Origin of the sequence: Agrobacterium sp. ST15.13.015, assembly GCF_027871645.1 — a bacterium.
GTDB classification, from domain to species: Bacteria; Pseudomonadota; Alphaproteobacteria; order Rhizobiales; family Rhizobiaceae; genus Agrobacterium; species Agrobacterium leguminum.
The window spans coordinates 56,867-113,186 of sequence record NZ_JAQAHF010000001.1; the positions used below are offsets into that span (position 1 = coordinate 56,867).

General features: G+C 59.7%; 54 protein-coding genes and 1 tRNA gene (2 of these 55 cut by a window edge). 29 read left to right on the forward strand and 26 right to left on the reverse strand.

The genetic code is table 11. The features are described 5' to 3' along the window. The 6 genes from PIB16_RS00255 to PIB16_RS00280 all read left to right on the forward strand — a co-directional run. On the forward strand, positions 1–84 hold the 3' portion of the coding sequence (locus PIB16_RS00255; protein ID WP_065654777.1) for a sigma-54-dependent transcriptional regulator. 1,263 nt of this gene lie to the left of the window's left edge; the window shows 84 of its 1,347 coding nt (coding positions 1,264–1,347); the start codon falls outside the window, past its left edge; it ends in the stop codon at positions 82–84. Between the two features lie 199 nt (positions 85–283). Further along, positions 284–1,267, forward strand: coding sequence for a tripartite tricarboxylate transporter substrate-binding protein (locus PIB16_RS00260; RefSeq protein ID WP_065654776.1), 984 nt, complete (start codon positions 284–286; stop codon positions 1,265–1,267). A gap of 100 nt (positions 1,268–1,367) precedes the next feature. Beyond that, positions 1,368–1,829, forward strand: a complete 462-nt coding sequence (locus PIB16_RS00265) for a tripartite tricarboxylate transporter TctB family protein (protein ID WP_065654775.1) — start codon at positions 1,368–1,370, stop codon at positions 1,827–1,829. Positions 1,830–1,838: 9 nt separating this feature from the next. Then, positions 1,839–3,344 carry a tripartite tricarboxylate transporter permease gene (locus PIB16_RS00270; RefSeq protein WP_271044771.1) on the forward strand — a complete coding sequence of 502 codons (1,506 nt, stop codon included), beginning with the start codon at positions 1,839–1,841 and terminating at the stop codon, positions 3,342–3,344. Between the two features lie 148 nt (positions 3,345–3,492). Next, complete coding sequence (locus tag PIB16_RS00275) at positions 3,493–3,705, forward strand: SlyX family protein (RefSeq protein WP_059759493.1); 213 nt, start codon at positions 3,493–3,495, stop codon at positions 3,703–3,705. 13 nt (positions 3,706–3,718) lie between these two features. Further along, a complete protein-coding gene (locus tag PIB16_RS00280) occupies positions 3,719–4,270 on the forward strand; it encodes a DUF924 family protein (RefSeq protein WP_271044772.1) in 552 nt (183 codons plus the stop codon). Between the two features lie 66 nt (positions 4,271–4,336). Here PIB16_RS00280 and dnaJ read toward each other — a convergent pair whose 3' ends face one another. The 3 genes from dnaJ to PIB16_RS00295 form a co-directional block, all read right to left on the reverse strand. Further along, positions 4,337–5,473, reverse strand: coding sequence for a molecular chaperone DnaJ (gene dnaJ / locus PIB16_RS00285; protein ID WP_065114520.1), 1,137 nt, complete (start codon positions 5,471–5,473; stop codon positions 4,337–4,339). 90 nt (positions 5,474–5,563) lie between these two features. Beyond that, positions 5,564–7,465 carry a molecular chaperone DnaK gene (dnaK, locus tag PIB16_RS00290; protein WP_065654771.1) on the reverse strand — a complete coding sequence of 634 codons (1,902 nt, stop codon included), beginning with the start codon at positions 7,463–7,465 and terminating at the stop codon, positions 5,564–5,566. A 310-nt stretch (positions 7,466–7,775) separates the two neighbouring features. Beyond that, positions 7,776–7,865 (reverse strand) — tRNA-Ser (locus PIB16_RS00295). Between the two features lie 220 nt (positions 7,866–8,085). Here PIB16_RS00295 and PIB16_RS00300 point away from each other — a divergent pair. The 10 genes from PIB16_RS00300 to deoA all read left to right on the forward strand — a co-directional run bounded on the left by PIB16_RS00300 (position 8,086) and on the right by deoA (position 17,310). Beyond that, entirely contained in the window at positions 8,086–8,403 is a 318-nt protein-coding gene (locus PIB16_RS00300; protein ID WP_003524345.1) for a hypothetical protein, read from the forward strand. 74 nt (positions 8,404–8,477) lie between these two features. Then, positions 8,478–9,128 carry a peptide-methionine (S)-S-oxide reductase MsrA gene (msrA, locus tag PIB16_RS00305; protein WP_271044964.1) on the forward strand — a complete coding sequence of 217 codons (651 nt, stop codon included), beginning with the start codon at positions 8,478–8,480 and terminating at the stop codon, positions 9,126–9,128. A gap of 214 nt (positions 9,129–9,342) precedes the next feature. Further along, a complete protein-coding gene (locus PIB16_RS00310; RefSeq protein WP_065654768.1) occupies positions 9,343–10,335 on the forward strand; it encodes a BMP family lipoprotein in 993 nt (330 codons plus the stop codon). An 82-nt stretch (positions 10,336–10,417) separates the two neighbouring features. Further along, a complete protein-coding gene (locus PIB16_RS00315) occupies positions 10,418–11,923 on the forward strand; it encodes an ABC transporter ATP-binding protein (protein ID WP_271044965.1) in 1,506 nt (501 codons plus the stop codon). Between the two features lie 7 nt (positions 11,924–11,930). Beyond that, positions 11,931–13,034 (forward strand): ABC transporter permease, encoded by a 1,104-nt coding sequence (locus PIB16_RS00320; RefSeq protein WP_003524352.1) that lies wholly within the window; start codon positions 11,931–11,933, stop codon positions 13,032–13,034. Positions 13,035–13,040: 6 nt separating this feature from the next. Then, complete coding sequence (locus tag PIB16_RS00325; protein WP_078051448.1) at positions 13,041–14,012, forward strand: ABC transporter permease; 972 nt, start codon at positions 13,041–13,043, stop codon at positions 14,010–14,012. 19 nt (positions 14,013–14,031) lie between these two features. Continuing rightward, positions 14,032–14,421 carry a cytidine deaminase gene (locus PIB16_RS00330; RefSeq protein WP_003524353.1) on the forward strand — a complete coding sequence of 130 codons (390 nt, stop codon included), beginning with the start codon at positions 14,032–14,034 and terminating at the stop codon, positions 14,419–14,421. Continuing rightward, positions 14,421–15,221 carry a purine-nucleoside phosphorylase gene (locus PIB16_RS00335; RefSeq protein ID WP_127756659.1) on the forward strand — a complete coding sequence of 267 codons (801 nt, stop codon included), beginning with the start codon at positions 14,421–14,423 and terminating at the stop codon, positions 15,219–15,221. Before PIB16_RS00330 ends, PIB16_RS00335 begins: the two co-directional genes overlap by 1 nt. A 2-nt stretch (positions 15,222–15,223) precedes the next feature. Beyond that, positions 15,224–15,997, forward strand: a complete 774-nt coding sequence (deoC, locus tag PIB16_RS00340; RefSeq protein ID WP_271044773.1) for a deoxyribose-phosphate aldolase — start codon at positions 15,224–15,226, stop codon at positions 15,995–15,997. Continuing rightward, positions 15,994–17,310: a thymidine phosphorylase gene (deoA, locus tag PIB16_RS00345; RefSeq protein WP_271044774.1), complete on the forward strand. Its 1,317-nt coding sequence runs from the start codon at positions 15,994–15,996 to the stop codon at positions 17,308–17,310. Before deoC ends, deoA begins: the two co-directional genes overlap by 4 nt. Here the strand turns inward: deoA and PIB16_RS00350 are convergent. The 9 genes from PIB16_RS00350 to cyoA all read right to left on the reverse strand — a co-directional run bounded on the left by PIB16_RS00350 (position 17,303) and on the right by cyoA (position 26,268). Further along, positions 17,303–17,824, reverse strand: coding sequence for a TIGR02281 family clan AA aspartic protease (locus PIB16_RS00350; RefSeq protein WP_271044775.1), 522 nt, complete (start codon positions 17,822–17,824; stop codon positions 17,303–17,305). The two genes, deoA and PIB16_RS00350, sit on opposite strands and share 8 nt — an antisense overlap. A gap of 133 nt (positions 17,825–17,957) precedes the next feature. Next, a complete protein-coding gene (upp, locus tag PIB16_RS00355) occupies positions 17,958–18,587 on the reverse strand; it encodes a uracil phosphoribosyltransferase (protein ID WP_003524359.1) in 630 nt (209 codons plus the stop codon). A gap of 94 nt (positions 18,588–18,681) precedes the next feature. Next, positions 18,682–19,659: an adenosine deaminase gene (locus PIB16_RS00360; protein ID WP_271044776.1), complete on the reverse strand. Its 978-nt coding sequence runs from the start codon at positions 19,657–19,659 to the stop codon at positions 18,682–18,684. After that, complete coding sequence (locus tag PIB16_RS00365; RefSeq protein ID WP_142844226.1) at positions 19,656–20,876, reverse strand: phosphopentomutase; 1,221 nt, start codon at positions 20,874–20,876, stop codon at positions 19,656–19,658. Before PIB16_RS00365 ends, PIB16_RS00360 begins: the two co-directional genes overlap by 4 nt. 113 nt (positions 20,877–20,989) lie before the next feature. Next, positions 20,990–21,751, reverse strand: a complete 762-nt coding sequence (locus PIB16_RS00370) for an SURF1 family protein (protein WP_174038693.1) — start codon at positions 21,749–21,751, stop codon at positions 20,990–20,992. Positions 21,752–22,029: 278 nt separating this feature from the next. Then, positions 22,030–22,425: a cytochrome o ubiquinol oxidase subunit IV gene (gene cyoD, locus PIB16_RS00375; RefSeq protein ID WP_003514416.1), complete on the reverse strand. Its 396-nt coding sequence runs from the start codon at positions 22,423–22,425 to the stop codon at positions 22,030–22,032. Further along, positions 22,425–23,051 carry a cytochrome o ubiquinol oxidase subunit III gene (gene cyoC, locus PIB16_RS00380; protein ID WP_003524364.1) on the reverse strand — a complete coding sequence of 209 codons (627 nt, stop codon included), beginning with the start codon at positions 23,049–23,051 and terminating at the stop codon, positions 22,425–22,427. The genes cyoD and cyoC overlap by 1 nt, the downstream gene beginning before the upstream one ends. 6 nt (positions 23,052–23,057) lie before the next feature. Then, complete coding sequence (cyoB, locus tag PIB16_RS00385; RefSeq protein WP_078051442.1) at positions 23,058–25,061, reverse strand: cytochrome o ubiquinol oxidase subunit I; 2,004 nt, start codon at positions 25,059–25,061, stop codon at positions 23,058–23,060. A gap of 76 nt (positions 25,062–25,137) precedes the next feature. After that, on the reverse strand, positions 25,138–26,268 hold the full coding sequence (gene cyoA, locus PIB16_RS00390; RefSeq protein ID WP_065654756.1) for a ubiquinol oxidase subunit II: 1,131 nt from the start codon (positions 26,266–26,268) through the stop codon (positions 25,138–25,140). Positions 26,269–26,517: 249 nt separating this feature from the next. On the opposite strand from cyoA, the gene PIB16_RS00395 reads away from it, so the two are divergent. From PIB16_RS00395 to PIB16_RS00405, 3 genes are all read left to right on the forward strand, one after another. Then, positions 26,518–27,846, forward strand: coding sequence for an MFS transporter (locus PIB16_RS00395; protein WP_065654755.1), 1,329 nt, complete (start codon positions 26,518–26,520; stop codon positions 27,844–27,846). A gap of 406 nt (positions 27,847–28,252) precedes the next feature. Next, complete coding sequence (locus PIB16_RS00400) at positions 28,253–33,754, forward strand: glutamate synthase-related protein (protein WP_271044777.1); 5,502 nt, start codon at positions 28,253–28,255, stop codon at positions 33,752–33,754. After that, complete coding sequence (locus tag PIB16_RS00405; protein WP_333779986.1) at positions 33,751–35,520, forward strand: sulfite reductase subunit alpha; 1,770 nt, start codon at positions 33,751–33,753, stop codon at positions 35,518–35,520. The genes PIB16_RS00400 and PIB16_RS00405 overlap by 4 nt, the downstream gene beginning before the upstream one ends. Positions 35,521–35,558: 38 nt before the next feature. On the opposite strand, the gene PIB16_RS00410 is transcribed toward PIB16_RS00405, so the two are convergent. From PIB16_RS00410 to fabA, 5 genes are all read right to left on the reverse strand, one after another. Then, entirely contained in the window at positions 35,559–36,152 is a 594-nt protein-coding gene (locus tag PIB16_RS00410; RefSeq protein WP_020812531.1) for a TadE/TadG family type IV pilus assembly protein, read from the reverse strand. Further along, positions 36,149–36,745: a TadE/TadG family type IV pilus assembly protein gene (locus PIB16_RS00415; protein ID WP_003524373.1), complete on the reverse strand. Its 597-nt coding sequence runs from the start codon at positions 36,743–36,745 to the stop codon at positions 36,149–36,151. Before PIB16_RS00415 ends, PIB16_RS00410 begins: the two co-directional genes overlap by 4 nt. A 187-nt stretch (positions 36,746–36,932) precedes the next feature. After that, complete coding sequence (fabI, locus tag PIB16_RS00420) at positions 36,933–37,739, reverse strand: enoyl-ACP reductase FabI (RefSeq protein WP_065654751.1); 807 nt, start codon at positions 37,737–37,739, stop codon at positions 36,933–36,935. Between the two features lie 6 nt (positions 37,740–37,745). Continuing rightward, positions 37,746–38,969 (reverse strand): beta-ketoacyl-ACP synthase I, encoded by a 1,224-nt coding sequence (fabB, locus tag PIB16_RS00425; protein ID WP_065654750.1) that lies wholly within the window; start codon positions 38,967–38,969, stop codon positions 37,746–37,748. 75 nt (positions 38,970–39,044) lie between these two features. Beyond that, positions 39,045–39,560 (reverse strand): 3-hydroxyacyl-[acyl-carrier-protein] dehydratase FabA, encoded by a 516-nt coding sequence (gene fabA, locus PIB16_RS00430; protein WP_003507274.1) that lies wholly within the window; start codon positions 39,558–39,560, stop codon positions 39,045–39,047. Positions 39,561–39,877: 317 nt separating this feature from the next. On the opposite strand from fabA, the gene irrA reads away from it, so the two are divergent. Continuing rightward, on the forward strand, positions 39,878–40,297 hold the full coding sequence (irrA, locus tag PIB16_RS00435) for an iron response transcriptional regulator IrrA (protein ID WP_003507276.1): 420 nt from the start codon (positions 39,878–39,880) through the stop codon (positions 40,295–40,297). A 75-nt stretch (positions 40,298–40,372) separates the two neighbouring features. On the opposite strand, the gene PIB16_RS00440 is transcribed toward irrA, so the two are convergent. Continuing rightward, the gene (locus tag PIB16_RS00440; protein ID WP_003524379.1) at positions 40,373–41,011 is read right to left on the reverse strand and encodes a trimeric intracellular cation channel family protein; all 639 of its coding nucleotides are present in this window, start codon (positions 41,009–41,011) and stop codon (positions 40,373–40,375) included. 78 nt (positions 41,012–41,089) lie between these two features. Here PIB16_RS00440 and PIB16_RS00445 point away from each other — a divergent pair, with 78 nt between their 5' ends. Continuing rightward, entirely contained in the window at positions 41,090–41,608 is a 519-nt protein-coding gene (locus PIB16_RS00445) for a hypothetical protein (RefSeq protein WP_003524381.1), read from the forward strand. Between the two features lie 12 nt (positions 41,609–41,620). On the opposite strand, the gene PIB16_RS00450 is transcribed toward PIB16_RS00445, so the two are convergent. Next, positions 41,621–42,331 (reverse strand): YoaK family protein, encoded by a 711-nt coding sequence (locus tag PIB16_RS00450; protein ID WP_078051438.1) that lies wholly within the window; start codon positions 42,329–42,331, stop codon positions 41,621–41,623. A gap of 206 nt (positions 42,332–42,537) precedes the next feature. Here PIB16_RS00450 and PIB16_RS00455 point away from each other — a divergent pair, with 206 nt between their 5' ends. The 8 genes from PIB16_RS00455 (at position 42,538) to PIB16_RS00490 (ending at position 49,890) form a co-directional block, all read left to right on the forward strand. Then, positions 42,538–43,479: an ABC transporter substrate-binding protein gene (locus PIB16_RS00455; RefSeq protein ID WP_065654746.1), complete on the forward strand. Its 942-nt coding sequence runs from the start codon at positions 42,538–42,540 to the stop codon at positions 43,477–43,479. A gap of 138 nt (positions 43,480–43,617) precedes the next feature. Further along, the gene (locus tag PIB16_RS00460; RefSeq protein WP_271044779.1) at positions 43,618–44,391 is read left to right on the forward strand and encodes an ABC transporter permease; all 774 of its coding nucleotides are present in this window, start codon (positions 43,618–43,620) and stop codon (positions 44,389–44,391) included. After that, complete coding sequence (locus PIB16_RS00465; RefSeq protein ID WP_020809178.1) at positions 44,391–45,176, forward strand: ABC transporter ATP-binding protein; 786 nt, start codon at positions 44,391–44,393, stop codon at positions 45,174–45,176. Before PIB16_RS00460 ends, PIB16_RS00465 begins: the two co-directional genes overlap by 1 nt. A gap of 34 nt (positions 45,177–45,210) precedes the next feature. Continuing rightward, a complete protein-coding gene (gene hutC, locus PIB16_RS00470; RefSeq protein WP_125145108.1) occupies positions 45,211–45,948 on the forward strand; it encodes a histidine utilization repressor in 738 nt (245 codons plus the stop codon). A gap of 193 nt (positions 45,949–46,141) precedes the next feature. Further along, positions 46,142–47,344 carry a tonB-system energizer ExbB gene (exbB, locus tag PIB16_RS00475; protein WP_174038699.1) on the forward strand — a complete coding sequence of 401 codons (1,203 nt, stop codon included), beginning with the start codon at positions 46,142–46,144 and terminating at the stop codon, positions 47,342–47,344. A gap of 6 nt (positions 47,345–47,350) precedes the next feature. Then, the gene (gene exbD / locus PIB16_RS00480) at positions 47,351–47,827 is read left to right on the forward strand and encodes a TonB system transport protein ExbD (RefSeq protein WP_065654742.1); all 477 of its coding nucleotides are present in this window, start codon (positions 47,351–47,353) and stop codon (positions 47,825–47,827) included. Continuing rightward, a complete protein-coding gene (locus tag PIB16_RS00485; protein ID WP_078051435.1) occupies positions 47,824–48,750 on the forward strand; it encodes an energy transducer TonB family protein in 927 nt (308 codons plus the stop codon). Before exbD ends, PIB16_RS00485 begins: the two co-directional genes overlap by 4 nt. Positions 48,751–48,900: 150 nt before the next feature. Then, on the forward strand, positions 48,901–49,890 hold the full coding sequence (locus PIB16_RS00490) for an Ldh family oxidoreductase (protein ID WP_271044780.1): 990 nt from the start codon (positions 48,901–48,903) through the stop codon (positions 49,888–49,890). Between the two features lie 220 nt (positions 49,891–50,110). Here the strand turns inward: PIB16_RS00490 and PIB16_RS00495 are convergent, their stop codons facing one another. From PIB16_RS00495 to phnE (PIB16_RS00525), 7 genes are all read right to left on the reverse strand, one after another. Next, entirely contained in the window at positions 50,111–50,356 is a 246-nt protein-coding gene (locus tag PIB16_RS00495) for a LuxR C-terminal-related transcriptional regulator (protein WP_078051433.1), read from the reverse strand. Positions 50,357–50,820: 464 nt separating this feature from the next. Then, positions 50,821–51,861, reverse strand: coding sequence for an AraC family transcriptional regulator (locus PIB16_RS00500; protein WP_065654738.1), 1,041 nt, complete (start codon positions 51,859–51,861; stop codon positions 50,821–50,823). A gap of 87 nt (positions 51,862–51,948) precedes the next feature. Next, positions 51,949–52,548 carry a phosphonate metabolism protein/1,5-bisphosphokinase (PRPP-forming) PhnN gene (gene phnN, locus PIB16_RS00505; protein ID WP_161987727.1) on the reverse strand — a complete coding sequence of 200 codons (600 nt, stop codon included), beginning with the start codon at positions 52,546–52,548 and terminating at the stop codon, positions 51,949–51,951. Then, entirely contained in the window at positions 52,545–53,681 is a 1,137-nt protein-coding gene (locus tag PIB16_RS00510) for an alpha-D-ribose 1-methylphosphonate 5-triphosphate diphosphatase (RefSeq protein WP_078051431.1), read from the reverse strand. The genes phnN and PIB16_RS00510 overlap by 4 nt, the downstream gene beginning before the upstream one ends. After that, positions 53,678–54,376, reverse strand: coding sequence for a DUF1045 domain-containing protein (locus tag PIB16_RS00515; protein WP_271044781.1), 699 nt, complete (start codon positions 54,374–54,376; stop codon positions 53,678–53,680). The genes PIB16_RS00510 and PIB16_RS00515 overlap by 4 nt, the downstream gene beginning before the upstream one ends. Positions 54,377–54,647: 271 nt before the next feature. Further along, the gene (gene phnE, locus PIB16_RS00520; protein ID WP_271044782.1) at positions 54,648–55,997 is read right to left on the reverse strand and encodes a phosphonate ABC transporter, permease protein PhnE; all 1,350 of its coding nucleotides are present in this window, start codon (positions 55,995–55,997) and stop codon (positions 54,648–54,650) included. Beyond that, positions 55,997–56,320: the end of a phosphonate ABC transporter, permease protein PhnE gene (gene phnE / locus PIB16_RS00525; RefSeq protein WP_271044783.1), read on the reverse strand. It continues 663 nt past the right edge of the window; 324 of the gene's 987 nt are visible here — the last part of the coding sequence; its start codon lies beyond the right edge, outside the window; its stop codon occupies positions 55,997–55,999. The genes phnE (PIB16_RS00520) and phnE (PIB16_RS00525) overlap by 1 nt, the downstream gene beginning before the upstream one ends.

The following is a 56,320-nucleotide window of genomic DNA, read 5'->3' on the forward strand; positions in this document are numbered from 1 at the left end:
TATGAGAATCTCGGCATTTCGCGCAAAACGCTTTACGAAAAAATGCAGAAATACGGGCTGCAGCGGCACATGACCGAGGTCTGATGGGTGGATTTCCACCCATGGATGAGCCCCTATGGGTAGAAATCCACCCATTGCTGTTCAGGGACAGCAATAAAAGCGCACCTCCCGACAAGACTGCCATTGCTGAAGGGCGATCCCGGATCGCAAATATCTCACCCCGGTCGCCATGGAGGAGCATGCGCGGCTGAAGTGGCGAACATTTTCATCCGGGAGGAAATCGATGAAAATACTGAAGACAGTCACCGGCCTTGCTGCTGCCGCTGCCGTTTCCCTTTTTGCGCTGTCCGCATCTGCTCAGAACTATCCGGAGCGCAACATCACCATGGTCGTGCCCTTTGCCGCCGGCGGCCCGACGGATACGGTTGCGCGCCTTGTCGCTGAATCCATGTCGAAGGACCTTGGCCAGCAGATCATCGTCGAAAATGTCGGCGGCGCAGGCGGCACGCTGGGTGCTGGCCGTGTTGCATCGTCCGATCCGGACGGCTACACCGTTCTTCTCCACCATATCGGCATGGCCACCAGCGCCACGCTCTACCGCAAGCTCGCCTACGACACGCTGAACGCCTTCGAATATGTCGGCCTCGTTACCGAAGTGCCGATGACCATCCTGTCGCGCAAGAACCTCGAGACGACGGATCTGAAAGGTCTGATCGAATACGCCAAGGCGAACAAGGACAAGGTCACCGTCGCCAATGCCGGCATCGGCGCTGCCTCGCATCTGTGCGGCATGCTGTTCATGAGCGCCATCGAAACCCCGCTCGTCACAGTCCCTTACAAGGGTACGGGCCCGGCCATGACCGATCTGCTCGGCGGCCAGGTAGACATCATGTGCGACCAGACCACCAATACCACCAAGCAGATCCAGGGCGGCACGGTGAAGGCCTATGCCGTAACCACCGCCAAGCGGCTGGATGTGCTGCCTGATGTGCCGACAGTCGTTGAAGCGGGTCTGCCGAAACTCGAGGTCGGCATCTGGCACGGCATTTACACGCCTAAGGGCACGCCTGCCGAAATCAATGAAAAGCTCTCCAAGTCGCTCCAGGCCGCGCTGAAGGACAAGAATGTCGCGGCCCGGTTCGCCGAACTCGGCACGACGCCTTCCCCGGAAAGCGACGCGACGCCCGCAGCGCTGAAGGCCAAGCTCGAAAGCGAAATCGCGCGCTGGAAGCCGGTCATCGAGTCCGCCGGCCAATACGCCGACTGATGAGCAACGGAATGACCGGCGGCGCTATGCCGCCGGTTTTCTGCTGTCGTTTTAACGCGCGGAACGGTGTGTCGCTGGCCGCAGTGGAGGGGCATCTTTCATGAAGTCGTTTTTTATTGACCCTGCCGAAGCAGCCTGCGGGGCAATTTTCATCGGTTTTGGCGCTTTTTTCGCCTTGCAGTCCTACGGGCTTGATTTGGGAACCACATTCCGCATGGGGCCGGGTTACTTTCCGCTCGTTCTCGCCATCGTCTTGATCCTGCTTGGAAGCGTCATATTTCTTCGCGCTACCCGGGTGCAGGGAGACGCCATCGGAGCCATCGCCTGGCGGGGTATTTTTTTCATTCTGCCCGCACCCATCTTTTTCGGCCTCACGGTCCGGGGACTTGGTTTCGTACCGGCACTGTTTTTCAGCGCCCTCATCGCAGCCTTTGCCTCGCACAAGATGAGCCCGCTGATGGCCGTTGCCATTTCCGCGGCCATCACGGTCTTTTCCGTCGCAGTGTTCAACTACGGTCTCGGGCTGCCTTTCCAGCGCTTTGGCCCATGGCTTAACTTTTAAGGTGCCGTGATGGAGCTGTTCAATAATCTCGCACTCGGTTTTTCGACGGCGTCGTCGCTGGAAAACCTGTGTTTCTGCCTCATTGGTGTGCTGCTCGGCACGCTCATCGGCGTGTTGCCGGGCATCGGCGCAACGGCCACCATCGCCATGCTGCTGCCGATCACCTTCCAGCTGGAGCCGGTCTCTTCGCTGATCATGCTCGCCGGCATCTATTACGGCGCGCAATATGGCGGTTCCACCACCGCAATCCTTATCAACATGCCGGGCGAATCCTCCTCCGCCGTCACTGCCATCGATGGGTATCAGATGGCGCGCAAGGGCAAGGCGGGCGCCGCACTCGCCATTGCCGCCATCGGCTCGTTCTTCGCCGGCACGGTTTCCACCTTCCTCGTGGCGATTTTCGCTCCGCCTCTGACGGCGATTGCGCTTGAATTCGGCGCGGCGGAATATTTCTCGCTAATGGTCGTCGGCCTCGTTTCTTCCATTGCGCTTGCCCATGGCTCCATCGTCAAGGCGCTGGCCATGGTGGTGCTGGGCCTGCTGCTGGGTTTGGTCGGCACCGATATCTATAGCGGCACACCGCGTTTCACCCTCGGCATCCGCGAATATGCCGACGGTCTGAACTTCGTGGCCGTGGCCGTCGGCGTCTTCGGTATCGCCGAAATCCTGCGCAATCTCGAAAATGAGCGCACCCGTTCGGTGCTGATCGCCAAGGTCAGCGGCCTGATGCCGACACGGGAGGATTTCAGGAAAATGATCGCGCCGGTGCTGCGCGGCACGGTCATTGGTTCCGCTCTCGGCATTCTTCCGGGCGGCGGCGCGATCCTTGCGGCCTTCGCTTCCTATACGGTGGAAAAACGCGTCTCCAAGAACCCGGAAGAATTCGGGCATGGCGCGGTTGCCGGCGTGGCCGGTCCGGAATCCGCCAACAATGCCGGCGCCCAGACGTCCTTCATCCCGCTGCTCACGCTGGGCATTCCCGCCAATCCGGTGATGGCGCTGATGATCGGCGCGATGATCATTCAGGGTATCGTGCCAGGTCCGAACGTTGCGACTGAACAGCCGGCGCTGTTCTGGGGCATCATTGCCTCCATGTGGATCGGCAACCTGATGCTCGTCATCCTGAACCTGCCGCTGATCGGGCTATGGGTAAAGCTTCTGACGGTGCCCTATTATGTGCTGTTCCCCATCATCATGGCCTTCTGCGCCATCGGGGTCTACAGCGTCAATTCCAACGTCTTCGATCTCTATGCCGTCGCCTTCTTCGGCTTCATCGGTTACGTGCTGGTGAAACTGCGCTGCGAGCCGGCGCCGCTGCTCCTGGGCTTCGTGCTTGGGCCGCTGCTGGAGGAGAACCTGCGCCGCGCCATGATCCTGTCGCGCGGCGATCCGACCACCTTCGTTACCCGGCCGATCAGCGCCACCCTGCTCTTCATTGCTCTGGCCGTGCTGATCGTCGTCTTCCTGCCCAGCGTGAAGAAGAAGCGTGAGGAGGTTTTCGTAGAAGAAGACTGAGGAAAGCCAAGAACTCGGATGCCGGCGATGGAAACATCGCCGGCTTTTTCCGTTTCTGGATCGCCGTGACGAATTCGCTTCACCAAAGCGACATATGGTTGACTCAGGTGCTTTTAGGCCCAAGGAAGGGCTGGAAAGAGAGGTCGATATGACGTCGGAAACCGAAAAAAGGATCATCGCGCTCGAGGAGACGGCCGCGCATCAGGCGAAGGTGATAGAGGAGCTGTCCGATCAGCTGGCGGAACAATGGAAGGTGGTGGAGCAGACCCGCGCCAAGCTCGACCGCCTGACGGAGAGGTTCCTGAGCCTGGAGGAACAATCGCTGGACGCGCCCGCGATCACTCGACCGCCGCATTATTGACAGGGAAGAGCCAATGAAAAACGAAACCGCCGCGCTGGCCGCCGATATCGTCGATTTCTGGAAGAAGGCCGGACCGGACAAGTGGTTCGACAAGGACGCGGCCTTCGATAACCACTTTCACGACCGTTTCCGCGATGCCCATTTTGCTGCCGCCAGACGCGAATTGGACAAGTGGCTGGAGGGTGCGGAAAGCAGTCTCGCGCTGATGCTTCTGCTGGATCAGTTTCCGCGCAACTGCTTTCGCGGCACCGCTCACATGTATGCCACCGACCCGCTGGCGCGGCTCTTTGCCGATGAGGCCATCCGCCGCGGGCATGACCAGGCGGTGGGCGAGGATTTGCGCGTTTTCTTCTACCTGCCCTTTTCCCATGCGGAGGATATCGCCGCCCAGCGGCGTGCCTGCGACCTGAACCAGCCGCTTGGCGGGCTTTATCTTCATCATGCCGAAGAGCATCGGGATATCGTCGAACGTTTCGGCCGCTTTCCGCATCGCAACGACATATTGCTGCGGGAAACGACGCCGGAGGAACGGCAATATCTGGAAGAAGGCGGCTTTTCCGGCTGAGTCGGAAATGAAAACGCCGCCAGTCCCGAAGGATGGCGGCGTTCTTAAAGCATGGGGCGGCGACAATCAGCCGTCGAAGAATTCCTTCATCCGGGCGAAGAAGCCCGTGGATTCCGGATTGTTCTCCTTGGAGGAGAGCTGCTCGAACTCCTGCAACAGCTCGCGCTGACGCTTGCTGAGTTTCTGCGGCGTTTCGATCTGAATCTGGATATAGAGGTCGCCCGTCTGCGCCGAACGCAGAACCGGCATTCCCTTACCCTTCAGACGGAACTGTTTGCCCGGCTGGGTTCCTTCCGGAACCGTAACGCGCGATTTGGTGCCGTCGAGCGTCGTGACGTCGAAGGTGCCGCCAAGTGCTGCCGTCGTCATGGAGATCGGTACGGTGCAATAAAGGTCGGCGCCGTCGCGCTGGAAGAATTCATGCGGACGCACGGACAGGAAGATATAAAGATCACCCGCCGGGCCGCCACGCATGCCGGCCTCGCCTTCGCCCTGCAGGCGAATGCGTGTACCGTCCTCGATGCCCGAGGGAATGTTGACGGAAAGCGAACGCTCTTCCGTTACACGGCCCTGACCGTGGCACTTGCTGCAGGGATCGGAGATCGTCTGCCCGCGACCATGGCAGGTCGGGCAGGTGCGTTCCACCGAGAAGAAGCCCTGCGCCGCGCGCACGCGGCCGGAACCTTGGCAGGTGGCGCAGGTCTTGGGCTGCGTGCCGGGCTTTGCACCCGAACCGGAACAGACATCGCAGGTGATCGAGGTCGGAACCCTGATCTGCGCCGTCTTGCCGGTGAAGGCCTCTTCCAGCGTGATTTCCATATTGTAGCGAAGGTCGGCGCCGCGCTCGCGTCCGCCGGAAGAGCGGCGCGCACGGCCACCGCCCATCATCTCGCCGAAGATGTCTTCGAAAATATCCGAGAAGCCGCCATTGGCGAAACCGCCGCCGCCAAAGCCGCCACCGCCGCCCATGCCGCCATTTTCAAATGCGGCGTGGCCGAAACGGTCATAGGCCGCGCGCTTCTGCGGGTCCTTCAGCGTTTCGTATGCTTCGTTGATTTCCTTGAATTTCTGCTCGGATTCGGCGTTATCCGGGTTCTTGTCCGGATGGTACTTCATCGCGAGTTTGCGGAAGGCGCTTTTCAGCTCTTTTTCGTCCGCGGTCTTGCTGACGCCAAGTGTTTCGTAAAAGTCTGCTTTCGCCATTAAGATAACAAGCCCCGCAAATGGATTTCCGGCTGCACGTCGGCAGCCGGATGTCTTGCATATGGTGTGAGGAGTCGGGAAGTCGCGCTATTATGCGGACTTCTTATCGTCCTTGATTTCTTCATAGTCGGCGTCGACGACGTCGTCCTTGCCTTCTGCAGAAGCATCGCCGGCCTCGGCCTGCTGCGCTTCGTAGATGGCCTGACCGAGCTTCATGGAAACTTCCATGAGGGTCTGGGTCTTGGCCTGAATGTCGTCTGCGTCAGGCTCAGCGGCTTCGACAGCGGTCTTCAGGGCGGCAATGGCGTCTTCGATCGCCTTGCGGTCGGTCTCGGAAACCTTGTCACCATATTCCTTCACCGACTTCTCGGTGGAGTGGATGAGGCTTTCGGCCTGATTCTTGGCTTCCACACCCGCACGACGCTTCTTGTCGGCTTCGGCATTGGCTTCGGCGTCCTTCACCATCTTCTCGATGTCCGCGTCGGAGAGACCGCCGGAAGCCTGGATGCGGATCTGCTGTTCCTTGCCGGTGCCCTTGTCTTTCGCCGAAACCTGCACGATGCCGTTGGCGTCGATATCGAAGGTTACTTCGATCTGCGGAACGCCACGCGGTGCCGGCGGCAGGCCGACGAGGTCGAACTGGCCGAGCAGCTTGTTGTCCTGCGCCATTTCGCGCTCACCCTGCGAGACGCGGATGGTCACGGCCGACTGGTTGTCTTCGGCGGTCGAGAAGGTCTGGCTCTTCTTGGTCGGGATCGTCGTGTTGCGATCGATCAGACGGGTGAAGACGCCACCGAGCGTTTCGATGCCGAGCGACAGCGGGGTCACGTCGAGCAGCAGAACGTCCTTGACGTCGCCCTGCAGAACGCCGGCCTGGATGGCAGCGCCCATGGCGACCACTTCATCCGGGTTCACGCCCTTGTGCGGCTCCTTGCCGAACAGCTGCTTGACGACTTCCTGCACCTTCGGCATGCGGCTCATGCCACCGACGAGAACGACTTCATCGATCTCGGAAGCGGAAACGCCGGCATCCTTGAGCGCTGCCTTGCACGGTGCGACGGTGCGCTGCACCAGATCGTCCACCAGGCTTTCGAACTTGGCGCGGGTGAGCTTCAGCGTCAGATGCTTCGGACCGGAAGCGTCAGCCGTGATGAACGGCAGGTTGATTTCGGTCTGCTGCGAGGACGAAAGTTCGATCTTCGCCTTTTCGGCAGCTTCCTTGAGGCGCTGCAGGGCGAGCTTGTCGTTCTTCAGGTCGATGCCCTGATCCTTCTTGAACTCGCCGGCCAGATACTCGACCAGACGCATGTCGAAGTCTTCACCGCCAAGGAAGGTATCGCCATTGGTGGACTTCACTTCGAAGACGCCGTCGCCGATTTCCAGAACGGAAATATCGAAGGTGCCGCCGCCAAGGTCGTAAACGGCGATGGTCTTGCCGTCCTTCTTGTCGAGGCCATAGGCGAGTGCTGCCGCAGTCGGCTCGTTGATGATGCGCAGGACGTCCAGACCGGCGATGCGGCCGGCATCCTTGGTTGCCTGACGCTGGGCGTCGTTGAAGTAGGCAGGAACCGTGATGACGGCCTTCTCGACCTTTTCGCCGAGATAGGATTCAGCCGTTTCCTTCATCTTCTGAAGGATCATCGCGGAAATCTGCGAAGGGGAATAGGGCTTGTCCTGCGCCTTCACCCATGCGTCGCCATTGTCACCCTTGACGATTTCAAAGGGGACCAGAGCCTTGTCCTTTTCGACGGTCGGGTCTTCATAACGGCGGCCGATCAGGCGCTTGACCGCAAACAAGGTGTTGGTCGGGTTGGTGACCGCCTGTCGCTTGGCCGGCTGGCCGACAAGGCGCTCGCCATCGTCGGAAAATGCCACCATGGACGGCGTGGTACGCGCGCCTTCCGCGTTTTCAATTACTTTCGTGTCCTTGCCGTCCATCACTGCGACGCAGGAGTTGGTCGTGCCAAGGTCGATACCGATTACTTTTGCCATGCTCTTCTCTCCTTGAAGCGAGTTGCCGGAACCCCGTGAGGCATTCTTGTGGCAACTCCTTGACTTGGATTTGCAGCCTTCGCTGCTGTTATGCGGCGTATATAAGGAGCGATTTTTCCTGCTGCAAGGCGCAAGACAGGGGGAAGCGCAGCAAAAAAAGCGCAGGAAACCCCTGTCTGTGCAGAAGCATAGCCATCACGGCTTGCGGAAGCGGGAAAACGCGGCTCGGCTTATACACGGCGCTGCCGGTCGGCATCGCGGCGAGCGACCCGTTGAGACTGGCTTTTAACGGTATCGGGGTGAGGTGAAATGGCGGACAGGGTGGGATTCGAACCCACGGTACGCTTTCACGCACACACGCGTTCCAGGCGTGCGCCTTAAACCACTCGGCCACCTGTCCTTTTTCAAATCTGCATGTTTTGAAGAATGCAAATCACTGGAACGGCGCGATATATACCGATGAATTCGCAGGGATCAACACGAATCTGACAGTTTTTTGAAATGTCGGCAATTTCCTGTGTTCCGATGCGATTGCAAACCGGTTTTCCCGCCTTTATCGATGCAATATAGATTTCAAAATATGGCTGCCTGACCGGCAGATCGTAAACGAGGTGTCCCTGATGAAAGCTTTTTTGCGGTTTTTGAGCTTTCTTTTCCTCGTGGCGGCGGTTTTTCTGGGTGTGCTCGATTCGGTCCGCTCGGTTTCCACCTCCTCGGTCAACATCACCGGCATCCTGTCCGTCTGGAACTATCTGCTTCCTGCCTCGCGCACCATGGTGGAAGCGGCCATGGCTCACTATATTCACCCTGAAGCGTGGCGCTTCATTGAAAATGCCCTGTCGGCGGTGCCCGCATTTGCCGTTTCCTTGGCGCTTTCCCTGCTCTGCTGGATGGCGGGTTACAGGAAACACAAGGCGATGAGACGTTTATCGGCCTGACTTGTATCTGTCGAAATGGGCGCCCGCAGACGTGAACCATGAGAAGCGGCGGAACTGGCCGCATGGAGGACCGAATGTTCCTGTTCGATACGCTTTCAAAAAAAACGACGATGCCGACAGAAGAAACCGCCTTGCCCGGCCGTGAAGAGGCCCTTGCGGTGCCGGAAGCCCATTTCGTCAATGGCCGGCCCTTGAAGGGGCCTTATCCGGACGGACTTGAAACCATCTATCTCGGCATGGGCTGCTTCTGGGGTGCGGAACGGTTGTTCTGGAAAACGCCGGGCGTGTGGGTGACGGCGGTGGGTTATGCCGGCGGCTTCACCCGCAACCCCACCTATCAGGAGACGACGACGGGCCAGACGGGCCACGCCGAAGTGGTCAAGGTTGTCTACGATCCGGTCGTGATCTCGCTCCCGGGCCTGCTGAAGATATTCTTCGAGGAGCATGATCCGACACAAGGGATGCGGCAGGGCAACGATGTCGGCACGACCTACCGTTCCGCCATTTACGCGACGACGGAAGGGCAGTTGCAGCAGGCGCAGAAGGCGAGCGATGCTTTTCAACAGGCTTTGGACGAGGCCGGCCATGGCAGCGCCATCACCACCGAGATCGGGCCGCTTGAAAAGTTTTATTACGCTGAAGACTACCATCAGCAATATCTTGCCAAGAACCCGGGCGGCTACTGCGGCCTGAGGGGAACCGGCGTAAGCTGCAATATCGACTAGATTTTTTGCAGGTCGCCCCGGTGGAAAGACCAAAAAAGCGCCAGAATAAAGTTTTTCCACCGGGTCAAAAAAACCGGATGAATTTTTCATTGAGCCATGCAAGGATATGAGGCAAGCACAGCCGGGAAAACGGCTGGCGGTTCCGCAGACATTCCCGGTCAACGGGATTGCGGGAGGACCCTTATAATATCAATTGCAACAACAGGGCTGCACAATGAAAAAATCCCTTCTGACGCTTTTTGCGCTTGCCGCAATGTCGGCTTCCGCGCTCGCCGCGGATATCAAGCCGGCGCTGGTCTATGGCACGGGCGGCAAGTTCGACAAGTCGTTCAACGAGGCCGCTGCGGCCGGCGCTGAAAAGTTCAAGGCGGAAACGGGCATCGAGTTCCGCGATTTCGAGCCGACCAGCGACACGCAGGGCGAACAGGCCATCCGCAACTTCGCCAGCAAGGGCTTCAACCCGGTCGTTGCGATTTCCTTCATCTGGGAAGCGCCGATGGCCAAGGTTGCGGCGGAATATCCCGATACCAAGTTCGTGATCGTTGATACCGTTGTAGATGCGCCTAACGTGCGTTCTGTTGTTTATAAGGAACATGAGGGCTCTTACCTCGTAGGTCTTTTGGCGGGCATGGCCTCCAAGACCGGCAAGGTTGGTTTCGTCGGGGGAATGGATGTTCCCTTGATCCGTAAATTCGCCTGTGGTTATGCACAGGGCGCCAAGGCCGCCAACGATAAAATCGAAGTCTTCCAAAACATGACGGGAACGACGGGTGCAGCCTGGAACGATCCCGTCCGCGGCGGTGAACTCACCAAGAACCAGATCGACCAAGGCGCCGACGTGATCTACGCGGCAGCCGGTGCGACCGGTCTCGGCGTTCTGCAGACAGCCGCAGACAATAAGAAGCTTTCGATCGGCGTCGATTCCAACCAGAACCACCTGCATCCCGGCTCGGTTCTGACGTCCATGGTCAAGCGGGTCGATCTCGCAGTTTATAACGCGTTCAAGGATGCCAAAGACGACAAGTTCACAGCTGGCGTCGTGGCGCTCGGCGTGAAGGAGGACGGCGTCGCTTACGCGGTTGACGACAACAACAAGGCTCTGATCACACCGGAAATGACTGCTGCCGTGGACAAGGCGAAGGCCGACATCATCTCTGGCGCCGTCAAGGTCCATGACTATATGGCGGACAAGTCCTGCCCGAAATGATATGATACAAGCTTGGGGCGCATGATGATTTTCATCTTGCGCCCTTTTCATATCCAGCCTTCGGAGAGGTTTCGGTTTGAGTATGGACCCTGCAATCGAACTCGTGGGCATCGACAAGAAATTCGGTGCCGTGCACGCCAACAAGAACATCAATCTGACCATTGCCAAGGGCACAATCCACGGCATCATTGGAGAAAATGGCGCGGGAAAATCTACCCTGATGTCTATTCTGTATGGGTTTTATCAGGCGGACGCCGGTGAAATCCGGGTGAATGGCACTCCAGTCTCGATCCGCGATAGCCAGGCAGCAATCAATGCCGGTATAGGCATGGTGCATCAACACTTTATGCTGGTGGAAAATTTCACAGTGCTGGAAAACGTCATGCTTGGTGCTGAAGGCGGCGCGACGTTGTCGAGTGGCCGGGCTGGCGCACGTAAGGAACTGAAACGCCTAGAGGACGATTACGGTCTGGACGTCGATCCGGATGCGGTGATCGAAGAACTGCCTGTCGGTCTGCAGCAGCGCGTCGAAATCCTCAAAGCGATGTATCGTGGCGCCGAAATCCTGATCCTCGATGAGCCGACCGGCGTTCTGACGCCGGCCGAGGCCGATCACCTTTTCAAGATACTCGGCGTCCTGCGCGAGCAGGGCAAGACCGTCATCCTCATCACCCATAAGCTGCGCGAAATCATGGCGATCACGGATTCCGTCTCCGTCATGCGCCGCGGTGAAATGGTCGCCACCCGCAAGACCTCCGAAACCAGCGTCGAGGAACTGGCCGAACTGATGGTTGGTCGCCGCGTGCTGCTCAGGGTGGAAAAGGGTGAGACGACGCCCGGCGATGTTCTGCTCTCCATCCGCAATCTGACCGTCAAGGACAGTCGCGGCGTCACCATGGTGGATGATGTCTCGCTCGATGTCCGCGCCGGTGAAATCGTCGGCATTGCCGGCGTGGCGGGCAATGGCCAGTCGGAGCTGCTCGAAGCCATCGCCGGTATTCGCAAGCCCCATTCGGGCGAGATATGGGTGGATGGCCAGAAGGTGGACCACCCCGATCCGGCAATTTTGCGCAGGCTCGGCCTCGCGCATATCCCGGAAGACCGCCACCATATGGGGCTGGTACTGAAATTCGAGGAATATGAAAACTCCATCCTCGGTTATCACCATGATGAGCGTTACGGCAAAGGGCCTTTCCTCAACCCCGAGGCCATCCGCAGGGATGCGGTCGAAAAGATCGAGAAATACGACATTCGCCCGCCGAATCCGCAGTTGAAGACCGCCAATTTTTCCGGCGGCAACCAGCAGAAGATCGTCGTCGCCCGCGAAATCGAGCGCGATCCCAAGATGCTGATCATCGGTCAGCCGACCCGCGGCGTGGATATCGGCGCCATCGAGTTCATCCATCGCCGCATCATCGAGATGCGCGATGCCGGAAAGGCGATTTTGCTGGTTTCTGTCGAACTCGATGAAATCCGTTCCCTTTCGGATCGGATCATGGTCATGTTTGCCGGCCGTGTCGTTGGAGAAAAAACGGCGGAAGCCGAAGAACAGACGCTGGGCCTGATGATGGCCGGCATCGCCGCATGAGGCATGAATGAGCACCGCTTCCGTACCCCTACCAAACTGGATCAGCTACGGCCTGTTGCCGCTGCTGAACGTCGTCACCGCCTTTCTGATTTCCGGCCTCGTTGTCTGGTCCATCGGGGAAAGCCCGCTGGCGGCGCTGCGCCTGCTCATCGAAGGTGCGCTTGGCCGTGGCGATGCCATCGGCTTCACGCTGTTCTACACGACGAGCTTCATCTTCACCGGCCTTTCCGTCGCCGTGGCCTTCCATGCCGGCCTCTTCAACATCGGCTCGGAAGGTCAGGCCTATATTGGCGGTCTGGGTGCCGCGCTGGTGGCGCTGGCGCTTGATCGCTACGTGCCGTGGTATGTGACGATGCCTTTCGCCGTCATCGGTGCCGCGCTTTTTGGCGCGGCCTGGGCCTTCATTCCGGCATGGCTGCAGGCAAAACGCGGCAGCCACGTCGTCATCACCACCATCATGTTCAACTTCATCGCGGCTGCGCTGATGGTCTATCTGCTGGTGAATGTGCTGATCGTGCCGGGCAAGATGGCGCCGGAAACGCGCACCTTTCTGCCCGGCGGGCAATTGCCGAAGCTCGACTGGCTGATGGCGCTGTTCGGCCTCAAGCTCGGGCCGGCGCCGTTCAACGTCTCCTTCATCATCGCGCTGGTCATGTGTTTCCTTGTCTGGGTGCTGATCTGGCGCACCAAGCTCGGTTATGAGATGCGCACGCTCGGCATCAGCCCGTCGGCTGCCATCTATGCCGGCATTCCCTATGCGCGCACGGTCATCATCGCCATGCTGATTTCCGGCGGTCTGGCGGGCATGATGGCGCTGAACCCGGTCATGGGCGCTTCCGCCCGCCTGCAGGTGGAATTTGTCGGCGGCGCGGGTTTCGTCGGCATCGCCGTGTCGCTGATGGGGCGAAGCCATCCGCTCGGCATCATCTTCGCGGCATTGCTGTTCGGTATTCTCTATCAGGGCGGCGCTGACCTTTCCTTCGAGATGCCGAATATTACCCGCGAGATGATCGTGGTCATTCAGGGTCTGGTGATCCTTTTTGCCGGCGCGCTGGAATATATGTACCGGCCGGCGGTCGTCCGCATCTACCAGCGCTTGGCAAAGGGATGAGCTGATATGGATTTCTTCGATATGCTGGTCAGCATCCTCGGCTCGACCGTCCGCCTCACCATCCCGCTACTCTTCACCGCGCTCGCCGGGCTCTTTTCCGAACGCGCGGGCGTGTTCGATATCGGCCTTGAAGGCAAGATGCTGGCGGCGGCCTTCGCCTCCGCCTGCGTCGCCTATCTCACAGCGGACCCATGGGCGGGTCTGCTGGCGGGCATCACCGTCTCCATCCTCTTCTCGCTGATCCATGGTTTTGCCGTCATCACCAACCGTGGCAACCAGATCGTATCCGGGGTGGCGCTGAATTTCATCGCCGCCGGCCTGACAGTGGTTCTCGGACAGGCCTGGTTCGGGCAGGGCGGCCGCACGCCGCAATTGCCGGCAGAGGGCCGCTTTGCGCCGATCATCCTGCCAGGCGCGGATGCGATGCGTGAGGTGCCCTTCATCGGCCCGCTCTATGCCAATGTCATTTCCGGCAACAATATCCTCACCTATCTCGCCTTTCTGGCGGTACCGCTGTCGTGGTGGGTGCTTTACCGCACCCGTTTCGGCCTGCGTCTGCGCGCCGTCGGTGAAAATCCGGGCGCGGTGGATACGGCCGGCATTTCGGTGACATGGATGCGCTTCCGCGCCGTCATCGTCGCCGGTTTCCTCTGCGGTTTTTCGGGGGCCTATCTCGCCGTTGCGCAGTCGGCGGCCTTCATCGCCAACATGTCGGCCGGCAAGGGCTATATAGCGCTTGCGGCGCTGATCTTCGCGAAATGGAAGCCGGTGCCGGTCATGTTCGCCTGCCTGCTCTTCGGTTTTCTGGATGCCTTCGCCAACTTCATGCAGGGTAAATCCGTGCCCGGTATCGGCGAGGTGCCGGTGCAGATATTCCAGGCCATGCCCTATATTCTGACCTGCATCCTGCTTGCCGGTTTCATCGGCGTCGCCAAGCCCCCCAAGGCCGGTGGCGTTGCCTATGCGAAGGAGCGTTAAATCCATGTCCCGAGATCCGATGTCCCATGCCCTGTTCGAGGCAGCGGTGGAGGCCATGGCCTTTGCCCATGCGCCCTATTCGAAATTTCCGGTCGGTGCGGCGATCCGCGCCGAAGACGGCAAGATTTACAAGGGCGCCAATATCGAGAACCTGTCCTTCCCGCAGGGCTGGTGCGCTGAACCTTCCGCCATCAGCGCCATGATCATGGGTGGGGCGAAGAAGATCAGCGAAATCGCGGTTATCGCCGAAAAGCTTGCTCTCTGCCCGCCCTGCGGCGGCTGCCGGCAGAAGATCGCCGAATTCGCGACGCCGGACACGAAAGTCTATCTCTGCGACGAAACCGGCGTGCAGAAGGTCATGACCATGGAGGAGCTTTTGCCCTTCAGCTTCAAGACAGAGCTGCCCTGATGCCGGATACGCTGATCGATATTCTGGTGGAGCGCCTGAACGGCCTGATGCCGCGTGTCGCCATCGTCCTCGGCTCGGGTCTCGGTTCGCTGGTGGAAGACGTCAGCGATCCGATCCGGGTGCCCTATGCCGAACTTCCCGGTTTTCCTGCGAGCGGCGTTTCCGGCCATGCGGGCGAGCTGGTGGCGGGCTATCTTGGTGGTGAGCCGGTCATGATGCTCTCCGGCCGTGTGCACTACTACGAAAAGGGCGATCCGTCCGCCATGCGCGCGATCATCGGGGCGCTGGCCGGTCTCGGCGTGCAGTCGCTCATCCTCACCAATTCGGCAGGTTCGGTCAGGCAGGATATGCCGCCCGGCTCGGTCATGCAGATCACCGATCACATCAACTATTCCGGCATGAACCCGCTGATCGGCGAGGAAAGCGACCGCCGCTTCGTCGGTATGACCACCGCTTACGATCCCGATCTGATGCTTGCCATGCGCAACGCCGCCATCCGCGCCACGGTGCCTTTGTTCGGCGGCGTCTATATGTGGTTTTCCGGACCGAGCTTCGAAACGCCGGCGGAAATCCGCATGGCGCGGCTGCTGGGGGCGGATGCCGTTGGCATGTCCACCGTGCCGGAAGTCATCCTTGCGCGCTTTTTCGGGATGCGCGTTGCCGCCGCATCGGTTATTACCAATTACGGTGCCGGCATGACCGGCGCGGAACTGAGCCATGAAGAAACCAAGGATATGGCTCCCGTGGGCGGCAAGAGGCTTGCTGCCATTCTGAAGGAAATGATCGCAGGAGGAGCGTGACCATGGAACTCCAGCGTCCGCGCGAAGCGGCTGCCCTCACCCTGTCCTTGCTGGACCTGACCAATCTCAAGGAAGACTGCACGCCCGAGCAGATCGCCGCTCTGTGCCAGCGGGCGCATACGGAATATGGCAATACGGCTGCAATCTGCATCTGGCCGCGTTTCGTGGCGCAGGCGCGTGCGGCGTTCGGAAAAGACCATGTGATCCGCATCGCCACGGTCGTCAACTTTCCGTCCGGCGATCTGAATGTCGCGACCGTGGTTGCGGAAACCGAAGCGGCGATCCGCGACGGTGCTGACGAAATCGATCTTGTCATTCCCTATCGCAAATTCATAGCCGGCGATGAAACGGCGGTGTCCACCATGGTGGCCGCCGTTCGCAAGGCCTGCGCAGCACCCGTGCTGCTCAAGGTCATTCTTGAAACCGGCGAGTTGAAGGACAAGGCGCTGATCCGTCGCGCATCCGAACTCGCCATTGCCGAAGGGGCCGATTTCATCAAGACCTCGACCGGCAAGGTCGCGATCAATGCCACGCTGGAGGCCGCCGACATCATGTTGCAGGCGATCCGCGACAGCCGGCAGAAGGTGGGTTTCAAGCCCGCCGGCGGTATCGGCACGGTGGAGGACGCCACGCTTTACCTCAGGTTGGCGGAAACCATCATGGCGCCCAACTGGGCCATGCCCTCCACCTTCCGTTTCGGCGCTTCCGGTGTACTCGATGATGTGCTGAACGTGCTGGCCGGCGGCGAGCCCGCCAAGGCCGCCAGCGGGTATTGAGCTTGATCCCGCAGGAAATCATCCGGCGCAAACGCGATGGCCTGTCACTTGAGCCTTGGGAGATTGCCGCTTTCATAGAGGCGCTTTCGAAAGACGGCATCTCGGAAGGGCAGGCGGCTGCCTTTGCCATGGCGGTGTTCTTTCGCGGCATGAACCGGGATGAGATGGTGGCGCTGACGCTCGCCATGCGCGACAGCGGTGAGGTCCTGTCCTGGAGCGATCTCGGTAGGCCGGTGGCGGACAAGCATTCCACCGGCGGCGTCGGCGATAATGTCTCCCTGATGCTCGCCCCCATCGTTGCCGCCTGCGGTCTCGCCGTACCGATGATTTCCGGCAGGGGCCTTGGTCATACCGGCGGCACGCTGGACAAGCTGGAAGCGATCCCCGGTTACAACGTCATGCCGGACGAGGCGCTGTTCCGCCGAACGGTAAAGACGGTCGGCTGCGCCATCATCGGCCAGACGGGCGATCTCGCCCCCGCTGATAAACGCCTCTATGCCATTCGCGATGTGACCGCGACGGTCGATTCCATACCGCTGATCACGGCCTCCATCCTGTCGAAAAAGCTTGCGGCCGGGCTGCAGACGCTGGTTTTGGATGTGAAGGTCGGCAACGGTGCTTTCATGCAGAGCGTCGAGGATGCCCGCAATCTGGCCCGCGCGCTGGTCGATGTGGCGAATGGCGCGGGCCTGCCGACAACGGCGCTGATAACCGACATGAACCAGCCGCTTGGCGATGCCGCCGGCAATGCGGTTGAAATCGTCAATTGTCTGGATTTTCTGGCCGGTCGCAAGGCCGGCACCCGTCTTGAAAAAGTGGTCCTGTCCTTTGCGGCGGAAATGCTGGTGCAGGCGCAAAAGGCGGCCACGCTGGAGGAAGGAGAGGCGCTGGCGTCGGCTGCGCTCTCCTCCGGCCGGGCGTTGGAAATCTTTGCACGGATGGTTTCGGCACTCGGCGGTCCATCGGATTTCGTTGAGCATCCATCCCGTTATCTGCCCTCTGCGCCGGTCATTCATCCGGTTCTGGCGGAGCGCAGCGGTTTGCTCGCCTCCTGCGCCACGCGCGATCTTGGCATGGTTGTCGTCGAACTCGGTGGCGGCAGAAGAAAGCCATCGGACACGATCAATCCTTCTGTCGGTATTTCGGACATCCTGCCGCTCGGTGCGAAGGTGGAAAAGGGCGAGCGGATCGCAATTGTCCACGCCGCTTCCAGCGACGAAGCGGAACATGCCGTGAAAAGGATAGTGGCCTGCTACGGAATTGCTGACAGCGCGCCTGAGATCGGTGCGCCCGTTCTTGAGCGGATCACCTGACCAGCCGCATCTCGCCGCCCGAGACCTTGAAGGACGATAGTTGTTTCAGGAAGCTCATGCCGATCAGCATGTCGCCGAGCGCATTGTCCTTCAGCACCATGGCGTCCACATTCTGAACCCGGATAGTGCCGATCTCCACCCGGTCGAGTTTCACATAGGCGGCCATGGTCTGACCATTCGCCGTTGAAATCGCATATTTATAATCGAGGCTGTTGACGCCGTAACCGAGCCGGCGCGCAATCGTCTCGTTGATGGCGACCATGGAAGCGCCGGTATCGACAAGTCCGTCGAAGGATTTGCCGTTGACGCGGAAGGTGGCATTGAAGTGGCCGCGCGCATCCGCTTTCAGACTGACGCCGCCAAGGGAGACGGACTCCGGCTTGGCTGCCTCAGGTCTGGCTTCCGCTTTCTCGATGCTTGCTTCCGGGCGCGGCTGAAATTTTTCCACCAGAACTGGAATCTGCGTCGCACCGACCGAAAGCCCAACAAGCAAAAAAATCGCGCGCGTTAGCAAGTCTGTGCTCCTCCAGGGGCAGGTTATTCTTGCCCAGAATAGACGCAAAACATGCTGAAATCTTAAAAGAAAAAGCCATCCGCCGCTTATCGGGCGGCGAATGGCTCAAACGGTTAAGCGATGATGAACGGGTTTATTTGGTGCCGTACATGCGGTCGCCGGCATCGCCGAGACCGGGAACGATATAACCCTTCTCGTTCAGATGGCTGTCGATCGCGGCGGTGTAGATATGCACATCGGGATGCGCTTCGCGGAAGTTCTTGATGCCCTCGGGCGCCGCCAGCAGACACAGGAAGCGGATGTTCTTCGCACCGCGCTCCTTCAGCTTTTCCACGGCGGCGATGGAGGAATTGCCGGTTGCGAGCATCGGATCGACAACGATGATAAGGCGCGCATCGAGGCTTTCCGGAGCCTTGAAGTAATATTCGACGGCTTCCAGCGTGTCATGATCGCGATAAACGCCGATATGGGAAACACGCGCCGAAGGCACGAGCTCGAGCATGCCTTCCAGGAGGCCGTTGCCGGCGCGCAGGATGGAGGCGAAAACCAGCTTCTTGCCTTCGAGCACGGGGGCTTCGATGGTTTCGAGCGGCGTATCGATGGTTTCCATCGTCATCTCAAGGTCGCGCGTCACTTCATAGCAGAGCAGCGTCGAAATTTCCCTGAGCAGGCGGCGGAAGCCGGCCGTGGAAGTTTCCTTCTTGCGCATGATGGTGAGTTTGTGCCGCACCAGCGGATGTTCGATGACTGTGACGCCGTCCATGAAACTGGCCTTCCTTTTATCTTATGCCCTGTAATTCACCGAAAGTGCGTTTTTCGCAAGCCTTCTTCGCGGTTTTACCCCGCGAACCGCAGCGTCAGGCGCCATCGAGTTTCGCAAGCAGTCGCGCACGTGTTGCCTCGTCCACGAAGGCGCATTCCAGTGCAGTCCGTGTCATGCGGTTGATCTCGGCATCGCTGAAGCCGAACTCATCCGCAGCCAGCGCATATTCCCGTGCAAGCGACGTGAAGAAGAATGGCGGGTCGTCGGAACTGATGCAGACGCGCACCCCGGCGTCGCTCAGAGCTTTCAGCGGGTGGCTGGCAAAATCGGGATAGACGTTGAGCGCGATATTAGAGCCGGGGCAGACTTCCAGAACCGTTCCCGCCTCGGCCAGCCGCGCGATAAGACCGGCATCTTCGATGGCGCGCACGCCATGCCCGATGCGGGACGGCTTGACGAGATCGAGCGCATCGGCAACGCTTTCCGGCCCGCAAACCTCGCCGGCATGAATGGTCAGCCCAAGGCCGGCATCGCGGGCGATGTCGAAGGCGGGTGCATAATCGGCGACGCGGCCCATGCGCTCCTCGCCGGCCATGTTGAAGCCCGTCACCAGCGGATGTTGAGCGCGTGCTGCATATTCCGCCGCGGCGATTACCCGTTCCGGGCCGAAGTGACGCTCGCCGGTGACGATGATGCGGGTTTCGATCCCCGTCTTTTCCCTTGCGATGCGGATACCTTCGGCAATACCGGCCAGATAGGCGTCGGCGCCGAGCCCGATGCGGTCGCCGTGATCGGGCGAAATGATCAGCTCGCTATAGATGGTATTGGCTTGCGCAAGTTCGGTCAGGTAGGTTTCAGTCAGGACGGAATAATCCTCATCCGTCTTGAACACCTGCGCCACCGCATCGTAACAACGGATGAATTCGGCGAAATCCGACCAGACATATTGGCCGTCTCGCAGAAAACCGCTGGTGTCGATACCGTATTTCTCCGCCTGTTTAGCGACGAGGGCGGGCGGGGCCGCACCTTCGAGGTGGCAGTGAATTTCCGCTTTCAGCAAATGCGATGTCAAATGAAGCTCCTGCCGTGAGAACCGGCCTCGATGCCAAGATGGTGGGCGATGCTTTCGCCGATATCGGCGTAGCTTGAACGGATGCCGACATCGCGTGAGCGAATGCCCGGTCCGAATGCCATGATCGGCACCCTTTCCCGTGTATGGTCCGTGCCCCGCCAGGTGGGGTCGCAACCGTGATCGGCGGTCAGAAGGGCGATGTCACCCGGCGCCATCTTGCGATGGATTTCGGGGATTCGCGCATCGAAGGCCTCGAGGGCTGCGGCGTAACCGGCAACGTCCCGGCGATGGCCATAAAGCATGTCGAAATCGACGAAATTGGTGAAGACGAGATCGCCGTTTTCGGCCTCATCGATAGCCTGCAATGTCGCATCCATCAGGGCGCTGTTGCCATTTGCCTTGATGACGCGCGTCACACCCTGATGGGCGTAGATATCGCCGATCTTGCCGATGGCGTGCACTTTTCGGCCGGCCTCCACAAGCCTGTCGAGCAGGGTCGGTTCCGGTGGCAGAACGGAGAAATCGCGACGGTTGCCGGTGCGCTCGAAGGTCGCGACCGTTTCGCCGATGAAGGGGCGGGCGATGACACGGCCGATATTCAGCGGATCGAGCAGCTTGCGTACCGTCTCGCAGAGCGCGATGAGGCGCTCCAGACCGAAATGCGTTTCGTGCGCGGCGATCTGGAAAACGGAATCGGATGAGGTGTAGCAGATCGGTTTACCGGTCCTGATATGCTCCTCGCCGAGTGCAGCGATGATCTCGGTGCCGGAAGCATGGCAATTGCCGAGGATGCCGGGAATATTAGCCTCCTTGCAGATCGCCTCCACCAGTTCCGGAGAAAAGGCGTCGCCTTCCGTTGGGAAATATCCCCAGTCGAAGGTGACGGGCGTACCGGCGATCTCCCAGTGACCGGACGGCGTGTCCTTGCCCTTGGAGATTTCGCTGGCGGAACCGTGCAGGCCGAAAATGCGCTCCGGCGGTTCCATGCCGGCGGGAATGTCGCCGCTTGCCTGTCGCGCAATCTCCAGCAGGCCGAGCGAACACATGTTCGGCAGTTTCAACGGACCGGAGCGAAGCCCCGCTTTATCGGCAGCGCCCGCTGCACAGAATTCCGCGATATGGCCGAGCGTGTTTGCGCCAAGATCGCCATACCGCTCCGCATCGGGTGCGCCGCCGACGCCGAAGGAATCCAGAACGAGAAGAAATGCTCTTGCCATAACTCACCGAAACAAAATGCGCCGACGGGCAATGTCAGGCCGAACTGTCGTTATAGATCAGCAAAACGTGAAGAAGGAAGTGATTTTATGAACCATCCGGTAAAACCGGCTGCTCAATCCTCGTCCCGTTTCGGTTTGGGGGCGTTGAGGTTGCGCAGGACATACCAGCCCGCAGCCACCACCATCGCCGCCAGAATATACCACGTAACGGCATAGGAGAGATGGTTGTTGGGGAAGGTGAGCATGGTCTTGCCGCCGACCGGCAGGCCGCCCGGATTGGGGGTTGCATCGGCATCGACATAAAACGGCGCGACATCGGAAAGGCCGGATGCCTGCGAGATTTGCGGGATGTTGCGGGAATACCAGCGGCCATTTGCCGGATCGTTGGTGCGCAGGAAAAGCCCGCCGGTTTCGGGCGCGCGCATCAGCCCGACGACCTCGACATTTCCGGCCGGTTCGCCTTCCTGGCGGGAGGACGGGTCGCGCCTGTCGGACGGCACAAAGCCGCGATTGACGATGATGCTGGAGCCATCGTCCCGCTTGAGCGGCGTCATCACCCAGTAACCGGGGCCGAGGTCCGTGACCGTATAGACCTGAACCTCCCTGTCATTGAGGAAGGTGCCGGACAGTTTCACACGGCGATATTCGTATTCCGCCGGATCGCCGAGCGCCGGCCATTCTTTGGCGGCAGGGGCGTCGACGGGATCGGCATGGGCACGGGCTTCGACCCGCTCGATAAGATCGAGCTTCCAGGAAAGGCGCTTGACCTGCCAGGTGCCGAGCGCGAGCAGCAGACCCGTCAGAACGACGGTCAGGAACAGGACGACGATGGCCGCAGGGCGGATGCGCCGGTTATGGGGTGTGGTTTCGCTCATGTCACGGTCCTTGCGAAGCGCGCCCGGCAGAAACCGGTCTGCTTTGGCGGGTTTCCCGGAGCATTTCCAGGAAAAGTGGAACCCGGTTTTCCGTCCGGAAATGCGCCAAAACAAAGAGTTAGAGTGTTTTTGCGATTCGAGGAAAAGCGAAAAAACTCTAGCGCCCGCATGCGCTCCTTCCAGCAAATAACCCCATAAATCGCACCAGGATTCATGGGGTTATGTGTTGGCGCGAAGGCGGCCCGCCGGAAACCCGGCAGGCCGTAGGTCTCTGCTGCTCAGGGCAGGTTTTTCACATCCTCGATGTGCAGCGGCATCATGTTCTTGTTCATGTTGTACATGACCCAGAGCGAGCCGGAGAGCGTGATCAGGAGCACCACGACGGTGAAGATCAGCGCCATGAAGGTCCAGCCGCCTTCGGACTTGGTGTCCATGTGCAGGAAGTAGATCATGTGCACAAAAATCTGGATGACGCCGAGACCCATGATGGCGATGACCAGCAGGGTCTTGTTTTCAAGAACGTCGCCCATGACCAGCCAGAAGGGGATCGCCGTCAGTATAACCGACAGGACGAAGCCGATCATGTAGCTCTTGAAGGTGCCATGGCTCGCGCCATCATGGTGATGATGGTCGTCGCCATGCGCGTCGTGATGTGCGTGTGCTTCGGAACTCATCAAAGAACTCCCATGAGGTAAACGAAGGAGAAGACGCCGATCCAGATGACGTCAAGGAAGTGCCAGAACATCGACAGGCACATCAGGCGACGCTTGTTTGCCGCGATCAGGCCGTGCTTGGCGACCTGGAACATGAGCGTGACGAGCCAGATGATGCCGAAGGTGACGTGCAGACCGTGCGTGCCGACCAGCGCGAAGAAGGCCGACAGGAACGCCGAACGCTGCGGACCGGCACCTTCCGCGATCAGGTGATGGAACTCGTAGAGTTCGACCGCGAGGAAGGCGAGGCCGAAGAGGCCGGTCACACCCAGCCAGACCAGCGTGGCCTTTACCTTCTGCTTTTCCATTTCCAGCATGGCGAAGCCATAGGTGATGGAGGAGAAAAGCAGGAAGCCGGTATTGATCGCCACCAGCTTCAGGTCGAACAGGTCGGCGCCGGAAGGGCCGGCCGCGTAGTTGCGGCCGACAACGGCATAGGTGGCAAACAGCGTCGCGAAGATAAGGCAGTCGCTCATCAGGTAGAGCCAGAAGCCCAGCGAGGTGCCGTTCTCCGGGTGATGGTCTTCCTTCAGGTAGAAGACCGGTGGTTCAGCGCCGTCGACGCTTTGTGCAGGTGTATGAGACATGTTCCGTTACGCCTGTTCCGCAAGCAGCTTGGTACGTTCCGCTTCGACCGTCGAAACGTCGGAAGCCGGAATGTAATAATCGCGATTGTAGTTGAAGGTATGGGCGATGGAGACCGCGATGATGGCGAGCATCGACAGAGCCGCAAGCCACCAGATGTGCCATACCAGGGCGAAGCCGAGAACCACGCTGATGGCGCTGATGATCACGCCCGCGCCGGTGTTCTTCGGCATATGGATCGGGATGAAGCCTTCCTTGGGACGGTTGTAACCGCGCTTCTTCATATCCGCCCAGGCGTCGACATCGTGGATGACGGGCGTGAAGGCGAAGTTGTAGGCGGGCGGCGGCGAAGACGTCGACCATTCCAGCGTACGGCCGTTATAGGGGTCGCCGGTCACGTCACGCAGCTGGTCGCGCTTCAGGAAGCTGACGATGAGCTGGATGACGAAGGAGGCGATGCCGAGCGCGATCAGGAAGGCGCCGAAAGCGGCGATCACGAACCAGATCTGCAGGGAATTATCCTCGAACTGGCTGATACGGCGGGTAATCCCCATCAGGCCGAGAATATAAAGCGGCATGAAGGCGAAATAGAAACCGATGAACCAGAACCAGAAGGACAGCTTGCCCCAAAACGGATCGAGCCGGTATCCGAAGGCCTTCGGGAACCAGTAGACGATACCCGCAAGCACACCGAACACCACGCCACCGATGATGGTGTTGTGGAAGTGGGCGATCAGGAACAGCGAGTTGTGAAGCACGAAGTCCGCCGGCGGAACGGCGAGAAGAACGCCGGTCATGCCGCCGATGACGAAGGTGATCATGAAACCGATGGTCCACAGCATCGGAACGTCGAACTTGATGCGGCCCTTATACATGGTGAAGAGCCAGTTGAAGATCTTGGCACCCGTCGGGATCGAGATGATCATCGTGGTGATGCCGAAGAAAGCATTCACGCTTGCACCGGAACCCATGGTGAAGAAGTGGTGCAGCCACACGATATAGGCGAGGATGGTGATGACGCCCGTGGCGTAAACCATCGAGGCATAACCGAAGAGACGCTTGCGGGAGAACGTTGCAACGATTTCCGAGAAGACGCCGAATGCCGGCAGGACCAGGATGTAAACTTCGGGGTGGCCCCAGATCCAGATGAGGTTGACATACATCATCGGGTTGCCGCCGAGATCGTTGGTGAAGAAGTTGGTGCCAACGTAACGGTCGAGGGTGAGAAGTGCCAGCGTGCCGGTCAGGATCGGGAAGGAGGCCACGATCAGGATGTTCGAACACAGCGATGTCCAGACGAAGATCGGCAGGCGCATCATGGTCATGCCAGGCGCGCGCATCTTGATGATCGTCACGATCAGGTTGATGCCCGATAGCGTCGTTCCCACACCGGCGATCTGCAGACCCCAGATATAATAATCCACCCCGACCCCCGGGCTTCCATCGATTCCGGAAAGCGGCGGATAAGCCAGCCAGCCGGTCTGCGCATATTCGCCGATGAACAGCGAGATCATGGTGATGACGGCACCGGCCGTGGTCATCCAGAAGGAGAAGTTGTTGAGGAAGGGGAACGAAACGTCGCGGGCGCCGATCTGCAGCGGCACGACGAAGTTCATCAGACCCGTGATCATCGGCATGGCCATGAAGAAGATCATGATGACGCCGTGGGCTGTGAAGATCTGGTCGTAATGGTGTGGCGGGAGGTAACCTTCCGATCCGCCCGACGCGATCGCCTGCTGGACACGCATCATGATGGCATCGGCGAAGCCGCGCAACAGCATGACCAGCGCCAGGATGATGTACATGATACCGATCTTCTTGTGATCGATGCTCGTGAACCATTCATTCCAGAGATAGCCCCAGAGGCGGAAATAGGTGAGGGCGCCGACGACGGCGATACCGCCCAGAGCCACGGCCGCGAAGGTTGCGACAAGAATGGGCTCGTGAAGCGGGATGGACTCCCATGTCAGCTTCCCGAACAGGAACGACGTTTGATCGGAATTGACGATCATTTTTAGCCTCTTGCGATTCTAAGACATAAGATCGGCGCAGCCATTGGCCGCGCCGCATAATGCCGGGACGTATCCGTCAGCCAGCGACTTGTTTCGTTTCCGGCAGCGCCGCAGGCTCGAAAGTCTGTCCTTCGAGCGCAGCCGGAGTGGATTGGGGGCCGCTGGCGACGCCAAAGGGCGCAAGCGGCGTGCAGACGACGGAATTCAGCGCCTTGGCGATATCGATGCCTTCCTTGCCGCCGCCGCCATTGGCGTCGATATGCATCATGTCGCGCATGCAGAGCTTGTTGGGCTCGACGCAGCGGTTGAGGATGGCGCTGTAGAGTTCGGGATCGACCGAAGCGAAATATTGTACCGGCTCGCGCTCCGAAGGCTTGGCGAATTCCAGATATTCCTGACGGCCGAAGCCCTTGCCGCCCTCTTTCGCCTTGGCAACCCACTGGTCGAAGCCCTGCTGGCTCAGGCCATGGAACTTGAAGCGCATGTGGGAGAAGCCGGGGCCGGAGAAGTTGGCCGAGAAGCCGTCATAAACGCCTTCCTTGTTGATGACCGCGTGCAGCTTGGTCTGCATGCCGCCCATGGCGTAGATCTGGCCGGCGAGCGCGGGCACGAAGAAGGAGTTCATTGCCGTCGTGCCGGTGATCTTGAAATTGATCGGAACATCGACCGGAGCGGCGAATTCATTGACGCTGCCAATGCCGAGTTCGGGATAGAAGAATAGCCACTTCCAGTCCATGGCCACCACTTCCACCGTGATCGGTTTGACATCGGCGGTCACCTGACGGTTCTCGTCGATACGCTCCAGCGGACGATAGGGGTCGAGACGGTGAGTGGAAATCCAGGTCACCGTGCCGAGCATCAGGATGATGGCGACCGGAGCCGACCAGATCACCATTTCAAGGCGCGTGGAGTGGTGCCATTCGGGATCGTAATCCTCGGCCTTTGCCGATTCCCGATATTTCCATGCGAAGAAAATCGTCAGGACGATGACGGGGACGATGATCAGCAGCATCAAGACCGTGGACGTGATGATAAGATCGCGCTGCTGGATGGCGACGTCGCCCGAAGGGTTCATCACCACGAGGTTACAGCCGCTGAGCAGCAGCAGAGCCGGGATTGCCAGAAGGGCGGATAGGATTTTTTTGATCGTGCGCACGTTCTTTGAACTCGTACAGTTTGGATTATGCCGCGAATAATTGCCGAACATCATTTTTCAAATGAGGTATATTGTCGCGGTGCAGCGAAACCTTCGCGATGCACCATGTCTCGGGCAGAGCTGCGTTTAAGGACGGAGCGCGTGCATTATCGCATGGTCAGCTGACTGGGCAACCCTTTATTGCCAAACTTCAATTGACGTTACGTAGGGTGCGTGTGACAATCCGCCGCATCGTAACGCAACGGAAGAGGAGCCGGCGCGTTACAGGAAATGGTTCGTCCATGACGCAGGAGGGATATTATGAGTTATACGAATGCTGCTCCATCCTTTGGGCAGGCGCCGGAGGCGAACGGAAATGGGGTCGGTCCCGTCAAGGTCGATCCGGATCGCATCACGATTGCGGTCATTCTTGCGAGAATGACGGAATTCTTTGACTTTTTCATCTATGCCATCGCCTCCGCGCTCGTTTTCCCCCACGTCTTCTTTTCTTTCGTCGACCCGCTGACGGCGACGCTCTATTCCTTCGCGGTTTTCTCACTGGCCTTTATCGCAAGGCCTATCGGCTCGCTGATCTTCCTCCAGATCGACCGCAAATTCGGGCGCGCCGTGAAGCTGATGGCCGCTCTCTTCACGCTCTGTGGTTCCACCATGGCGATCAGCTTTCTTCCGTCCTATGCGGAAGCGGGCATGCTTGCCCCCTGTCTTCTGGCGGTGTTCCGCATCGGCCAGGGCCTTGGGCTTGGCGGCGCATGGGACGGTCTGGTGTCGCTGCTCGCCATGAATGCGCCGCAGAAACAGCGCGGCTGGTACGCCATGATGCCGCAGATCGGTGCGGCCATGGGCTTCGGTCTCGCCAGCGCCTTTTTCATCGTCTTCGTCACACAGCTTTCCAATGCGGAATTCCTCGCCTGGGGCTGGCGTTTCCCCTTCTTCGTGGCGCTGGCGCTGAATGTTCTCGCGCTCTTCGCCCGCTTGCGCATGATCGTGACGCCGGAATTTCAGGCCATGCTGGAACAGCACGAGCTGGAACCGCGCCCCATGTTCAAGATGCTGCGCTCGCAGTTTCCGGTGGTCCTCACGGGAGCGTTCGTGCCGCTGGCAAGCTTTGCGCTCTTCCATCTGGTCACCGTCTTCCCGCTGAGTTGGGTTTCGCTCAACACCAGCCAGCGTGTCTCGGACTTCCTTTTCGTGCAATTCGTCAGCGCCATCATCGCCGGCGGGATGATCGTGGTCTCCGGTATTCTGGCCGACAGGATCGGCCGGCGGAAGCTTCTGGCCATCGCGGCGGTGCTGATCGGCCTTTTCAGTCTGGTTGCACCGGTTCTTCTTGGTTCCGGTGATATTGGCCGTTATCTCTTTGTGCTGATCGGCTTTTCTCTGCTTGGCCTGTCCTTCGGTCAGGCAGGCGGCGCGCTTGCTTCCCGCTTCAGCCGTGAGTACCGCTATACCGGCGCGTCGCTCACCTCGGATATTTCCTGGCTGATCGGTGCTGGCTTCGCACCGCTCGTCGCGCTCGGATTTTCGTCCAAATTCGGCCTTTTCGCGGTCGGCATTTACCTGATGTCGGGTGCGCTCTGCACGCTGATTGCCCTCTGGTTCAGCCGCACGCTGGACATGCCTTCGGAGTGATCCGGGCAATTTAAAAATCTCTGCAGCCATCGCGCCGCGGAATCCTGTCGGATTTCGCGGCGTTTTTGTTTTTTTATTGCGCCGGGTCGATTTTAATCTTGACTTGGTTGATCATGAAATATTATGTAAGCAATACTGACGTAATTCAGTGTATCTCACTGCCGGAAAGCCGGCCTTCAGGGAACGCGATGCGAACGACGACGATCATTATTTGCGAAAAAGCGGCCATCGCCGCCAAGCCGTTTGACGGCCGCAAAACGACCGTTCGCGCCATTAAACGCCGCTAAGCAGAAGAATGAGGAGCAGCCAGGTCGCCTGCGGCTCCGCCCGCAGAGTGCCGGCTGACGCGCCGGGTTTCGGGAAAGAGGGCGATGCCGCGCGAAATGCGCAACGAGAGGAGAGTGCCTTGAGTGTGACGGAGCAAAAATTCGGCCTTTACGATGCGGCTTTTGAAAAAAGCAGCTGTGGTGTCGGTTTCATCACCCGCAAGGACGGCGTGCAGACGCATGATGTGCTGAAGCGCGGCCACGAGGCTCTCTGTGCCGTGCCGCATCGCGGCGGCATGTCGGCGGAAGGTGTCGGGGATGGCGCGGGCGTATCGCTGGATTTGTCGCTCTCTTTCTTTCGGGAATTGACCGGTGAGGACGGCTTGCAGGCCGGCCGGTTCGGCGTCGGCAATTTTTTCCTGCCGCAAAATCCGGCTTTCCACGGCGAGGCTGTCGGTATCATCGCAAACGCTCTCAAAGAGCAGGGCTTCGCAATCCTGCTGGTGCGCGATGTGCCGGTGAATGACACGGCCATTCGTCCTGCCGCCATCCCTTACCAGTTACCGATCCGCCAATGGGTTTTCTGGGCTCCTGCCGAATGCGCAACCCTCGCCGAATTTGATTGGCGCATCCACAAGGCGCTGCTCGCCATTGAGGCGCTTGCCTATACGGTGCCGGAACTCGCCGGCTTTTATCCGCTGTCGCTTAGCGCCCGCACGCAGGTTCTGAAAGGCCGCCTGAACTCCCATGAGGTCATGCCCTATTTCTGCGACCTCACCGATCCGCGCCATGAAGTGCATACGATGTATTTCCACACGCGGTTCTCCACCAATACCGATCCGCATCCTTCCATGGCGCAGCCCTTCCGTCTGATGGCGCATAATGGCGAGCTCAACACCGACAAGAAGAACCGGCTGTCGGAAGCGGCCGTGGCGCTGGCAAAGAATGCCAGCATCATCCGCCCGAAGGGCCAGTCGGATAGCTGCCGTCTGGATCAGACCCTGCAGGCGCGGGTGATGGAAGACGGTCTCGACCTCGTCACCGCCGTGGTTTCGATGATGCCGCCGGCCTGGGAAAACGACGATACCCTGTCACCGGGCGTGAAGGCGATGCTGGAATATTTCTCGCTCTATGAGGAGAAGAATGACGGCCCGGCCGCGCTGATCTTCGGCGACGGCACCATCATCGGCGCGCGGCTCGATCGCCTCGGCCTGCGCCCGCTGCGCACCGTCGAGACGGAAGATTATCTCTGCGTCATGTCGGAGGCCGGGCAGATTGCCTTTCCGGCGGAAAGCGTCATCCGCCGCGGCCGCATCGAGGCGGGCGGCATGCTTTATTACGACCATGCAGAACGCCGCGCCTTTTCCACCGTCGAGGCGCTGGAGCTTCTCGCCTCACGCCGCGATTATTCATCCCTGCTGCGCGAAGCCCGTGTCATGCTGGAAGATCTGCCGGAAGTGCCGGCGGAAAAGCAGGGCTCGCCGCTGCGTTACAATGGTGATCTGGAACGGCACCAGCGTTATGTCGCCTATTCGCACAATCAGGAAAGCTTCAAGTTCCTGATGGACCCGATGCTGGCCTCAGGCGCGGAAAAGATTTCGGCGATGGGTTACGGCAATGCCATCAACGCGCTTTCCGATCAGGAAGGCGGCGTCGCGAAGTATTTCTCACAACGTTTCGCGCAGGTCACCAATCCGCCGCTCGACAGTATTCGTGAGGCCGACGGCATGACGTTGCGTGTGGCCCTCGGTGCGAAGCCGAACAGCGGGGCGAAGAGGGCCCGCCAGATCGTCGTGCGCTCTCCGATCCTGACCCATCTCGATATGCTGCGCATTCGCGAGCAGTCGGAGACGCCCCTTCGCCGTTTCGAAATGCTCTATTCGCCGGTCTTCGATGTTGCCGAAGCCAACGAAACCGCGCTGCGGCAGGCAATCGATGATCTCTGCGATGAGGTTGTGGCTTTCGCAGCTGAGGAAGGCGGCATCGCCGTCATCACCGACCGGCATGTCTCGGCAGGCCGTGCGGCCTTGCCGATGATCATGGTCGTCTCCGCCATCAATCAGCGGCTGATCGAGGAAGGTCTGCGGCTGCGCATTTCCCTGATCGTGGAAAGTGGCCAGTTTTCTTCCTCGCATCACATAGCGGCTGGCCTCGGCTTCGGCGCTTCTGCCGTCTATCCGCTTGGCGTGCAGTTCCGCGCCGAGGAGAAATTCGGTGCCGATGCCGACAAGGCCTTCAAGCGTTTTGCCAAGGCGGCGGAAAAGTCGCTGATGAAGACCATGGGCAAGGTCGGCCTGTGTACGGCGGAAAGCTATATCGGCGGCGAGTTCTTCGAACCGAACTTCCTCGATACCGACGATGCGGTACTCAAGCGCTATTTCCCCAATGTGAAGACCCCGGTTGGCGGCGTCAACTTCGCCGTCATCGCGCAGGCCGTGGCGGACTGGCACCGCAAGGCGCTGTCCGTGAAGGGCGAAAACGACATTCCGCTGCTCGGTCTCTTCAAGGAGCGTGCGGAAGGCGCCGGCCATTCCTATGGCACGACGGCGGTACGCGGTTTCGTGGACATGACGGAGGAGAAGATCGGTTTCGACAAGGGAACCGAAAACGAGGAGGCTTTGCGCCTGCTGCCGCTCAACCGGCTGGAAGATGCCTTCGGTCTCAACGATGCGGCCTATTATCACAACAGCTTCGACCGGCTGACCCCGGAGGCCATCGACAAATTCGAGGTAACGCCCGGTTACCGCGCCTTCGCCCGCATGATGGCGGAAGAAAGGGCGCGCCGCCCCGCCGCCCTGCGTGATGTTCTGGAATTGCCCGCCGATGTGACCTTCGCCGGTTCCGCAGAAGAATTCCGCCGGGAAATGGGCCGTTTTTCCCGGCAGGGCAATAACAGCTTCATGGTGCGCGGATTGCGCTGCGAGGAAGCGGGCGAAGGCGCATTCCGGCTGCAATTGACCGGCCCGCACGGTCATGAGCTTGCCCGGCTTGCCGCACTCGGCCAGTCGCTGCTTGACCGTTTCGGTGCGGATATTCCAGGCCATTGGCTGGAAGGCGGCGCGCTCATGGTTCAGGCAAAGGGTGAAGCATCCGCTTATCTCTCGCTTATCCGCACTGCACCGGAAAGTATTCCGCTCGATGCCGTACAGAAGGCGAGCGAGATCACCAAGACCCTCGCATCGGGCGCCATGAGCCACGGCGCGCTCGTCGCTGCTGCCCATGAGGCGGTCGCCCATGGCACCAACATGGTCGGCGGCATGTCGAATTCGGGCGAGGGTGGCGAGCATATTTCCCGTTATGGCACCATCCGTGCCTCGCGCATCAAGCAGTTCGCTTCCGGCCGTTTCGGCGTCTGGGCCGGTTATCTTGCCGATCCGATGCTCGAAGAGATCGAGATCAAGATTGGCCAGGGCGCAAAGCCGGGTGAGGGCGGGCAATTGCCGTCTCCCAAGGTGACGGTGGAAATCGCCGCCGCACGCGGCGGCACGCCGGGCGTCGAACTTGTCTCGCCGCCGCCGCATCACGATACCTATTCGATCGAGGATCTGGCCCAGCTCATCCACGATGCCAAGGCGGCGCGCGTGCGCGTCATCGTCAAGCTGGTCTCGTCGGAAGGCATCGGCACGATTGCGGTCGGTGTCGCCAAGGCGGGGGCGGATGTCATTAATGTCGCCGGCAATACCGGCGGCACGGGGGCAGCTGCCGTCACCAGCCTCAAATATACCGGCCGCGCGGCGGAAATCGGTATCGCAGAAGTGCATCAGGCGCTCTGCGCCACCGGCCTGCGCGCCAAGGTGCTGCTGCGCTGCTCCGGCGCGCACCAGACGGCGAGCGACGTGGTGAAATCCGCACTCCTCGGTGGCGACAGTTTCGAATTCGGCACGACGGCGCTGATGATGCTGAAGTGCGTCATGGCCAAGAACTGCAACATCAAGTGCCCGGCCGGTCTCACCACCAATCAGGAGGCCTTCAACGGCGATCCGCGCGCGCTGGCGCAATATCTCATGAACATCGCCCATGAAACGCGCGAGATTTTGGCCGGACTTGGGGTTGCCTCGCTGCGGGAAGCACGCGGCCGTTCCGATCTTCTTCATCTCCTCGATCATCCGGCGAGCGTCGGCCAGCTTGACCTCCGGGCAATGCTTGCGGTGGTCGAAGAGGTGAAGATCGACAGCCCCGTCTATATGGAAAAGGACTTTGCACTGGACGATGCCTTCATCGAACTCGTGCGCTCGGCCCTGGTCGACAGCAGGCGCGAGAACATCGAGCTTGGCGGCAATCGTTTCCTCAACAATTGCAACAAGAGCGTCGGTGGCCAGCTCGCCGTCGATATCGAACGCATGCTGAACCATGAGCTTTCCGATGAAGAGGCGGATGCGCTGCCGGCCGTCAAGCGGGACAGCCGTGGCCGCCGGTTCCTGGAGGCGGGTTCGGTGCGCATCGATACGTCCGGTTCCGCCGGGCAGTCCTTCGGCGCTTTCTGCAATGACGGCATGGTCATGGTCCATACCGGCACCTGCAATGACGGCGTCGGCAAAAGCGCCTGTGGCGGCACCATCGTCGTGCGCTCCCCAGGCGGTGGCTCGGATGAGGCGGGCGGCAATGTGCTTGTCGGCAATTTCGCGCTGTTCGGCGCCACCGGCGGCCGCACCTTCGTGGAGGGGCAGGCGGGCGACCGTTTCGCGGTGCGTAATTCCGGCGCCACCGCCGTCGTCGAAGGCGTGGGTGATTTCGCCTGTGAATACATGACCAACGGCGCGGTCCTGAACCTTGGCAGCTTCGGTAAGGGTTTCGGCAACGGCATGAGCGGCGGCTTCGTTTATCAGTATGATCCCTATGGCGACCTGCCGAAGAAGGTCAGCCACGATTCCATCCTGCTCGGCTCGATCACCGGTGAGGATGAACAGGCCGCCATTCATAATCAGGCCATCCACCAGCTTCTGACCTGGCATGTCGCAGAGACCGGCTCGGCCAAGGCGGCATGGCTTCTGGAAAACTGGGAAAGTGAACAGCATAATTTCGTCTATGGCATGCCACGCGCCCTGCTGCTTTATCAGGATAGCGATGAAATTCTGAAGGCGAAGCCCCGCAAGGAATTGCTGGAGGAACTGGCATCCGCGCTTGCCGCTCATCAACTGCGAAAGTTCAAGCTCGCCTATCGCGACCGCAAGGCCGTCCTGAACGGAACGGTGCCGGGTTATGGCGAGACGGATACGGAGGAAATGTATGCGCTGCTCAACAATTATACCGTGTTGAGCATGGCGCAGGCCATCGCCCTGCAGCGGCTGCCGATGGCGTCGGGTCCTTCCGACCCGGCCATTGAAAAAGCCGTGCGCAATCTCATCCTCACGGAAGACTATGCGCTGATGCAGCGGCTGCTGAAATATGCACGCGAGGCGCTTTCGGACCATAGCGATGAACAGCTTGCGGTGATGATCGCCGCCAAGCGTCTCGACGATTACAAGCAGGCGCTGGCCCGCAGGAACATCTGGTCGGTGGACAGCCCCGGCACCTATGGCTGGATCATTCAGCAGAACCGGAAAAACGTCGAGAAGATCGGCCGTCTGCCGGGCTTCGAGGAGCTTTTCGCAGCCCGTGCCATTCCCGACCTCGCCACCGCATCCAGCCACAGGGCAGCATGATGAAGATACCTTATATTCCCGAAGACGCGCCCTTCAACGGTGATCAGCGCGCATGGCTTTCCGGTTTTCTGGCGGGGCTCCATTCCCGCGCCGCCATCGGCCTGGAGACATCGGTTGCCGCCGCTGCTCCCAGGGCGGCGGCCAGTGTGCTGAATATTCTTTTCGGCACCCAGACCGGCAATGCCGAGGCGCTGGCGATGGATATTGCCGCCGCCGCCCGCGCCCAGGGCATGCAGCCGGTGGTGACGGCACTCGATGATGTCTCGATGGACAGTCTCGGCGCCATGAAGCGCGTCATCGTCGTCACCTCGACCTATGGCGAAGGTGAAATGCCTGATAATGCCCAGCTTTTCTGGGAAGCGCTCGCCGCGGACAGCGCGCCGCGTGTGGACGAGATGAATTTTGCCGTGCTCGCGCTCGGCGATACCGGCTATGACGGCTTCTGCCAGGCGGGCAAGCTTATCGATACGCGGTTCGAACAACTCGGCGGCAAGCGCATCAAGACGCGTATCGATTGCGATATCGACTTTGAGGACGCCGCCGCCGCATGGATCGGTGAGACCCTGCCGCTCGCGGTTGCTGTCGATGGCGGAAATGCGGCATCTGTCACCATGTCCGACGTTGCCGAGCCGCCCGTGCGGGGAAAACAGGGCTGGGGCCGCAAAAATCCCTATTCGGCTGAGGTAAGCGTCAATCGTCGTCTGTCCGGTCCCGGCTCGTCCAAGGAAATTCGTCACTACGAATTCGATCTCGGCGAAAGCGGCCTGGACTATGAGGCGGGTGACGCTCTTGGCGTCGTGCCCCTGAACGATCCGAAACTGGTCGGCGCGCTACTGGAACACTTCGGGGCGGCTGCGGACAGCCAAATCGCCGGGCTGGACCGGCCGGTCGGCGATGCGCTTCTCAACATGTTCGAGATATCGACGCCTTCGCGCGAACTCGTCGCCGAAATCGGCAAGCGTGCGGGGCATGACGAACTCAGCCACATTCTCGCAAACGGAGACAGGGAGCAACTGGCCGCCTTTCTCTGGAGCAAGGATATTCTCGACCTCATCAATCTCGGCGGAAAGCCGCTATTCGATGTTGCTGAATTCGTGACATTCCTGAAGCCGCTGCAACATCGCGCCTATTCCATCTCCTCCAGCCCGCTCGTCGCAAAAAACAGCGTGCATCTGACCATAGCCAGCGTGCGTTATCGCGCCGAGGGCCGTGAGCGTGGGGGCGTGTGCTCCACCTATCTCGCCGACCGCGTGGAGGCCGGACAGAGTGCCGGGATTTTCGTCTCGCCGAACAAAGCGTTTCGTGTGCCGCAGGACAATGACGCGCCTATGATCATGGTGGGACCGGGTACGGGCATCGCGCCCTTCCGGGCTTTTTTGCAGGAACGGCAAGCCCGAGGCGCAAACGGCAAAAACTGGCTGTTTTTCGGCGACCAGCACCGGCAGTCGGATTTCATCTATGAAAACGAGCTTGGCGACATGAGCCGCGATGGTGTGCTCACCCGCCTCGACCTTGCTTTCTCGCGGGATCAGGCGGAGAAGATCTATGTCCAGACCCGCATGCGGCAGAACGGCAAGGCGCTCTATCAATGGCTTGAAGAGGGCGGTTATTTCTACGTCTGCGGCGACGCGACCCGCATGGCGAAGGACGTCGATGATGCCCTGCACGGCATCGTCAGCGAGGAGGCCGGCATCTCCGCTGAGGCGGCGAGCGAGTATGTGAACAGGCTGAAGCGCGAAAAACGTTATCTGCGCGACGTCTACTAACTATTGCCATGACGAGACCGTTCTGGCGCACCGATTGCTCAGCAATTGGTGCAGACGGTCTCGGCGTCGCGTTGCTTGAAGAAATACTCCCGGCCGATGGTGATCGACTTCACCCCGGACGAGGCAAGATCGGGCATGAACATCAGCAATTCATGCGGGATGGAAAGTTCGACGTGGATGAGAAAGCTGTTTTCCACGAGCAGGCGCGTCGGAACGGCAACCGGTGACCCCACCGCGTAGGGTCTCAGATTTTTCTCATCCCAGGACCAGGTGATTTTCGCCTGTTTTTGCGCATCGATCTTGATGCCGCTGATCTTCAGCTGCAGACCCTTGGTGCTGTAGGGCGCAAACACGGCGGCTGCGACATCCTGCATGCCCGCGAGATAGGTTTTATCGACGGACCCTGTTTTCGATATCAGATCGTTGATGGAGGCTGCGGCGCTGCTTGCCCGCTTGTAGGTGTTGTATCCGATCGTCAATTCGAAAGAGGTCAGATAAAGCGCAAGCAATATCGGAAAGAGGATCGCGAACTCCACCGCACCCACGCCACGGCGATCTTTGGCAAAGCGTGAAACGAGCGCCATCAGGCGTCGTTTGCCGTTTGCCGCAACGGACACCAGCCCTGCCATCATGAGCCCCCGCCTGTGATGTATTTCTCGTTCATGAACGCATTTGTCGCGACGATGAGGAAATGTGAGGGCATCGATCCGTCGGCCGGACGTATTTTCGTCAAGTATGGCCGGATGATATCGGCAACCACACGCCAGCGATAATAGACACGCAACATGTTGATGGTTTCCGGCCCGCCCGGCTTGAAGCCGAATTGGGCGGTGTCGAGATCGTAATATTCGCCATAGGCCTTCAGCGGTATCGTGGTCGGAATATCCTTGAAGGCAGTAAACGAGCGAAGATCGATATAGAGCTTCTGTTCTTTTTGAATTTCATCCGCTGAGCAGGTGATCATCACCGAGACTTCGTTGCAGAAGCTCTTGCGGAAATCCTCTTTCGAAATCGAGCTGCTGATCTGCCCGGTGCGCAGACGCCGCGCCATGTTTTCGGTGGCGTTGGCGACGACCTGTTCCGCCATCAGGGCGATGAAGGTCTCGATGATCGCAAAGACGACGAGGAAATAGGGGATCGCGAGTATCGCGAATTCTATAGCCGCTGTCCCGTCGCGCGAGACTCCGAATTTTTCCAGCAATGGCTTCAGTCTGGCCAGTCGCATGAGGCGATATCGATCTCTAAGAATATGCGGCAAGCGCAACCGTTGAATTTGTTGCGGACCATAACCACCCGATGTTTAAATTCAGTTACTCCAATGAATTATACTTTAGTGATTTCCGAAATTGATACGGCCCAAAATATAAAAGCCCGGCACATGGCCGGGCTTTTGTTGACGCTGAAACGGGCGCTTATTCCGCATCCGCTTTGGAGAGAACCTCCAGCGTGGGTGTGGAAGTGATGTTATAACCACAGTCCACATAATGGCATTCGCCGGTTACGCCGCGCGACAGATTGGACAGCAGGTAAAGCGCCGATCCGCCGATATCGTCGATATCCGCGGTCCGCCGAAGCGGTGCGTTTTTCTGGTTCCATGCGTAGATCGCCCGCGCATCCGAGATGCCGGCGCCCGCCAGCGTGCGGACCGGACCGGCCGAGATGGCGTTGACGCGAATATCGCGCGGGCCGTAATCGGCGGCGAGATAACGCACGGACGCTTCAAGAGCCGCCTTGGCGACGCCCATGACGTTGTAGTTCGGGATGACGCGCTGCGATCCATTATAGGTCAGCGTCAGCATGGAGCCGCCATTTGTCATCAACTCGGCGGCGCGCTTGGCGATTTCCGTGAAGGAGAAACAGGAAATGACCATGGTGCGGCTGAAATTCTCGCGCGTCGTATCCGCGTAGAGGCCCTTCAGCTCGTTCTTGTCGGAAAAGCCGATGGCGTGCACGACGAAATCCAGAGAGCCCCATTTTTCGCGGATCGTCGCGAACAGGGCGTCGACCGAGGCGATATCCTCGACATCGCACGGTACGATGAAATCGGATCCGAGCTCGGCGGCGAGCGGTTTCACACGCTTGCCGAGCGCTTCACCCTGATAGGTGAAGGCCAGTTCTGCGCCCTGTGCCGCAAGCGCCTTGGAGATACCCCAGGCGATGGAATGATTGTTTGCGACGCCCATGATGAGGCCGCGTTTACCCTGCATGATGCCGTTCATGGGCAATTATCCGTTATGACGCTGGAAGACGAGCGTGGCGTTGGTGCCGCCGAAGCCGAAGGAGTTGGAAAGGATGGTGTCGATCTTGGCGTTGTCGATGCGGCTGCGAACGATCGGAACGCCCGCAAATTCGGGATCGAGCTCGGAAATATGCGCGCTTTCGCCGATGAAGCGTTCCTGCATCATCAACAGGCCGTAGATCGATTCCTGCACGCCGGCCGCACCCAGCGAATGGCCGGTGAGCGACTTGGTCGACTGGATATGCGGAATCTTGTCGCCGAAGACTTCCCGGATCGCGCCGATTTCCTTGCTGTCGCCAACCGGCGTCGATGTGCCGTGGGTATTGATGTAGTCAATGTCACCCTTCACGGTGGAAAGCGCCTGCCGCATGCAGCGGATCGCGCCTTCGCCTGAAGGCGCCACCATGTCGTAACCGTCGGAGGTCGCGCCGTAACCGACGATCTCGGCGTAAATCTTCGCACCGCGCGCCTTGGCATGTTCCAGCTCTTCGAGAACCAGCACGCCCGCACCGCCGGCAATCACGAAACCGTCGCGGTTGACGTCATAGGCGCGCGAGGCGGCGCTCGGTGTCTCGTTATATTTGGACGACATGGCGCCCATGGCGTCGAAGAGGTTGGACATGGACCAGTCGAGATCCTCATGGCCGCCCGCAAACATCACGTCCTGCTTGCCCCACTGGATCATTTCGGCAGCGTTGCCGATGCAATGCGCCGAGGTGGAGCAGGCCGACGAGATGGAGTAGTTGACGCCATGGATCTTGAACCAGGTAGCAAGCGTCGCAGAGGCGGTGGATGACATGGCCTTCGGCACGGCAAAGGGGCCGATGCGCTTAGGGCTGTTGTTCTTCAGCGTAATATCGGCCGCCTCGACGATGGTGCGGGTGGAAGGTCCGCCCGAACCCATGATGATGCCAGTGCGCTCATTGCCGCTGATGTCGCTCTCTTCGAGACCGGAATCGGCGATTGCCTGCTTCATGGCGACATGGTTCCACGCGCCGCCCTGCGACAGGAAGCGCATGGCGCGGCGGTCGACCAGATCGGTCGGGTCGAGAGACGGCTTGCCCCAGACCTGGCATTTGAAACCGTGTTCGGCAAAATCCGGCGAAAATGAAATGCCGGATTTGGCATTGCGCAGCGATGCGGTGACTTCAGCGGCATCACCGCCGATGGAAGAAACAATACCGAGGCCGGTGACAACAACTCGTCTCATGAAAGGGACCTTTTCTTAAGATTTCGGCTGGACGACCGAAGCCGCCCGGCGTTTGTCAGGACTATTCCGTCTGCCTCAGGCAGCCTTTTCCTTCGACAGGCCTACGCGCAGATCCGTCGCCTGATAAATGGTTTCGCCGTCCGCCTTGAGCCAGCCGTCGGCGGTTCCGAGCACCAGACGGCCGCGCATCACGCGCTTGAAATCAATACCATATTGAAGGAGCTTCGTGTGAGGGCGAACCATGCCCTTGAACTTCACTTCGCCGGTGGAAAGCGCCATGCCGCGACCTTCTTCGCCCAGCCAGCCGAGGAAGAAACCGGTCAGCTGCCACATGCCGTCAAGGCCGAGGCACCCCGGCATGATCGGGTTGCCCTGGAAGTGGCAGGGGAAATACCAGTCGTCCGGGCTGACATCGTATTCGGCGCGGATGAAACCCTTGTCGAAGGCGCCGCCGGTTTCGGAAATTTCGGTAATGCGATGGACCATGAGCATGGGGGGCAATGGGAGCTGTGCATTTCCCGGGCCGAACAATTCGCCGCGACCGCAGGACAGGATCTCCTCGTAATTGTAACTTGATTGCCTCGTTGCCATACCGCTTTCACTTCCCCAGTTACTGGTGTTGATCGACTTCACTAGAGCAAGTTAGGTTCAAAATGAAGCGCTGCAAGGGCGAAGGCCGCTCCGCCCCCATTCTTTGTCTTCGAACCTTCTTCGCAGAAGTCATTACCTCAATATGCCGTCCGCATACAGGAACCGTACGGCTGGAACCAGAGGAAAATTGCAGGAATGGCCGGTTTGCCGCCATTTGCCGCGCCTAAGCCACGCCGAAACTATTGAAAGCACTCACCGCAAAAGATATATGCTAATGCAATTGGTAAGTTTCATACCTCTGTTTGGAATGGGATTGCATGGCATTTGACGCCACATTGGATATCGGAACGAGGTTGCGGCGCTCGGGGCTGCGCCCCACGCGACAGCGTGTGGCTTTGGGCGATCTGCTTTTCGCAAAGGGCGATCGCCATCTGACGGTCGAGGAACTGCACGATGAGGCGGTCACCGCCGGCGTGCCCGTTTCTCTCGCCACCGTCTACAATACGCTGCACCAGTTCACCGAAGCCGGCCTCATCCGTGTTCTCGCCGTGGAAGGCGCCCGCACCTATTTCGACACCAACGTCTCGGATCACCACCACTTCTTCGTGGAGGGTGAGAACGAGGTTCTGGATATTCCCGTCAATAACCTCCAGATCGACAATTTGCCGGAAGCGCCCGAGGGCATGGAAATCGCCCATGTGGACGTGGTCATCCGCCTTCGCCGCAAGCGCGGATAAGGCTTCAGTCCGATCGCGGATGTGAAAATGGCGCCCACGGGCGCCATCTCTGTTTTCGGCGGTCATTTCTATTTATCACTTCATCACATCTTCCGGCCGCCTGCCGGGCTTTGCCTTGTAGGGCGGAAAAGTCCAGCCGAAGATCAGCGCACCGGACCGGACTGCGAAGGCCGTCAGGACGCCTGCGGCTGATGCGGCATAAAGCGGTGCGCCGAGGAAATAGACGACAATGAATGTGGAGGAGCCCAGGAGCGCGCAGGTGATGTAGATTTCCGGCCGCAGCAGCACGGAAGGTTCGCCGGCGAGAATATCGCGCAACACACCACCGAACGTCGCCGTCAGAACGCCGGTGACGATGGCGACGGTTGCGGAGCCGCTGGCGGCAAGCCCCTTGGCTGCTCCCATGACGCAATAAGCGGAAAGGCCGAGTGCATCGAGCCAGATCAGCACGCGGTAACGGGATTCGAACAGATGCGCGGTGAAGAACAGCAGCACCGCGACCGAGACGCAGACGAGGATATAGGTCGGGTTCACCACCCAGAATACCGGCGTCCTGCCAAGCACCAGATCGCGCACCGTGCCGCCGCCGATGCCGGTTGCGGCGGCGAAAAACAGGAAGCCGATCAGGTCGAGCTGCTTGCGCGAGGCGGCGAGCGCGCCCGTTGCGGCAAAGATGGCGACCCCGGCATAGTCGAGAAAACCCAGAAGCGTCATGAAAAGGTTCCCCCCGGAAACACGGGCTGCGAACACGTCAGTGTCGCGCAAGCACTAAACTCTAGGCTGGCCGCCCGGATGATCGCAACATCCATAACCGAAACGGATGCAAAGGAAAATGCCGTGCGAATCGCTCTCGTTGCCGCTCTTCAGGCGCTGGTTCTCTTGATGTTTCCGGTGGCGCTCTCGGCGCAGCAGCAGCTGGTGAACGACCCCGAGATCTACGAGAAGGACCATTTCCGCAACGAGTGCAAGGTGGCGGCCTTCGGCGACGATTTCGTCACGCGGCTGGATATCAACAATGACGGGCTGATGGACGCCGTCGTCAATCACGGTGTTCTCGATTGTGACGGCGAAAAGGGCCGCAGCTGCGACGACGAGGGATGCCCTTATAATTTCTATGTCCAGGTGAAAGAGGGCGGTTATCTGATGATCGCGACGGCCCGGATTTACGACTATGATTTCATCAAGCGCTTCGGCAACATGGTTTTCGTGCTGAAGATGCATCCGCGTTATTGCGAGCGTACCGACAAGGAACCCTGCCTGATGACGGTGCGGGTGCGGGGCACGAAATTCGTCACCATCTCGCGAAAGTGACGGCGATGATTTTCAGGGCGTAATCCGCCGGATTTTGACCCTTTGATTGTAGCGCTGGCGAAGCGAGCGCGGAATGATGAAAGTGGCGATGGCGACGACGAAAACCGTGGCCGCGACCACCCAAAGGGCGTTCGATTGCAGGGTGGCGGCAAGAATAGCGCCGCAGATCGCGCCGCATATCATTCCAAGCCATGGCACGATCTGAATGCCCCAGTCGAGGCTCCGTTCGCCGAGAAGAAAACGACCGATGCCGCGGCCGAAACGGGAAAGCGCGCCGGTCACATAGGTAAGCCCGATTGGCAGTCCCTCAATATGCTCAACGGCGGCGTTGACCATGCCCATGGCGAAAACGACGAGATAAAATTGCGCAAGAGCGGAAGTCTCGCCGCCGAGCAGCGCGGCAATTGTTACCAGCAATCCCACCGCCATCAGAACGGCGAAGATGCGCCGGTCGAACTTATGCGCGACCACGATGCCGCCGGCATTGCCCGCCACGAAGGCAATGATTGCGAAAAGCAGTTTCGCGGCGTGGGAATAGAGGCCAGCCTCTATCGAGACTGCGGCGCGCGTGGTGTTGCCGGTCATGAAGGACACGAAGTCGCCTGAAATATGCAGGCCCACCGCATCCGTCATGCCCGCGATGAAGGAAATGGCGGCAACCAGCGCAATTCCGGTTCCGGTTCGCCTTGCCCTGATGATACTGCGACGTCTTTGTCTGGTCATGGAAAGCTCGATATGGAAAAACGGCGGGCCTCCGCGCGGGGCCGTGTTATCCTATGTCTAGAATGCCGGATGGTGTATTTGCAATCTTTCCGGAGGCCTTCGGAAGCTTCTATTTTGTCTAGACAAATATAAAATCCCTGCCTACCATGCCTCAAATAAAGCGATAAACAGCATCGCACAAAAATAAATCAAAAGGGGTTCAGATCATGAAGAAAACATGGGTACTCGCCACAGTCGCCGCGCTCTTTTCATCCGCTTCCGCCTATGCCGAGACGTCGGTGACGATTGGCATGTCCGGCTGGACCGGTTTTGCACCGTTGACGCTCGCCAAACAGGCCGGCATTTTCGAAAAGAACGGTCTGAAAGTCGATATCAAGAAAATCCCGCAGGCGAGCCGCCATCTGGCCCTTGCTTCCGGTGACATCCAGTGCGCCGCCACCACGGTGGAAACATGGATCGCGTGGAATGCCAATGGCGTGAAATCCACCCAGATTTTCCAGATGGACAAGTCGCATGGCGCGGATGGCATTGCGGTGCGCAGTGATGTTGCCAAGGTCGCGGACCTGAAAGGCAAGACGGTTGCCGCCTCCGCGCCGGGCACCTCCCCTTATTTCTTCCTTGCCTGGATACTCAAGGAAAACGGCCTTACCCTGAAGGATGTCAAGGTCGTCAACCTCGAGCCGGGACCGGCCGCGCAGGCATTCGTTGCCGGTCAAAATGATGCGGCCATGACCTATGAGCCCTATCTGTCCACTGTCCGCGCCGCCCCCGACAAGGGCAAAATCCTCGCCACGACGCTGGATTATCCCGCTGTCATGGATACGTTCGGTTGCACCCCGGATTTCCTGAAGGCCAATCCGCAGGCGGCGAAAGCACTGGCGGACAGCTATTTCCAGGCCCTCGAGCTCATCAAGGCCGATCCCGAAAAGTCCTATGCGACGATGGGCGCGGATGTGAAGCAGACCGGCGAGGCCTTTGCCGCTTCGGCAAAGTTCCTCGAATGGCAGGACAAGGCCGCCAACCAGAAGTTTTTCGAGGGTGAATTCAAGACATTCTCGGAAAAATCGGCGGACCTGCTGCTGGAAATCGGCGTGATAAAGTCGAAACCCGATCTTTCGACCCTCGCGGATACGTCCTTCATCAAGTAACAGAAAAGGCGGCCGCGTTCCCTGCAGGGAATATTGCAGCCAAAGACAGGTGAGTGCGTCGATTGTGCGTCGCGAAACGCGCACGGCGCTCCGATGGCGCGGCGAAGGTGCCGCGCCGGTTTTCCGGACAGGCGACAGATGCAACCTCTTCAACCCATAAGGAACAGCACGAGAATTGCTCTCGGCATCCTGTTCTTCGTGCTGTTTTTTTCCGCCTGGGGCTTTGCCACGCTGGGCGGTTTCGTATCGCCGACCTTTCTGGCCGACCCCGTCACCATGCTGAAGGACGGCATCTATCTGCTGACCGATCAGGGTTTTGCCAGCGATATCGGCATGACGATCTGGCGCGTGGTCGGCGGTTTCGTGCTGGCATCGCTCGTTGCCGTGCCGGTCGGCATCGCCATGGGGGCCTATAAGCCCGTCGAGGCGCTGCTGGAGCCCTTCGTCTCCTTCGCGCGCTATCTGCCGGCTTCCGCCTTCGTGCCGCTCCTCATTCTCTGGGCCGGGATCGGCGAGATGCAGAAGCTGCTGGTGATCTTCATCGGCGCGGTGTTCCAGATCATCCTGATGGTGGCCGTGGCTGTCGCCGGCACAAGACGGGATCTGGTGGAGGCGGCCTATACGCTTGGTGCGAAGGACCGGGGCGTTGTTCGCCGTGTTCTCATTCCCGCCAATGCGCCCCATATTGCGGAAATCCTCCGTCTCGTTCTCGGCTGGGCCTGGACCTATGTCATTGTCGCGGAACTGATCGGCGCCTCCTCGGGCATCGGTTATATGATTATCAACAGCCAGGCGCTGATGGCGACCGGGCAGATCATCTTCGGCATCATCGTCATCGGCATTATCGGTCTTATTTCGGACTTTGCGTTCAAATCGCTGAACCGGAAGCTTTTCGCTTGGAGGCTTGCCTGATGAGCGAACTCGTTATCAAGGGCGTCAGCCGCACTTTTCCGGGTGTGCAGGGCGGGCAGCCGACGCTGGCCCTCCAGCCCACCGATCTGGAAATTCCCCGCAATGATTTCGTCACCATCCTCGGCCCGTCGGGATGCGGAAAATCGACCTTGCTGCGCATCATCGCCGGTCTCGACCGCCCGACGACGGGCGAAGTGCTGCTGTCCGGTAGGGCGGTGACGGGGCCGGGGGCGGATCGCGGCATGGTGTTCCAGTCCTATACGCTGTTTCCCTGGCTGACGATCCGCGAAAATGTCGCCTTCGGCCTGCGCGAACGCGGCGTTGCCGAGAAGGAAAAATGGGAGATTGTCGATAGCTATATCGACAAGGTCGGCCTGCGCGGCTTCGAGAACCATTGGCCGAAACAGCTCTCCGGCGGCATGCAGCAGAGAACGGCCATTGCCCGCGCCCTCGCGAACGGCCCGAAAATCCTGCTGCTCGACGAGCCTTTCGGCGCTCTCGACAACCAGACGCGCGGGCTGATGCAGGAATTGCTGCTCGGTATCTGGGAGCGGGAGCAGAAGACGGTCATTTTCGTCACACACGATATCGAGGAGGCGGTCTTCATGGCGTCGCGTGTGGTGACCATGTCCGCAAGGCCGGGTCGCATCAAGTCGATCACGCCGGTCGACCTGCCGCATCCGCGTCACTACACCGTCAAGGCCAGCCCGGAATTTTCTGAGCTGCGCGCCAAGCTTACGGAGGAAATCCGCAGCGAGGCGATTGCCGCCGCTGCCCATGGATAGTTGATCCGGCAAAGGGGAGGATAAAAGCATCGGGATGAGGAGCACAGGCGCCGATCTTCAGGAAAAATCGCTGCACGAGCGCATCCGCAATGATGTCGAGCGCCACATCATGTCGGGCGAATGGCCGCCGGGTTATCGTATTCCCTTCGAGCACGAGATGACCCGGCAATATGCCTGTTCGCGCATGACGGTGAACAAGGCTCTCAGCGAACTGGTGCAGCGCGGACTCATCGAAAGACGCCGCCGTCTCGGTACCTTCGTTCGCCAGCCCCATGCGCAATCCGCCGTTCTGGAAATCCACGATATCGAGCGGGAGGTGCAGGCGCTGGGTCTGGTCTACGGTTACCGTCTCGACAAACGACGGCTGCGCCCTGCGGGTGAAGAAGACGGCGCGGCCATGGCGCTTGCCGCCGACGCCCCGGTCCTGGAACTCAACTGCACGCACTTTGCCGGCGGCGTTCCCTTTTGCCTTGAAGAGCGCATTGTCAATGTCACCGCCGTTCCGGAGGCGGAAGCCGCGGATTTTTCACAGATCGGGCCGGGGACATGGCTGCTGAAAATGGTGCCCTGGAGTGCGGCCGAACATCGTATCAGCGCCGTTTCCGCCGACCGTAAAAATGCAGCCGCGCTCGGTATTGCTTCCGGTGCTGCCTGTCTGGTCATTGATCGCCGGACCTGGCACGGGGCCGATTATATCACCCGCGTCCGTGTCACCTATCCCGGTGACCGGCACGCCCTTATTGCGCAGTTTTCGCCCTCGCAAAACGGCTGAAGGCCGTCGATCGGTCAATTTTTTGTAAAGAAGAGTTTACGGGTGGTCTTTTGACAATATAATAGTTGTCAAAAGAACTCAGGTTTATTATCGGAACGTCAAGCTTTCACGACGGTATCCGTTCATGACCCCGGTTTTCAGGAACCGGTCAATCTGCGGATGAGTTCATCGACGGAAATCCGGGATAAAAATTATGTCAGCTGAGACCTCAACTTCTTCCGCATCCTTCAACAAGGCAAACACGACAAGGCATCTCTCCCTTGCCATGACTGTCACCTTGCTGGCCGGCCTGAGTGCTGGCTTGAGTGCCGGCGCGGTTTTCGCTCAGACGGCACCGGAAACCCAGATACAGCCGGCACCGCAAACGGAAGCGATTCAGCCAGCACAGCCGGCGGCTCCTGCAACGCCGGGCGCTCCGGCCGCCGCGCCCGTCCAGCCTTCCGCGACTGCACCGGAACAGCCGGCCGCCACCGCACCCTCGCAGCCTCAGTCAACTCAGCCCGCACCGGCCCAGCCTGCACCGGCTCAGCCCGCGACGAATACCGCACCGGCACCGCAGCCGACGCAGACCGAGCAGCCCGCACAGACGGGCCAGACGACCGCGCCGAATGAAGCCGCGACCCCGATAGAGCCTGTCAGCACCGAGCCCGCGAGCGCCGAACATCGTGCGGATATCCCGCACAACCTTTCTCCCTGGGGCATGTTCATGGCGGCCGACTGGGTCGTGAAGGGTGTCATGATCGGTCTTGCCTTCGCATCTCTGGTCACGTGGACTGTCTGGGTCGCGAAGTCTATCGAGCTTGCAGGTGCGCGGGTGCGCGCCGGCGCGACGCTCAAGGTCATTCGCAGGGCAAAAACCCTGACGGAGGCCACCGAGGCCGTCGAAAAGAAGGGCGGGCCGGCAGCACTGATGCTGCGCATGGCGACCCATGAAATGCAGCTTTCCGATGCGGTGGTCGAACATACGGATGGCGGCGGTATCAAGGAGCGTGTCTCGTCGGCGCTTTCGCGTATCGAAACCCATGCGGGTCGCCGCATGTCGCGCGGAACGGGTGTTCTGGCGACGATCGGTTCCACTGCTCCCTTCGTCGGCCTGTTCGGCACCGTCTGGGGCATCATGAACTCCTTCATCAGCATTTCGGAATCGCAGACGACCAATCTTGCCGTCGTCGCGCCGGGCATTGCCGAAGCGCTGCTCGCCACCGCCATCGGCCTTGTCGCCGCCATTCCGGCCGTGGTGATCTACAACGTCTTCGCCCGCTCCATCACCGGATACCGCCATCTGCTAGCGGATGCCGCAGCCGGCGTGGAACGCCTCGTCAGCCGCGATCTCGATTTCCGCCGTATTCCCCCGGGCAGCACCAGCAAGCCCGCGGTATCGCTGGTAGGACGGTGATCGGCCATGGCTGGCGGTATTCGCGAAAATAGCGGAGACGATCTCTCCGAAAACCACGAGATCAATGTCACGCCCTTCATCGACGTGATGCTGGTTCTGCTCATCATCTTCATGGTGGCGGCACCGCTCGCCACCGTCGATGTGAATGTCGATCTGCCCGCATCCACCGCAAAGCCGGCGGAACGCCCGGAGGAGCCGCTTTATCTGACGGTCAAGGACGACCTCTCGCTCAATCTCGGCAATGATGCGGTTGCCCGCGAAGCACTGGCCGCCGCCATCGACCGGCAGACGGGCGGCAAGAAGGATACGCGCATCTTCCTGCGGGCCGACAAGGCGGTCGATTACGGCCACTTCATGGAAATCATGAACCTGCTGAGAGATGCCGGTTATCTGAAGATCGCCCTCGTAGGACTGGAAAACGCGGCTGCCGCATCGCAGCCGGCCGCCGTTGGCCAACCCGCAGCGCCGGGAACCACGCCATGACTGAAAACGGCTACCCGCAGGCCCGGCATTCCCGTCTCGGGGAAGTAACGCTGTGGTCCGTCGCGGCGCTGCTCATGCTGGGCGTTCACGCTGGTTTTGCCTATTATCTGATGCAGGAGCCCGAGGAGCAGGAAGCCGGCGGGCCGCCGCCTGCTGCGATCATGATCGAAATGGCGGCGATACCGGAGGCCGTAAAGACCGAAGAAACGACGCCCGCGCAGGATGTTGAGGACGCCGAAGAGGTGAAGAGCGACAGCAGCGAACCGGTGGAGGAAGCCGCCCCGGAAGAGCCGCCGCCACCGGAGCCGGTTGCGGAAACGCCGCCGCCGCCAGAGCCGGTGCAGCCGCCTGAACCGCCGGTCGAGGAGATCGTCGAACCGCAGGAAATTCCCGAACCCGTGGAGCCGGTCGATCCCGTTCAGGAACAGATGATGGCGGAACTCGAAAATGTCGAGGTTCCTCTGCCTGTCATGCGTCCTCCGCCGCCGCCCGTCGAAAAGAAGGTGGAAAAGAAAGAGCCGCAAGAGAAAAAGAAGGTTGAGCGCCAGCGTCCCAAACCGCAGCAGGCATCGGAACTGCGCGAAACGGCGAAGGCTGAAGCCCAGCAGTCCGACCGGACGGCGGCATCGCGCAGCAATGCCGGCTCCTTCTCGTCCTCGTCCATGTCAAATGCCGATTGGGGTGCGAAAGTGCGCTCGGCGATGCAGCGGCGACTGGTGCGTTCGGCTGGAAAATCGGGGATGACCATTACGGTTTCATTCAAGATAGACAGCGGTGGTTCCGTCGGCGGTGCGAGGATTATTTCATCCACCGGTGACTCGGCGATGGATCAGAAGCTTCTGGCCGTCATACAAAGAGCGTCCGTCTCGCCGCCGCCGCCAGGCGCAAATACGAGTTTTACCCTGCCGATTCTTTTCAAGTAGGGTGAAAAAGCCCAACCGCATAAGGGCATCCCAACTCTGGAGAGGAAGGGATGCCCGATTTATTTTCCATGTTGATTTGCGGCGACCGCATACCGCAAAGTAGGACCAATCCGTCCCATCGCATGCAAGACAACAGGAATCACGAAAATCATGAAATTCTCAATCGCAGAGGCGGAGGATCTCGTATCCTCTATCTTTGAGCGCAACGGCGTTCTGCCGCAAAACGCCCGTTCGGTGGCAAAGGCGCTCGTCGCCTCCGAAGCGGCCGGCCAGGGTGGTCACGGTTTTCGCCGCATCCCCGTTTATGTCCGGCAGGCGCGGGTTGGAAAGGTCGATGGCAAGGCGCGTCCGGTGGCGACCCGCGTGAAGCCGGGCGTGCTCTCGGTCGACGCCAATCACGGCTATGCCTATCCGGCGATCGATTGCGCCCTTGAGGAATTGCCGGACATGGTCCGGCAGCAGGGCATTGCGCTTGCGGCGATCCACCGCTCCCATCATGCGGGTGTCATGGCGCTGACCGTAGAGCGCCTCGCCGAAATGGGTTTTGTCGCACTCATGTTCGCCAACGCTCCGGCATCCATGGCACCTTGGGGCGGCAGCAAACCGCTTTATGGAACCAATCCAATTGCCTTCGCCACCCCCGTCGGCGGCGCCGATCCGCTGGTCATCGATCTCGCGCTCTCCAAGGTCGCGCGTGGAAAGATCATGGCGGCCCGCCAGAAGGGTGAAACCATCCCCGGCGACTGGGCGCTCGACCGAAACGGCCGGCCGACGACCGATCCCGAAGAGGCCATAGAGGGAACCATGGTGCCCGCAGGCGAGGCCAAGGGCGCTGCGCTGGCATTGATGGTGGAGATCATGGCCGCTGCGATTACCGGCGGAAACTTCGCATTCGAGGCATCTTCCCTTCTCGATGACAAGGGAGCACCACCCTCTCTTGGCCACACGATCATCGCCATAGACCCGGTATCGTCAGGCGGTACGGCCTTTACCGAGCGGCTGGGGCTCATAGCCGGCGAGATAGAAAAGCAGGAAAATGTGCGTCTGCCCGGCCGCCGCAGCCAGGGGATTCGCAAGCAGGCGCTGGAAAGCGGCATCGTGATCGAAAGCGATATTCTGACCGAAATTAAATCGCTCTGATGCGACAATAAAAACCCGGCGGGTCGACTATGACCCGCCGGGCAAACCGTAAATGGCATGCTTTGCATTTGCGTCGATAGGGCCGGACATCATGTCCAGCCCGCTTTGGTCCGCCATCCCGCCATTGATATGGAAGGATTTTGACGCAGAAAGCCGCTCATTCGGTTTTCAGCTTACGGGAGGGGACGTTTCGCGTAAGCTTGGATGATCAGGTTGGCGATTATGCGTCCTGCACGATCAGGCCGCGCAGCAGGGCGATGCTGACGGCATTCAGCAGATTGGTGGCGCCCAATCTGTGGCGCACTCTTTCAAGAGTATCCTTCACGTCCGCTTCGTCCGCGCCGGTTATCAGGGCGACGTGGGACGGATGCTTGCCCCGCGCGACCAGCCCCAGATAATGCCGCTCACGCTCCGAAAGGATGATTTCATGCGTCTGGCGATGTTCATGCGGCGTGTTTGAAGACATTTTCTTTCAGCCTTAAAAGAGATTGGCCTTCCCGGGGCACGATCAGTCAATGATTCATTCCCCGAAACCAGCTCGTTTACCGCTCTGTCTATACGCGAACAGAAACGCTAATTTCGCCAATAGGTTTCATCGGGCATTGGTAATTATGCAATAAGGGCCGCTTTCGCAGCCAGCCGATCCTGACGCGGACGCTCTATTCTGTGCACTGAAGGGAACTGCAACACCGATATCGCCAGAGACCACAATGGGTCTGGCGTGAAATGCAGCTTCAAAGCTCTGGAATGTTTTCGTCACACCCCGAAGGATATGCGGCGCTCTAATAGGCGATGTGCCTCACCGAGAGAATAACATCTCGCGCCAAGTTTTTCGTTTTATTGTTATGTTTCGGCACACAACGCGATGAGCGCCGACATATTTCTCAAATTTAATACATCATTTCGAAATATTGATGCCGTCAACATGTATCATCCGGCGGAATGATGCGCGTGTTTCTTGCGAATGTCGGTCGGTGTTGCCCCGAACCAGCGCGAAACGGAACGCGAAAACGCACCGGGTGTCGAATAGCCAAGCCTGTAACTGATGTCGGATACCGGAAGATCGCTTTCCACGAGGAGTTTGAAACCGGCATTTTTGCGAATGGCATCCTTTATCTCGTTGAGATTGGTGCCGAGCTCTGCGAGCCGCCGTTGAAAACTCCGTTCCGACAGGTTGAAATAGGGAGCGATCTCGCCGAGCGAAAGCTCGGCATCCGAGAGCCGCATCTGCATATACCGCTTCACCTGGTCAATGAAATGGGTCGCGTCCGCCGATGTTTCCGGTCGCAACATGCGGCATTGCAGGTTCATCAGCTCGAACAGCCGCTCATCCGCATTCGGATTGACCACATCGAGAAGCGGTACCGGCAGACGCATGGTATGGATCGGCTGGGAAAAACTGACGCGCCTGGTCATTCTTTCTTTAAATAGCTGAATATTATTCGGTTTCGGCCGCTCTAGACCGATCTCGATCTGGTTGATACGATCTCCGAGAATATCGCGGAGACGCTGTACCAGGACGGCGAGCGACAAATCCACATATTGATCGCGCTTGGCAATAACCGGCGCGAAGGACCATGACAGGGTTACCTGCGTGGCATCCGTTACCATGGTGAAATTGCTGTTATTGGTCGCGTAATAAACATGGTCCTGAAGAAAACGCAGGAACGCCCTAACCGTCGGTGCACTGATCAGCCCATATCCGAACGCGCCGGATGCACCCGCTGGAAAGGTGGAAGCACATTGCAGACCGAAAGCGTCGTCGCCGGAAATCAGTGCACAGGTTTCGAGCAGCCGGGAAAATCTATCGAGGCTTATGCGTTCCGTCAGGCTGCTGAATATGGCTGGATCAATGTCCAGAGCCTTGCAGATCGGTGCGATATCGATGCCCCGTGACCGGGCATAATTGCTGACGCCGGCAGCCAGGCCGGCCACCACACTTATCTCGTCGCTGACCCTTTTCTCGGGCATCCCTCGCCTTGGCGTACCATGTTTGGAAATTGTCGCCTGATGGTAAGCCTTGAGAGAGCGTTTGTCGAGCAGCCCGGCTTCGGGATATTAAGTGCGACCGATGTCTGCGCTTTGCTCCAGCACCTGCATGATGGCTTGGCCGGCATCTTCGATAGCGCCGCTATTATCGACGGTCGTGACGTCGAAGTCTCCAGCGACTGTCAACGAACTGCGTTCCAGCCGCCGGAGAATATCGTCCCGGCTTTCCCGACCGCGCTGCTCCAGGCGCATTGCCAAAACCTCCGGCCGAGCGACGATGTTCACGACCTTGAGACGGGAAAAGGCGGTGCCGAAATGCGGCAGGGCGGAACGCGAACCGTTGGCGATGACCACGTCTCCCGCATTGAGGTGACGATAGACCGCGGCCGGGATGCCATATTTCAGCCCATGCGCCTGCCAGGACACCGCGAAGGCGCCCTCATCTTCCAGCCGGTTGAACTCGTGCATCGAAACGGCATCGTGGTTTTCACCCCCCGCATCGCCGCTGCGGGTAATGACGCGGCGGGTGAAGTGAAAGCCCGGCCGTCCGCACAATCGCGCTGCGGCATAGTCCATCAGCGTGTCCTTGCCGGCCCCGCTCGGGCCGACAATCACGATCATCGTGCCGGGCGATGCCGCGCGCCGGCTATCCTGCCCATCGTCGGTCATGCCACGCGCTTGCCCTGACGCCAGACGGAACGGGCGACCGGCACACCATCCTCGCGGTGAACCCGGACCAGATCGGCCCGCAATCCCGTGGCGATACGACCGCGATCGAGAAGGCCGACGGTGCGCGCCGGTGTGGCGGTGACCATGCGCAGCGCCTCCGGCAGGCTGATGGCTTCTACCTGATCGGCGAGCAGGAATGGCGCGAAGAGCAGGCTGAAGGGCACATAGTCGGAAGAAAGAACATCCAGCACGCCGATCTCAGCAAGATCGCGGGCGGCGATGTTGCCGGAGTGGGACTTGCCGCGAACGATGTTCGGCGCACCCATCAGCACGCTCATGCCGGCGCTGTGCGAGGCTTTTGCGGCTTCGACGCTGGTGGGGAATTCCGCCAGTTTCACGCCGTGGCCGATAGCCTCGCCGACATGCGCTTCGGTGGCGTCGTCATGGCTTGCGACGGTGATGCCGCGCTCGGCGCAGCGGGCGGCCAGATAATCGCGGTGCTTGGCGGAATATTCCGCCGAAGCCGCCTGCCGGCGCCGCACGAACTCGGCGAAAGCCTCGTCGCTCAGCCCACGCTTCTTCTGGTAGTAGAAGATATATTGATCCATCGACTGGAACTGGCGCTGCCCCGGGGAGTGGTCCATAAGCGAAATCAGCCGCACGCGCGGATCGGTTTCGAAGTCTTCGAAATGGTCCAGTACATCCGAGGAGGCGACTTCACAGCGCAGATGGAGCAGGTGATCCGAACGAAGGCGGTTCTGATCCGCCGCGGCCTCGATGGCGTCAGCCATTTCGCGCATTTCACCCTTCTTGAAGCCGCCGTCTTCATCCGAGCCGAGCCGGAGGCAGTCGAATACGGTGGTGATGCCGGAGGCGGCCACCTGGGCGTCATGGGCCTGAATGGCGGCGATCTTGTCCCAGATCACGCCGGGGCGCGGCGAATAATGCTGCTCAAGATGGTCGGTATGCAGTTCCACCAGACCCGGGATCAAATAATCGCCTTCCAGGTCTTCGCCGGTTTTGGAAGCACCTTCGCTGATATCGGCGATCTTGCCGTCACGGATCAGGACAGAGCCCAGAATAATATCGTCTTCCAGAACGATACGGGCATTGGAAAGGGCGTGCTCGGTCATGGGTTCGCATCTTTCTTTGGTGGCTGGCCAAGGGGGTGCCAGCTATGAACGGTAAAGGGCGCCCCGCGCGTTTCTTCAATGAACAAGGCGAGGCCGGAAATGCTGAGAGGTCGATCGGTGAATTCGGAAAACCGCGCCGAAAGCACCTTGTGCATGGCGGGCTGCTCGCTCTCGTCGATGCGGCCGGTCAGTGTCATATGAAAACGGAAATCATCCATGACATGCGGATAACCCCAGAGCGACAGATTCTGCCGCTGGCTCTCCGTCAGCATCTGTGGCCGCCGACGGGCAATATCGGTCTCCGACAGAGGCGCGCGAAACCGGTCGAAATGATCGACGATCTCGGCGGCAAAATCCTGCAGCGGCTGATAGATGCGGTCCGGGACGAGTGCAAAAAAGGGCCCGAGCGCACCGACGATGACACGTGGAATTTCGAAGGTGGACTGGCTGGCCGCGAAATCTTCGAAGGCCGTGAGCAGCTCCGCTTCGCTGTATTTTTCGGCAAGCTCGAAAGGAGCCTTCAGGGTCGCGTGGAAACCGTAACGGCGCGGCTCCTCCGTGATCTCGGCATAGTCGTCGTGGTCGTCATGCAGCGTGCCGGAAAATGCGTTGCGGCCCAGCCAGCGTGACGCTGCCTCGGTCAGCGGGTGATCTTTAGCCGGAGAAAAATAGATGGCATAGCGCACGGCAAGCACTCTTCAGTGTCATGGGAGACCAGGGATGAGAAGCTATTTGGCGTGACTCGCCAGCTTCCCGCAAGGTCAGGAGTGCGAGGTAATTGGTTTCCGTGACAGAATGATGATGCCGAAGGAAAAAAGCGCATTGGAAATGCGGCAAGCTTCCTAATGTGCTGAAGACACAGGCGGACATGATGACGGGATAGGGCCGGCCTAAATCGGGACTGCGCGGGTGTCTGGCGGAGATGACGAACATCGTTACGAGGTTCGTCATTCCATCCCTTCAGACCTAGTGTTGTGTTTTGCCGATCAGGCGTGAACGCAGCGAATTGGAGATGTGGTCGAACAGGAAAACGACGAAGAGGATGAGCAGGACCATATAGGCGACCTTGTCCCAGTCGGCATTGGTGCCCATCGCTTCCAGCAGTTTCAGACCGATGCCGCCGGCGCCCACCGCGCCGATGATGGTGGCGGAGCGGGTATTGCTTTCCCAGAAATAGAGTGACTGCGAAATGAAGACCGGCAGGACCTGCGGCAGCACACCGAAGCGGTTGACCGCAATCGGGGAAGCGCCGACAGATTTGACACCCTCGCGCTGCTTGTCGTCGACATTTTCCAGCGCCTCCGCATAGACCTTGCCGAGCGCTCCGGTATCGGTGAAGAAGATCGCGGCAATGCCGGGGATCGGTCCGGGGCCGAAGCTGCGGGTGAAGAACAGCGCCCAGATCAGCATGTCGATGGAACGCAGGAAGTCGAATAGCCGCTTCATGCCCCAGTTTGCGGCCCTGTTGGCAGTGATGTTGCGCGCGGCGATGAAGGCGAGCGGCAGGGCGACGAGCGTGCCGAACAGCGTGCCCACAAAGGCCATGACCAGCGTTTGCATCAGCTTGGAAAGAATATCGGCATGTTGCCAGACGCTGTTGTCGAGGAAATCATCCACCATGTGGCCGATATTGGAGCGCTCGGGATCGAGCCTTTCTCCCCACAGCGCGAGAGCGGTGAGTTCGCCATAGCCCTTGCCCCAGAATTCCGATTTGGTGTCGAACAGGAAATTCGCCCATCCGAGGAAACGACGCTGGACATAGACCTGGCTGGTGCGGATTTCCGCCTGTCCGGCAAAACCAAAATGCACGAGAACCTTGTTGCCGTCCTGCTGGATTTCCTGCGGCACGTCTTCGGATGCCCCGGCCTGTTCTCCATTGATGATGACGGGATAATTCTTGCCGTCGACATAGACATCCACCCGGGTCGGGGTTACGTCGAGGCGGTTTTCCATACCCGCATAAACGACGCTGTAGCCGCCATCCGGCAGGGGCTGCAGCCAGTCGATCTTTGCATCGACCGGATATTGCCCGCGGCTGGACCATTGCGGCTCCACCTTGCCGTCTTCGAAACGCAGGCGCGGCTGGGCACGCCAGGAATACCAGTCCTGAATATAGCTCGAGGCACGATCCCACCGGCCCTGCATGAAGGCCGGGCCGACATTGAAGAAGAAAAAGCAGCCGATGAGATAGACAGTGACGGCGAGAAGGCCGACGAGCAGACCATATCGCTGCATGAAACCGCGATTGAACACTTGCGGATGCGCGGCCGTCAGCCTCTCACGGTCGGCGGTGTTGAGAATGAAGCTGGACGACATCAGGCCGCTCCCCGTCCGAATTCGAAGGATTCATGGCCGATCAGCCTGCGGCGCAGCCAGCCGGAAAACTGGTCGACGGCGATGATGGTGATCAGCAGAAGGATGATGATGGCATAGGTCTTCGACGCATGATCGTTACCGATCGACAGCCGGAAGACCTCGCCGATACCGCCGCCGCCCACGGCACCGATGATGGTGGAGGCGCGCACGTTGATTTCGGCGCGCAGCAGCGCGTAAGAGACGAAATTGGGCAGAACCTGCGGCACGATGGCGAAGCGCACCCGTTCCAGCCAGTTGGCGCCAGCGGCGCGCAGGCCTTCATC

What these genes read in the sequence shown, in the direction of transcription:
- PIB16_RS00260 (WP_065654776.1), top strand. Translation starts at nt 284, where the DNA reads ATGAAAATACTGAAGACAGTCACCGGCCTTGCTGCTGCCGCTGCCGTT.
- PIB16_RS00265 (WP_065654775.1), top strand. Translation starts at nt 1,368, where the DNA reads ATGAAGTCGTTTTTTATTGACCCTGCCGAAGCAGCCTGCGGGGCAATT.
- PIB16_RS00270 (WP_271044771.1), top strand. Translation starts at nt 1,839, where the DNA reads ATGGAGCTGTTCAATAATCTCGCACTCGGTTTTTCGACGGCGTCGTCG.
- PIB16_RS00275 (WP_059759493.1), top strand. Translation starts at nt 3,493, where the DNA reads ATGACGTCGGAAACCGAAAAAAGGATCATCGCGCTCGAGGAGACGGCC.
- PIB16_RS00280 (WP_271044772.1), top strand. Translation starts at nt 3,719, where the DNA reads ATGAAAAACGAAACCGCCGCGCTGGCCGCCGATATCGTCGATTTCTGG.
- dnaJ (WP_065114520.1), bottom strand. Translation starts at nt 5,473, where the DNA reads ATGGCGAAAGCAGACTTTTACGAAACACTTGGCGTCAGCAAGACCGCG.
- dnaK (WP_065654771.1), bottom strand. Translation starts at nt 7,465, where the DNA reads ATGGCAAAAGTAATCGGTATCGACCTTGGCACGACCAACTCCTGCGTC.
- PIB16_RS00300 (WP_003524345.1), top strand. Translation starts at nt 8,086, where the DNA reads ATGAAAGCTTTTTTGCGGTTTTTGAGCTTTCTTTTCCTCGTGGCGGCG.
- msrA (WP_271044964.1), top strand. Translation starts at nt 8,478, where the DNA reads ATGTTCCTGTTCGATACGCTTTCAAAAAAAACGACGATGCCGACAGAA.
- PIB16_RS00310 (WP_065654768.1), top strand. Translation starts at nt 9,343, where the DNA reads ATGAAAAAATCCCTTCTGACGCTTTTTGCGCTTGCCGCAATGTCGGCT.
- PIB16_RS00315 (WP_271044965.1), top strand. Translation starts at nt 10,418, where the DNA reads ATGGACCCTGCAATCGAACTCGTGGGCATCGACAAGAAATTCGGTGCC.
- PIB16_RS00320 (WP_003524352.1), top strand. Translation starts at nt 11,931, where the DNA reads ATGAGCACCGCTTCCGTACCCCTACCAAACTGGATCAGCTACGGCCTG.
- PIB16_RS00325 (WP_078051448.1), top strand. Translation starts at nt 13,041, where the DNA reads ATGGATTTCTTCGATATGCTGGTCAGCATCCTCGGCTCGACCGTCCGC.
- PIB16_RS00330 (WP_003524353.1), top strand. Translation starts at nt 14,032, where the DNA reads ATGTCCCATGCCCTGTTCGAGGCAGCGGTGGAGGCCATGGCCTTTGCC.
- PIB16_RS00335 (WP_127756659.1), top strand. Translation starts at nt 14,421, where the DNA reads ATGCCGGATACGCTGATCGATATTCTGGTGGAGCGCCTGAACGGCCTG.
- deoC (WP_271044773.1), top strand. Translation starts at nt 15,224, where the DNA reads ATGGAACTCCAGCGTCCGCGCGAAGCGGCTGCCCTCACCCTGTCCTTG.
- upp (WP_003524359.1), bottom strand. Translation starts at nt 18,587, where the DNA reads ATGGACGGCGTCACAGTCATCGAACATCCGCTGGTGCGGCACAAACTC.
- PIB16_RS00365 (WP_142844226.1), bottom strand. Translation starts at nt 20,876, where the DNA reads ATGGCAAGAGCATTTCTTCTCGTTCTGGATTCCTTCGGCGTCGGCGGC.
- PIB16_RS00370 (WP_174038693.1), bottom strand. Translation starts at nt 21,751, where the DNA reads ATGAGCGAAACCACACCCCATAACCGGCGCATCCGCCCTGCGGCCATC.
- cyoD (WP_003514416.1), bottom strand. Translation starts at nt 22,425, where the DNA reads ATGAGTTCCGAAGCACACGCACATCACGACGCGCATGGCGACGACCAT.
- cyoC (WP_003524364.1), bottom strand. Translation starts at nt 23,051, where the DNA reads ATGTCTCATACACCTGCACAAAGCGTCGACGGCGCTGAACCACCGGTC.
- cyoB (WP_078051442.1), bottom strand. Translation starts at nt 25,061, where the DNA reads ATGATCGTCAATTCCGATCAAACGTCGTTCCTGTTCGGGAAGCTGACA.
- cyoA (WP_065654756.1), bottom strand. Translation starts at nt 26,268, where the DNA reads ATGTTCGGCAATTATTCGCGGCATAATCCAAACTGTACGAGTTCAAAG.
- PIB16_RS00395 (WP_065654755.1), top strand. Translation starts at nt 26,518, where the DNA reads ATGAGTTATACGAATGCTGCTCCATCCTTTGGGCAGGCGCCGGAGGCG.
- PIB16_RS00405 (WP_333779986.1), top strand. Translation starts at nt 33,751, where the DNA reads ATGATGAAGATACCTTATATTCCCGAAGACGCGCCCTTCAACGGTGAT.
- PIB16_RS00410 (WP_020812531.1), bottom strand. Translation starts at nt 36,152, where the DNA reads ATGATGGCAGGGCTGGTGTCCGTTGCGGCAAACGGCAAACGACGCCTG.
- PIB16_RS00415 (WP_003524373.1), bottom strand. Translation starts at nt 36,745, where the DNA reads ATGCGACTGGCCAGACTGAAGCCATTGCTGGAAAAATTCGGAGTCTCG.
- fabI (WP_065654751.1), bottom strand. Translation starts at nt 37,739, where the DNA reads ATGAACGGCATCATGCAGGGTAAACGCGGCCTCATCATGGGCGTCGCA.
- fabB (WP_065654750.1), bottom strand. Translation starts at nt 38,969, where the DNA reads ATGAGACGAGTTGTTGTCACCGGCCTCGGTATTGTTTCTTCCATCGGC.
- fabA (WP_003507274.1), bottom strand. Translation starts at nt 39,560, where the DNA reads ATGGCAACGAGGCAATCAAGTTACAATTACGAGGAGATCCTGTCCTGC.
- irrA (WP_003507276.1), top strand. Translation starts at nt 39,878, where the DNA reads ATGGCATTTGACGCCACATTGGATATCGGAACGAGGTTGCGGCGCTCG.
- PIB16_RS00440 (WP_003524379.1), bottom strand. Translation starts at nt 41,011, where the DNA reads ATGACGCTTCTGGGTTTTCTCGACTATGCCGGGGTCGCCATCTTTGCC.
- PIB16_RS00445 (WP_003524381.1), top strand. Translation starts at nt 41,090, where the DNA reads ATGATCGCAACATCCATAACCGAAACGGATGCAAAGGAAAATGCCGTG.
- PIB16_RS00450 (WP_078051438.1), bottom strand. Translation starts at nt 42,331, where the DNA reads ATGACCAGACAAAGACGTCGCAGTATCATCAGGGCAAGGCGAACCGGA.
- PIB16_RS00455 (WP_065654746.1), top strand. Translation starts at nt 42,538, where the DNA reads ATGAAGAAAACATGGGTACTCGCCACAGTCGCCGCGCTCTTTTCATCC.
- PIB16_RS00460 (WP_271044779.1), top strand. Translation starts at nt 43,618, where the DNA reads ATGCAACCTCTTCAACCCATAAGGAACAGCACGAGAATTGCTCTCGGC.
- PIB16_RS00465 (WP_020809178.1), top strand. Translation starts at nt 44,391, where the DNA reads ATGAGCGAACTCGTTATCAAGGGCGTCAGCCGCACTTTTCCGGGTGTG.
- hutC (WP_125145108.1), top strand. Translation starts at nt 45,211, where the DNA reads ATGAGGAGCACAGGCGCCGATCTTCAGGAAAAATCGCTGCACGAGCGC.
- exbB (WP_174038699.1), top strand. Translation starts at nt 46,142, where the DNA reads ATGTCAGCTGAGACCTCAACTTCTTCCGCATCCTTCAACAAGGCAAAC.
- exbD (WP_065654742.1), top strand. Translation starts at nt 47,351, where the DNA reads ATGGCTGGCGGTATTCGCGAAAATAGCGGAGACGATCTCTCCGAAAAC.
- PIB16_RS00485 (WP_078051435.1), top strand. Translation starts at nt 47,824, where the DNA reads ATGACTGAAAACGGCTACCCGCAGGCCCGGCATTCCCGTCTCGGGGAA.
- PIB16_RS00490 (WP_271044780.1), top strand. Translation starts at nt 48,901, where the DNA reads ATGAAATTCTCAATCGCAGAGGCGGAGGATCTCGTATCCTCTATCTTT.
- PIB16_RS00495 (WP_078051433.1), bottom strand. Translation starts at nt 50,356, where the DNA reads ATGTCTTCAAACACGCCGCATGAACATCGCCAGACGCATGAAATCATC.
- PIB16_RS00500 (WP_065654738.1), bottom strand. Translation starts at nt 51,861, where the DNA reads ATGCCCGAGAAAAGGGTCAGCGACGAGATAAGTGTGGTGGCCGGCCTG.
- phnN (WP_161987727.1), bottom strand. Translation starts at nt 52,548, where the DNA reads ATGACCGACGATGGGCAGGATAGCCGGCGCGCGGCATCGCCCGGCACG.
- PIB16_RS00510 (WP_078051431.1), bottom strand. Translation starts at nt 53,681, where the DNA reads ATGACCGAGCACGCCCTTTCCAATGCCCGTATCGTTCTGGAAGACGAT.
- phnE (WP_271044782.1), bottom strand. Translation starts at nt 55,997, where the DNA reads ATGTCGTCCAGCTTCATTCTCAACACCGCCGACCGTGAGAGGCTGACG.